This window comes from Rheinheimera gaetbuli (genome assembly GCF_054781935.1).
The window spans coordinates 57,672-115,342 of sequence record NZ_BAAGTL010000004.1 but is presented as its reverse complement, the minus strand read 5'-3'; the positions used below and the strand labels follow the sequence as shown (position 1 = coordinate 115,342).

52 protein-coding genes (2 of these 52 cut by a window edge) are annotated in these 57,671 nt (G+C 50.7%); 33 read left to right on the top strand and 19 right to left on the bottom strand.

The window, feature by feature from the left end; translation table 11 throughout:
- Window positions 1–1,878 carry the 5' portion of a plasmid pRiA4b ORF-3 family protein gene (locus ACYVIC_RS04730; RefSeq protein WP_460857735.1) on the bottom strand. It extends 315 nt beyond the left edge of the window, so only the first 1,878 of its 2,193 coding nucleotides appear in the window; it begins with the start codon at window positions 1,876–1,878; its stop codon lies beyond the left edge, outside the window.
- A 138-nt stretch (window positions 1,879–2,016) separates the two neighbouring features.
- The gene (locus ACYVIC_RS04725) at window positions 2,017–2,247 is read right to left on the bottom strand and encodes a hypothetical protein (RefSeq protein WP_460857817.1); all 231 of its coding nucleotides are present in this window, start codon (window positions 2,245–2,247) and stop codon (window positions 2,017–2,019) included.
- Between the two features lie 325 nt (window positions 2,248–2,572).
- On the opposite strand from ACYVIC_RS04725, the gene ACYVIC_RS04720 reads away from it, so the two are divergent.
- From ACYVIC_RS04720 to ACYVIC_RS04700, 5 genes are all read left to right on the top strand, one after another.
- Window positions 2,573–2,779, top strand: coding sequence for a hypothetical protein (locus ACYVIC_RS04720; protein ID WP_460857733.1), 207 nt, complete (start codon window positions 2,573–2,575; stop codon window positions 2,777–2,779).
- Window positions 2,780–2,922: 143 nt separating this feature from the next.
- A complete protein-coding gene (gene dcm / locus ACYVIC_RS04715; protein ID WP_460857731.1) occupies window positions 2,923–4,305 on the top strand; it encodes a DNA (cytosine-5-)-methyltransferase in 1,383 nt (460 codons plus the stop codon).
- 294 nt (window positions 4,306–4,599) lie between these two features.
- A complete protein-coding gene (locus ACYVIC_RS04710) occupies window positions 4,600–5,811 on the top strand; it encodes a type II restriction endonuclease (protein WP_460857730.1) in 1,212 nt (403 codons plus the stop codon).
- A gap of 15 nt (window positions 5,812–5,826) precedes the next feature.
- Window positions 5,827–6,279: a very short patch repair endonuclease gene (locus ACYVIC_RS04705; RefSeq protein ID WP_460857728.1), complete on the top strand. Its 453-nt coding sequence runs from the start codon at window positions 5,827–5,829 to the stop codon at window positions 6,277–6,279.
- Between the two features lie 159 nt (window positions 6,280–6,438).
- Window positions 6,439–6,900 carry a methyltransferase family protein gene (locus ACYVIC_RS04700; RefSeq protein ID WP_460857727.1) on the top strand — a complete coding sequence of 154 codons (462 nt, stop codon included), beginning with the start codon at window positions 6,439–6,441 and terminating at the stop codon, window positions 6,898–6,900.
- On the opposite strand, the gene ACYVIC_RS04695 is transcribed toward ACYVIC_RS04700, so the two are convergent.
- The 3 genes from ACYVIC_RS04695 to uvrA all read right to left on the bottom strand — a co-directional run bounded on the left by ACYVIC_RS04695 (window position 6,897) and on the right by uvrA (window position 10,479).
- Window positions 6,897–7,271 carry a helix-turn-helix domain-containing protein gene (locus ACYVIC_RS04695; protein WP_460857726.1) on the bottom strand — a complete coding sequence of 125 codons (375 nt, stop codon included), beginning with the start codon at window positions 7,269–7,271 and terminating at the stop codon, window positions 6,897–6,899. The genes ACYVIC_RS04700 and ACYVIC_RS04695 overlap by 4 nt on opposite strands.
- Window positions 7,272–7,285: 14 nt before the next feature.
- Window positions 7,286–7,588 (bottom strand): type II toxin-antitoxin system HigB family toxin, encoded by a 303-nt coding sequence (locus ACYVIC_RS04690; RefSeq protein ID WP_460857724.1) that lies wholly within the window; start codon window positions 7,586–7,588, stop codon window positions 7,286–7,288.
- A 68-nt stretch (window positions 7,589–7,656) separates the two neighbouring features.
- Window positions 7,657–10,479, bottom strand: a complete 2,823-nt coding sequence (uvrA, locus tag ACYVIC_RS04685) for an excinuclease ABC subunit UvrA (protein WP_460857722.1) — start codon at window positions 10,477–10,479, stop codon at window positions 7,657–7,659.
- Between the two features lie 187 nt (window positions 10,480–10,666).
- On the opposite strand from uvrA, the gene ACYVIC_RS04680 reads away from it, so the two are divergent.
- From ACYVIC_RS04680 to ACYVIC_RS04660, 5 genes are all read left to right on the top strand, one after another.
- Window positions 10,667–12,031, top strand: coding sequence for an MFS transporter (locus ACYVIC_RS04680; protein ID WP_460857721.1), 1,365 nt, complete (start codon window positions 10,667–10,669; stop codon window positions 12,029–12,031).
- 20 nt (window positions 12,032–12,051) lie between these two features.
- Complete coding sequence (gene ssb / locus ACYVIC_RS04675) at window positions 12,052–12,663, top strand: single-stranded DNA-binding protein (RefSeq protein WP_460857719.1); 612 nt, start codon at window positions 12,052–12,054, stop codon at window positions 12,661–12,663.
- 186 nt (window positions 12,664–12,849) lie between these two features.
- Window positions 12,850–14,058 (top strand): efflux RND transporter periplasmic adaptor subunit, encoded by a 1,209-nt coding sequence (locus ACYVIC_RS04670; protein ID WP_460857718.1) that lies wholly within the window; start codon window positions 12,850–12,852, stop codon window positions 14,056–14,058.
- Window positions 14,058–17,129, top strand: coding sequence for a multidrug efflux RND transporter permease subunit (locus tag ACYVIC_RS04665; RefSeq protein ID WP_460857716.1), 3,072 nt, complete (start codon window positions 14,058–14,060; stop codon window positions 17,127–17,129). Before ACYVIC_RS04670 ends, ACYVIC_RS04665 begins: the two co-directional genes overlap by 1 nt.
- Window positions 17,126–20,185: an efflux RND transporter permease subunit gene (locus tag ACYVIC_RS04660; protein WP_460857715.1), complete on the top strand. Its 3,060-nt coding sequence runs from the start codon at window positions 17,126–17,128 to the stop codon at window positions 20,183–20,185. Before ACYVIC_RS04665 ends, ACYVIC_RS04660 begins: the two co-directional genes overlap by 4 nt.
- Before the next feature lie 21 nt (window positions 20,186–20,206).
- Here ACYVIC_RS04660 and ACYVIC_RS04655 read toward each other — a convergent pair whose 3' ends face one another.
- Complete coding sequence (locus tag ACYVIC_RS04655; RefSeq protein WP_460857712.1) at window positions 20,207–20,671, bottom strand: MarR family winged helix-turn-helix transcriptional regulator; 465 nt, start codon at window positions 20,669–20,671, stop codon at window positions 20,207–20,209.
- 136 nt (window positions 20,672–20,807) lie between these two features.
- Window positions 20,808–21,224: an organic hydroperoxide resistance protein gene (locus ACYVIC_RS04650; protein ID WP_460857710.1), complete on the bottom strand. Its 417-nt coding sequence runs from the start codon at window positions 21,222–21,224 to the stop codon at window positions 20,808–20,810.
- Window positions 21,225–21,431: 207 nt separating this feature from the next.
- On the opposite strand from ACYVIC_RS04650, the gene ACYVIC_RS04645 reads away from it, so the two are divergent.
- The 3 genes from ACYVIC_RS04645 (at window position 21,432) to ACYVIC_RS04635 (ending at window position 24,417) form a co-directional block, all read left to right on the top strand.
- A complete protein-coding gene (locus tag ACYVIC_RS04645; RefSeq protein ID WP_460857708.1) occupies window positions 21,432–22,727 on the top strand; it encodes a Xaa-Pro dipeptidase in 1,296 nt (431 codons plus the stop codon).
- A 50-nt stretch (window positions 22,728–22,777) separates the two neighbouring features.
- Window positions 22,778–23,695, top strand: coding sequence for a matrixin family metalloprotease (locus ACYVIC_RS04640; RefSeq protein WP_460857706.1), 918 nt, complete (start codon window positions 22,778–22,780; stop codon window positions 23,693–23,695).
- A 68-nt stretch (window positions 23,696–23,763) separates the two neighbouring features.
- Window positions 23,764–24,417 (top strand): arginase family protein, encoded by a 654-nt coding sequence (locus tag ACYVIC_RS04635; protein ID WP_460857815.1) that lies wholly within the window; start codon window positions 23,764–23,766, stop codon window positions 24,415–24,417.
- A gap of 97 nt (window positions 24,418–24,514) precedes the next feature.
- Here ACYVIC_RS04635 and ACYVIC_RS04630 read toward each other — a convergent pair whose 3' ends face one another.
- Genes ACYVIC_RS04630 through ACYVIC_RS04620 form a run of 3 tightly spaced genes read right to left on the bottom strand, consistent with a single transcriptional unit; the run spans window position 24,515 to window position 26,309 of the window.
- Window positions 24,515–24,868 (bottom strand): hypothetical protein, encoded by a 354-nt coding sequence (locus tag ACYVIC_RS04630; RefSeq protein ID WP_460857705.1) that lies wholly within the window; start codon window positions 24,866–24,868, stop codon window positions 24,515–24,517.
- Window positions 24,869–24,887: 19 nt separating this feature from the next.
- Window positions 24,888–25,826, bottom strand: coding sequence for an SPFH domain-containing protein (locus ACYVIC_RS04625; protein ID WP_460857703.1), 939 nt, complete (start codon window positions 25,824–25,826; stop codon window positions 24,888–24,890).
- A gap of 36 nt (window positions 25,827–25,862) precedes the next feature.
- On the bottom strand, window positions 25,863–26,309 hold the full coding sequence (locus ACYVIC_RS04620; RefSeq protein ID WP_460857701.1) for an NfeD family protein: 447 nt from the start codon (window positions 26,307–26,309) through the stop codon (window positions 25,863–25,865).
- A gap of 108 nt (window positions 26,310–26,417) precedes the next feature.
- On the opposite strand from ACYVIC_RS04620, the gene ACYVIC_RS04615 reads away from it, so the two are divergent.
- Window positions 26,418–27,341 (top strand): matrixin family metalloprotease, encoded by a 924-nt coding sequence (locus ACYVIC_RS04615; RefSeq protein WP_460857700.1) that lies wholly within the window; start codon window positions 26,418–26,420, stop codon window positions 27,339–27,341.
- On the opposite strand, the gene ACYVIC_RS04610 is transcribed toward ACYVIC_RS04615, so the two are convergent.
- The 4 genes from ACYVIC_RS04610 to ACYVIC_RS04595 form a co-directional block, all read right to left on the bottom strand.
- Window positions 27,338–28,249, bottom strand: coding sequence for an ABC transporter ATP-binding protein (locus tag ACYVIC_RS04610; RefSeq protein WP_460857698.1), 912 nt, complete (start codon window positions 28,247–28,249; stop codon window positions 27,338–27,340). The two genes, ACYVIC_RS04615 and ACYVIC_RS04610, sit on opposite strands and share 4 nt — an antisense overlap.
- Window positions 28,246–29,073 (bottom strand): ABC transporter permease subunit, encoded by an 828-nt coding sequence (locus ACYVIC_RS04605; protein WP_460857697.1) that lies wholly within the window; start codon window positions 29,071–29,073, stop codon window positions 28,246–28,248. Before ACYVIC_RS04605 ends, ACYVIC_RS04610 begins: the two co-directional genes overlap by 4 nt.
- A 195-nt stretch (window positions 29,074–29,268) precedes the next feature.
- The gene (locus ACYVIC_RS04600) at window positions 29,269–29,616 is read right to left on the bottom strand and encodes a RidA family protein (protein WP_460857695.1); all 348 of its coding nucleotides are present in this window, start codon (window positions 29,614–29,616) and stop codon (window positions 29,269–29,271) included.
- 75 nt (window positions 29,617–29,691) lie between these two features.
- On the bottom strand, window positions 29,692–30,573 hold the full coding sequence (locus ACYVIC_RS04595; RefSeq protein WP_460857694.1) for a LysR family transcriptional regulator: 882 nt from the start codon (window positions 30,571–30,573) through the stop codon (window positions 29,692–29,694).
- Window positions 30,574–30,632: 59 nt separating this feature from the next.
- Between ACYVIC_RS04595 and ACYVIC_RS04590 the strand changes: the two genes are divergently transcribed.
- From ACYVIC_RS04590 to ACYVIC_RS04575, 4 genes are read left to right on the top strand one after another with little or no spacing between them, the layout of a single operon-like run.
- On the top strand, window positions 30,633–32,066 hold the full coding sequence (locus ACYVIC_RS04590) for an NADH-quinone oxidoreductase subunit L (protein WP_460857692.1): 1,434 nt from the start codon (window positions 30,633–30,635) through the stop codon (window positions 32,064–32,066).
- On the top strand, window positions 32,063–34,483 hold the full coding sequence (locus ACYVIC_RS04585) for a putative inorganic carbon transporter subunit DabA (protein ID WP_460857691.1): 2,421 nt from the start codon (window positions 32,063–32,065) through the stop codon (window positions 34,481–34,483). The genes ACYVIC_RS04590 and ACYVIC_RS04585 overlap by 4 nt, the downstream gene beginning before the upstream one ends.
- Window positions 34,480–35,274 carry a DUF6671 family protein gene (locus ACYVIC_RS04580; protein WP_460857690.1) on the top strand — a complete coding sequence of 265 codons (795 nt, stop codon included), beginning with the start codon at window positions 34,480–34,482 and terminating at the stop codon, window positions 35,272–35,274. The genes ACYVIC_RS04585 and ACYVIC_RS04580 overlap by 4 nt, the downstream gene beginning before the upstream one ends.
- A complete protein-coding gene (locus tag ACYVIC_RS04575) occupies window positions 35,271–36,245 on the top strand; it encodes an L-threonylcarbamoyladenylate synthase (protein ID WP_460857688.1) in 975 nt (324 codons plus the stop codon). The genes ACYVIC_RS04580 and ACYVIC_RS04575 overlap by 4 nt, the downstream gene beginning before the upstream one ends.
- A 97-nt stretch (window positions 36,246–36,342) precedes the next feature.
- Here the strand turns inward: ACYVIC_RS04575 and ACYVIC_RS04570 are convergent, their stop codons facing one another.
- Window positions 36,343–37,158: a DUF2884 family protein gene (locus tag ACYVIC_RS04570; protein WP_460857686.1), complete on the bottom strand. Its 816-nt coding sequence runs from the start codon at window positions 37,156–37,158 to the stop codon at window positions 36,343–36,345.
- A 287-nt stretch (window positions 37,159–37,445) separates the two neighbouring features.
- Here ACYVIC_RS04570 and ACYVIC_RS04565 point away from each other — a divergent pair, with 287 nt between their 5' ends.
- The 6 genes from ACYVIC_RS04565 to ahpF all read left to right on the top strand — a co-directional run bounded on the left by ACYVIC_RS04565 (window position 37,446) and on the right by ahpF (window position 45,118).
- The gene (locus ACYVIC_RS04565; protein ID WP_460857684.1) at window positions 37,446–39,287 is read left to right on the top strand and encodes an assimilatory sulfite reductase (NADPH) flavoprotein subunit; all 1,842 of its coding nucleotides are present in this window, start codon (window positions 37,446–37,448) and stop codon (window positions 39,285–39,287) included.
- The gene (cysI, locus tag ACYVIC_RS04560; protein WP_460857682.1) at window positions 39,287–41,008 is read left to right on the top strand and encodes an assimilatory sulfite reductase (NADPH) hemoprotein subunit; all 1,722 of its coding nucleotides are present in this window, start codon (window positions 39,287–39,289) and stop codon (window positions 41,006–41,008) included. The genes ACYVIC_RS04565 and cysI overlap by 1 nt, the downstream gene beginning before the upstream one ends.
- Window positions 40,992–41,753: a phosphoadenylyl-sulfate reductase gene (locus ACYVIC_RS04555; RefSeq protein ID WP_460857680.1), complete on the top strand. Its 762-nt coding sequence runs from the start codon at window positions 40,992–40,994 to the stop codon at window positions 41,751–41,753. The genes cysI and ACYVIC_RS04555 overlap by 17 nt, the downstream gene beginning before the upstream one ends.
- 91 nt (window positions 41,754–41,844) lie before the next feature.
- Window positions 41,845–42,600, top strand: a complete 756-nt coding sequence (locus tag ACYVIC_RS04550; protein ID WP_460857679.1) for a substrate-binding periplasmic protein — start codon at window positions 41,845–41,847, stop codon at window positions 42,598–42,600.
- Between the two features lie 179 nt (window positions 42,601–42,779).
- On the top strand, window positions 42,780–43,346 hold the full coding sequence (gene ahpC, locus ACYVIC_RS04545; RefSeq protein WP_460857678.1) for an alkyl hydroperoxide reductase subunit C: 567 nt from the start codon (window positions 42,780–42,782) through the stop codon (window positions 43,344–43,346).
- A gap of 227 nt (window positions 43,347–43,573) precedes the next feature.
- The gene (gene ahpF, locus ACYVIC_RS04540) at window positions 43,574–45,118 is read left to right on the top strand and encodes an alkyl hydroperoxide reductase subunit F (protein ID WP_460857676.1); all 1,545 of its coding nucleotides are present in this window, start codon (window positions 43,574–43,576) and stop codon (window positions 45,116–45,118) included.
- 86 nt (window positions 45,119–45,204) lie between these two features.
- Here ahpF and ACYVIC_RS04535 read toward each other — a convergent pair whose 3' ends face one another.
- The 4 genes from ACYVIC_RS04535 to ACYVIC_RS04520 form a co-directional block, all read right to left on the bottom strand.
- Window positions 45,205–46,005, bottom strand: a complete 801-nt coding sequence (locus ACYVIC_RS04535) for an SAM-dependent methyltransferase (protein WP_460857675.1) — start codon at window positions 46,003–46,005, stop codon at window positions 45,205–45,207.
- The gene (locus tag ACYVIC_RS04530) at window positions 46,005–46,229 is read right to left on the bottom strand and encodes a hypothetical protein (RefSeq protein WP_460857673.1); all 225 of its coding nucleotides are present in this window, start codon (window positions 46,227–46,229) and stop codon (window positions 46,005–46,007) included. Before ACYVIC_RS04530 ends, ACYVIC_RS04535 begins: the two co-directional genes overlap by 1 nt.
- Before the next feature lie 79 nt (window positions 46,230–46,308).
- The gene (locus tag ACYVIC_RS04525; RefSeq protein ID WP_460857671.1) at window positions 46,309–47,691 is read right to left on the bottom strand and encodes a GGDEF domain-containing protein; all 1,383 of its coding nucleotides are present in this window, start codon (window positions 47,689–47,691) and stop codon (window positions 46,309–46,311) included.
- A 330-nt stretch (window positions 47,692–48,021) separates the two neighbouring features.
- Window positions 48,022–48,228: a hypothetical protein gene (locus ACYVIC_RS04520; protein WP_460857670.1), complete on the bottom strand. Its 207-nt coding sequence runs from the start codon at window positions 48,226–48,228 to the stop codon at window positions 48,022–48,024.
- A 262-nt stretch (window positions 48,229–48,490) separates the two neighbouring features.
- Between ACYVIC_RS04520 and cysG the strand changes: the two genes are divergently transcribed.
- The 9 genes from cysG to ACYVIC_RS04475 form a co-directional block, all read left to right on the top strand.
- On the top strand, window positions 48,491–49,912 hold the full coding sequence (cysG, locus tag ACYVIC_RS04515; protein ID WP_460857668.1) for a siroheme synthase CysG: 1,422 nt from the start codon (window positions 48,491–48,493) through the stop codon (window positions 49,910–49,912).
- Between the two features lie 10 nt (window positions 49,913–49,922).
- Complete coding sequence (gene cysD / locus ACYVIC_RS04510) at window positions 49,923–50,834, top strand: sulfate adenylyltransferase subunit CysD (RefSeq protein ID WP_460857666.1); 912 nt, start codon at window positions 49,923–49,925, stop codon at window positions 50,832–50,834.
- Window positions 50,834–52,312 carry a sulfate adenylyltransferase subunit CysN gene (gene cysN, locus ACYVIC_RS04505; protein ID WP_460857665.1) on the top strand — a complete coding sequence of 493 codons (1,479 nt, stop codon included), beginning with the start codon at window positions 50,834–50,836 and terminating at the stop codon, window positions 52,310–52,312. The genes cysD and cysN overlap by 1 nt, the downstream gene beginning before the upstream one ends.
- Window positions 52,312–54,033 carry an SLC13 family permease gene (locus ACYVIC_RS04500; RefSeq protein ID WP_460857664.1) on the top strand — a complete coding sequence of 574 codons (1,722 nt, stop codon included), beginning with the start codon at window positions 52,312–52,314 and terminating at the stop codon, window positions 54,031–54,033. Before cysN ends, ACYVIC_RS04500 begins: the two co-directional genes overlap by 1 nt.
- Before the next feature lie 13 nt (window positions 54,034–54,046).
- Window positions 54,047–54,646 (top strand): adenylyl-sulfate kinase, encoded by a 600-nt coding sequence (gene cysC, locus ACYVIC_RS04495; RefSeq protein WP_460857662.1) that lies wholly within the window; start codon window positions 54,047–54,049, stop codon window positions 54,644–54,646.
- Between the two features lie 170 nt (window positions 54,647–54,816).
- Complete coding sequence (gene cysQ, locus ACYVIC_RS04490; protein ID WP_460857661.1) at window positions 54,817–55,578, top strand: 3'(2'),5'-bisphosphate nucleotidase CysQ; 762 nt, start codon at window positions 54,817–54,819, stop codon at window positions 55,576–55,578.
- Between the two features lie 52 nt (window positions 55,579–55,630).
- The gene (gene rsuA / locus ACYVIC_RS04485) at window positions 55,631–56,326 is read left to right on the top strand and encodes a 16S rRNA pseudouridine(516) synthase RsuA (RefSeq protein WP_460857659.1); all 696 of its coding nucleotides are present in this window, start codon (window positions 55,631–55,633) and stop codon (window positions 56,324–56,326) included.
- A 134-nt stretch (window positions 56,327–56,460) separates the two neighbouring features.
- Window positions 56,461–56,937, top strand: a complete 477-nt coding sequence (locus tag ACYVIC_RS04480; protein ID WP_460857657.1) for a DUF3015 family protein — start codon at window positions 56,461–56,463, stop codon at window positions 56,935–56,937.
- Window positions 56,938–56,998: 61 nt separating this feature from the next.
- A protein-coding gene (locus tag ACYVIC_RS04475; RefSeq protein WP_460857656.1) for an Lnb N-terminal periplasmic domain-containing protein crosses the window boundary here: on the top strand, window positions 56,999–57,671 show its 5' portion. The gene runs 1,175 nt beyond the window's last position; 673 of the gene's 1,848 nt are visible here — the first part of the coding sequence; the start codon lies at window positions 56,999–57,001; its stop codon lies off the right edge, out of view.

Below are 57,671 nucleotides of genomic sequence, written 5' to 3'. Positions count from 1 at the left end.
ATCACGCAACTGCGCTTCCTGCACCGTAAAGGTATCAAAGCCCGCATCTACCCAGTCGGGTAGAAAACGCAAATTTTTTTGGTAAAACTCGTAGCCGTGCTCGTCGCTCCATCCCATAGCAAGCTGCAAAATGTCGTGCAATTTAGCCAGGCTAATTGTATTCATCAGTTCAATATTGCGCCAGATCGGCGGTTTACTGTCTTTTAACTGCACTTTTATCTGGTAAACCGCGCGTTTTGGCCGGTTTTCTGGCACAAAGGCCTCTGGTGCCTCAGCCCAAATTTCGGCTAGCATGTCACTCAGTGAGATGCTGTCATCGTTATCAACTAACTCAGAGCGACTTTTTTCCAGTACCTGCTGAAAAAAAGCATCCAGCCCGGATGCTGGCTGGGTAGCTTCATCTGCAATTGCCTGAAAGAGCGCCTGCTTGGCTAATGGTTTGCCACTGGCAATAGCATTGGCCGCCTCCAGCAAGTGGCCTACATCTTCTGCGGTTTGGGCAAAGGCATAAGCACAAACTAAACAACGCTCTTGCCACAGCGCCCGTTCGGGCTCTATGACGTTTTTAATGTACTGCGTTGCCGTGCGGCAATCTGGATGCTCTGCTGCCCAACCACTAATAAAATCTGCCAACTCAAGCGGCCGTTCAGTGCCATTGTTAGCCAGCAGCATCTGACTAACCATTGCAGCATCAAGCCGCTGTGGCGCATTCCAGGCTGTCGGTAGCAGTTGTTTAAACTGTATCAAGTACAACGGCAGAGAACCCGCTGCACGGTTGTCCACCAAAAAATGCGCCAGCAAAGCGGTCATTTGCTCTGCGCTGATATCACACAGTGGCAACTCTTCACTAAAGCCGCGGCGAATGTTATTAATGTCAGTACGGCTGATAGCAGGGGAAATCATCGCATCTTTAACGCCCACGCCCTGTTTCAGTACGCAACTGAAAAAACGGTAGCGCTTAGCCAGTTGCAGCTCAGCATTTAGTGCCATAGCGCCACTGGCATCCAGCGGCGTAACATACAACCTGAGAATTTTCACCGCCGCATCGGCTTGCCATAACAGTTGCTGTCGCTGCAACTGTTTAATCACGGTATCCAGCACTGCTTGCTCATTGGCTGGCACCAGATTTCGCAACCAGATAAAGCGTTGCAAGTCTAAACCTTGCAACAGCTTGTCATCTGCCAGCTGCGGCAAAATGCCATACACAACCTGGCGAAATTGCCGGTTTGGGTGCAGTAAAAACAAACTGGCACACTGCTGCAGCCTGACATCCTTTTGCCGTAACAGCAGCGCCGGTAAAATTTGTAACGCTGCCGCTGGCAAGGTGCTAAATTGGCTAAACAGATAATCAGCCAGTTCAAAACTATCCGCATCAGCTAATTCAGCGCCAATCTGCGCTAAAAACTGGCCGAACTGCACTTCAGGCTGAACAGCAATGTCGATATCGGGTTTTTGCTGACTAAACATCGCCTGCTCCCGCTGCTGAAACTGCTGCATTAGCGGCTCACTCAACTGCAGATCAGCTTGAAACAGATTGGTTAGAATAGCGCGCACCACTATGACATCAGCCTCAGGCATAGTTAAGTAGCAACCAAGCCGCTGTTCCAGTTGCGCTGGTAACGCTGCTACCGCCTCTTGGACAGAGTAATTTAACTTACTTAACCACGCACTGTGCTTTAGCAACAACAAATGCGCATCGACCGCTTGCTCCGTTAGCGCTTGCTGCAACAGGCTATCGGTTAAAAACAACACTGTAGCGGGAAGCTCCAGCAAAGCTTCATGCTGGCGGGCATCAAAATTGTCAAACGCAGCCGTGGTTTGCAGTTTTACCAGCAGTTGCTGCAACTGCTTTTGCTGGGTTTTATTCAACTTGGTCATAGCGAAGGCGGTCATGCTTATTTAAAGATGCCAAATCTTACCGAAGCTGAACGTCATTGCCCAGCACGTATTGGCTAAACCGCCTGACAAAACACAGCTACACGCCGTTTAGCGCAGAGTAGTTTTCGGCAATGGACTTTAGAGGGCTGACAAACTTACCCCGTAGCTACTGTAAGGGATAAGCTCATTGCTATCCTGAGTCATCAGTTGCACCAGCCTTGGATGGACAAAAAGCTTTTCTTTTCCCGATACGATTTCTTGCAATACACCAGCATCCACCAGCTGTTTTAAATACACCGACGCAGTTTGCCGTTTGGCGATGTCTTTTTCGACCAGATTACTGATACGGCAATAGGGTTGCTCAAAGATAAGCTACACAGTTTATATGTCGATTTTTTTGTTGTTTATCGACACGTTAGCCAGCGATTGGCTTGATATGTCGATAGTCATCGCTTTAATCGACAGGGCACTACGCCAACAGCGACTTTAAATACTGGCTGGTGTGGGATTTTTTGCAGGTAGCGTTAAAACACAACGGCGAAACTAAGCTGCATAGCTTTAGCGCAGAGCAGTTTTGGGTAGAGGGTAAATTGCCGCTGCCGGCATGACAAAACAGCAAATGTGACTTATCGTCCGTGGTATCTGCACTGCTGTGGGTAAATACTCTGGTTAACTCAGCAACCGGAGTAAAACTATGCCAAGCACCTATTCTGATAACGACCTGACTGTGCCGTATGAGGAAGAGGTTAACGGCTTTACTATTTATATAGAGGACAACCCGGACCGCTGGCGCGGTGGTTATAGCTGGGCAGTTTGTAAGGATGGAGTTGAGTTTGATTCGGGGCTGTCATTTGATGTGACTGATGCACTTGAACGAGCCTATTCATGTACCACCGTCTAGTTCTAAGCTCTATGACCTTGCGATTGCTGTATTTATGATCATACTGTTTAAATACTGTATAAAAGATCAGATATATCAATTGACAAAAAGGGAAGAACAAGTGATGATTCGTCACACGTTTTTCCCTTTCGAGGGAGGCAATCATGGAGCAACTGTCCTTGGATATGCAGTCCACTGAAGATCGCAGCGGTAAAGATCTTATAGAAAAACTATTAGAAATATACGATCAGAAATTCATCGGTGAATACTTGAATAAGCATTCACCGGGTCATTGGTGTCGTGAATCTATTAATCGTTGGCTCAAAGGCAAAGCGAACCGATCTTTAAATGTTCCTGAATTCGATAATTTAAAAAAGCTTTTGCCTGTTGAAAAAGTCACGCCTGAAACTGCTGATTTTCGTTTTATAGATTTGTTTGCGGGCATTGGTGGTATTCGTAAGGGATTTGAAGAGCAAAATGGGCTATGTGTGTTTACCAGTGAATGGAATAAATACGCAGTCCGCACTTACAAAGCAAATTATGCCTGCAATGAAAAGTATCATACTTTTAATGAAGATATCCGTGATGTAACTCTGAGCCACAGAGAGGATGTAAGTGAGGAAGAGGCTTATCGACATATCAATAAAACTATTCCTGACCATGATGTACTACTGGCAGGATTTCCGTGTCAGCCTTTCTCAATTGCCGGAGTGTCGAAGAAGAATGCTCTAGGAATAGCTCACGGTTTTGAGTGCAAAACCCAGGGTACGTTATTTTTCGATGTCGCTCGTATTATTGCTGCTAAACAACCCGCTGCCTTTGTATTGGAAAACGTAAAGAACCTTAAAAGCCATGATAAGGGTAAAACATTCAAAGTTATTATGGAGACTTTGGATGAGCTGGGTTACTGGGTAGCTGATAGCGAAGTTTCCGGAGCAAACGATCCTAAAGTAATCGATGGCAGACATTGGTTGCCACAGCACCGTGAACGTATTGTGCTTGTCGGATTCAGAAAGGATCTGAATGTTCATGAAGGTTTTACTTTGAAAGACATTCATAAGCTGATGCCTGAAACAAAACCAGTTCTCGGTGATTTACTGGATAAAGGCGTACCAGATAACTACATACTGACCCCTAAACTTTGGCAGTATTTGTATGATTATGCAGCAAAGCATAAAGCAGCTGGTAATGGCTTTGGTTTTGGTTTGGTGAACGAAAAAAGTACGGCAACCAGAACGTTATCTGCCAGATACTACAAAGATGGTTCTGAAATACTGCTAGATCGTGGTTGGGATTTCAGTAAAGACTTCAATGATGCCGAGAATATTGAGAAGAGACCAAGGAGACTCACACCAATTGAATGCTCACGCCTAATGGGTTTTAGTCGTCCGGATGAGCGAGGTTTTGTTATTCCAGTGTCTGATACCCAAGCCTACAAACAATTTGGAAATTCTGTTGTAGTGCCTGTTTTTCAGGGGGTGGCCCAGTTGATGAAAGACAGAGTCATGCTGGCAATTTCAAAGCAAAGCAATAAGGCAGTCGCTTAAAACTCTATATGTCTTCTCTCATACTCAGAAGGCAGCACACACGTGCTGCTTTTCGGAGAAAATATCCTAACCATGTCCAATTCTTCTTGTTAAATCTGAGTTCAACATAAAACTATAATCATCGTATCGTGATGGTGCCCTTCCTCTCAAAATACATTTTGGTAAAAGCTTGTACTATTGCAGTTGACAAGACGCAGTGCCAAGAATGTATATTCCCCTGTAAAAGAAAATGACTTCAACCGAAGTCCAGATTACCAAGGGAATACACATGCATCAAAAAGGAGCATGAGCGAAGTGAATTTATCAGAATGGATTACCCAAAATAGCTCTGATTTGCACTATATCTTTATAAAGAGATTATCTGCGAATGACACAGGTCAAAACAAAAGTCATCAGGTTGGCACTTATATCCCAAATACAGTCTCCCAGCATGCACTAAGCCCTATCTGTTCAGTAGATGTTAAAAATCCAGACATGCTACTAGATGCAAGGATTGATTCCCATGATTTACCTTCTCAGGAAGTTAGAGCGATATATTACAACACTAAAAAATTTGAGCGCCGAGCAAAAGGGCGGGATGAAAAGAGAATAACCAGATGGAGTTCTACAAATGGCAAAAGCCCCCTGCAAAATGGGGACAACACTGGTGCAATTACAATATTTTCCTTCGAAGTTAATCCTGACAAAGGGTTTGCAGAGTCTGTCAAAGTGTGGGTTTGTAAAAGCGTCGAAGAAGAGGATTATATAGAAGGCCTTGTAGGGGAGGTGCTTCCGGGAGAGTGGTTAGCAAATATTGGGAATCTTATTTTTAACGGTTTTTCTCCACTAAATGTTTCAACTATATCAAAGATAAAATTACCAGATGATTGGAAGAATCGCTTCCCCAGCGGTGAAGAATTGATAGATTACCTATCATCTAACTATCATTTCAAAAAAGTATCGCCTGATGACCTTATTCTTGAAAGGCGTGAACAGGAGTTCAAGCTATTTCTCGCTGTAGAAGAATTACATGTGAAAGATAAAATATCATCGGGATTTAACAGCGTTGATGATTTCATAGCACTAGCCAATTCTATTAGCAACAGAAGAAAATCTAGGTCGGGAAAATCCCTAGAAATCCATCTTGAAGCTATTTTCAAACAATTTGGTATCACCAACTTTTCAACTCAATGCAAAACGGAAGAAAACAAACGGCCTGACTTTATTTTTCCGTCATGCGAGGCATATCACGAAGATGGCTTCAATACTGATAAGCTAAGAATGCTAGCAGTAAAAACAACTTGTAAAGACCGGTGGCGGCAAATTATAAATGAGGCAAGCAGGGTAGGTTATAAACATCTTTTCACTCTTCAAGAAGGAGTATCTGTAAACCAGTTTAATGAAATGTGTTCAGAAAATGTAATTTTAGTCGTACCTGAAAAACTCAAAGATAAATACCCTGAAGAAATACGTAACAAACTTTTATCTTTAAGTGATTTTATACAGGAAATAAAAGCCATTGGTTGACGATTTTAAAGCAAAATGACGGATATTCATTCAGAAGTCGTTCGAAGTAAAAACATGGCAGCTATTAAAGGCCGTAATACCAGGCCCGAAATGCTGGTGCGCAAAGCATTGCACCAGGCCGGATTCCGTTACCGGCTGCATGTGGCCAGCTTACCGGGGAAACCGGACCTGGTGTTTCCGCGTTATAAAGCCGTAATTTTTGTACAAGGCTGCTTCTGGCATCAGCACCAGTGCGCTATGTTTCACTGGCCGAAAACCCGCACAGACTGGTGGAGGCAGAAAATAAGCGCCAATCGTAAACATGACGAAGCGGTGCAGGACAAGCTGCGCGAGCTGGGTTGGCGGGTGTTGCTGGTTTGGGAGTGTGCGCTAAAGGGTAAGAATAAGATGCCAGCAGATCAACTTATCGCAGATATTTCACATTGGCTGCGCAATGGCTCCAGCTTTGCTGAACTGCCTGGCGCCTGATTTAAAATCCATTTTGGCATCCGCCTTACACTTTTATGCGCCAGGAAATGTAATATTCCACACTTTTCTGCGCCTAAAAGTGTCAGTTCAGCAAAATTTTAGCCGACAAAGTTTGCTAAGTAGTATGATGCAACTACAGAAAATGAATGGATACCCGTGATGAAAGCACTTGAACTTAAAATTCCGCCGCTGCTGTTAGTGGTGTTATTTGCTTTAGCCATGTGGCTGTTTGCTCAGCGGGTACCACCTTTAGCGCTGCCATTCAGCTGGCGGCTGCTATTCGCCGGCATTTTTGCGATTAGCGGGGTAACGGTAGCACTTGCGGGTGTACTGGCGTTTCGCCGCGCTAAAACCACGGTAGACCCACGGGTGCCGCAGCAAAGCTCCAACCTGGTAATTCGCGGAATATACCGTTATAGCCGCAACCCTATGTATGTTGGCTTTTTACTGTTGCTAATGGCCTGGGCTTTTTACTTAATGAGCGCGGCTGCTTTGGCATTGCTGCCGCTATTTGTGTGGTATATGAACCGGTTTCAGATAGCGCCGGAAGAGCGCTTTTTGCTGCAGAAATTTGCTGCTGAGTATCAGGCTTATTGCGAAAGCGTGCGGCGCTGGCTTTAGTTTGACAGGTTTGCTGGCGGCTTAATTAGCGATTCCGCTGGTATGCCCAAACCTTGATGCAGCCGCCAAATCATTTTCAGGGTTAATGAGCGTTTGTAATTCAGAATCTCATAAACGCGGTTGCTTTTGCCAATCATCGGCTCCAGGTCTTTTACTGTTAAGCCTTTACGATCCATTTCAAACTTAATAGCTTCCACCGGATCGGGTAAATCCATCGGGAAGTGCTTTGCTTCGTAGGCTTCGATCAGCGTAACCATTACGTCCAGCTTTTCACCTTCTGCTGTGTCTGGCTGCGCCAGCATCAGTTGCTCAACCACTTGCAGTGCTGCACGGTAGTCGGCATCATTTCTGATAGGTTTAATATCCATCATTGCTACTCCGGCGGTTAAATGGTTTGAACATCAATCTGATCATACTGACTATGAGTACCGACAAACCGCACATAAACGACTCTGTAGGCATAGTTAATCCAGACTACCAGCCGGTACTTATTTCCGGCTATGTTGAATACCACTCTGCCATCTTTGAGAATACTGGCATGCCTGAAGTCCTGCTTTACATCTGCAGGCGACTGCCAGTCAGCACTTAATACGTGGCGATGCCAGGCGAGAATAGGTTCTTTGGCATCACTATGCTCCGGCTTATCCTGCCAGAATGCTTTTAACGTAGAAAGTGCAATTATTCTCATAGCGCAATCATAGTCCCATTATGGGACTTTTGCAATGATGCATCTTTAGCCGTCATTCAAAAAGCGCCTTAGCCCAACAACGGCTTTAAGTAATGCCCGGTATAGGACTTCTCACAAGCAGCAACCTGCACGGGTGTACCAGCGATCAGAATTTCACCGCCGCCGCTGCCGCCTTCGGGGCCTAAGTCGATAATCCAGTCAGCGGTTTTAATCACATCTAAGTTATGCTCTATCACGACGATACTGTTGCCGTGGTCGCGCAGGCGGTGCAGTACGTTTAGCAGTTGCTGAATATCGTAAAAGTGCAGGCCGGTGGTGGGCTCGTCCAGAATATACAGCGTTTTGCCGGTGTCGCGTTTACTTAGCTCGCGCGCCAGTTTTACCCTTTGGGCTTCGCCGCCGGATAAGGTGGTAGCCGACTGGCCGAGCTTAATGTAAGACAGGCCCACATCCATCAGCGTTTGCAGTTTTCGGTTAATCGCCGGAATTGCTTCAAAGTACGCCAGCGCGTCTTCGACTGTCATATCCAGTACTTCATGGATATTCTTGCCTTTGTATTTAATTTCCAGCGTTTCACGGTTATAGCGCTTACCTTTACAGACATCGCACGGCACGTACACGTCGGGTAAAAAGTGCATTTCTACCTTAATAACACCATCGCCCTGACAGGCTTCACAGCGCCCGCCTTTAACGTTAAAGCTAAAGCGGCCAACCTGATAACCGCGTGAGCGTGCTTCCTGGGTGCCGGCAAACAGCTCGCGCACGGCAGTAAAAATACCGGTGTAAGTGGCAGCATTCGAGCGCGGCGTGCGACCAATCGGGCTTTGATCAATGTCGATAACTTTATCAAAGTGCTGCATGCCTTTTATTTCACGGTGCGGTGCCGGGTCGTCGCCCTCGCCTTTGTTCAATACACGGTGCGCCACGCGAAACAGCGTGTCATTAATTAAGGTCGATTTGCCCGAGCCGGACACGCCGGTAATACAGGTCATTAAGCCAAACGGAATGGCCACATCAACATTTTTTAAGTTGTTGCCGGTTGCGCCCAGCACTTCGAGCCACTTTTTGCCCGGTTTATGCCGTTTTTGCGGTACTTCTATTTTGCGCGTACCAGACAAATACTGGCCCGTTAAGGAGTCCGGTGCCGCCATCACTTGTGCCAGCGTGCCCTGAGCGACAATATTACCGCCATGTACGCCGGCGCCAGGGCCGATATCGATAATATGATCGGCCATGCGCACCGCATCTTCATCGTGCTCGACCACGATAACGGTGTTACCCAAATCACGCAGGTGGGTTAAGGTGCCCAGCAAACGGTCGTTGTCGCGCTGATGCAGGCCAATTGACGGCTCGTCCAGTACATACATTACGCCGACTAAACCGGCGCCAATCTGGCTGGCTAAACGGATACGCTGTGCTTCACCACCAGATAGCGTTTCGGCGCTGCGCGATAAGTTAAGGTAGTTCAGGCCAACGTTTACTAAAAAGCTTAAGCGGTCCTGAATTTCTTTGAGTACTTTTTCGGCTATTTGCGCGCGCTGGCCGGTTAAGGCCAACTGCTGAAAAAACGCCATACAGTCGCCAATCGACAGCTCGACAATTTGCGGCAGGTTGGTTTGGCCAATAAACACATGGCGGGCTTCTTCGCGTAAGCGGGTACCGTTACAGCTGGGGCAGGATTGATGCGCCAGATATTTGCTTAACTCTTCGCGCACCGCATTAGATTCAGTCTCGCGATAGCGCCGCTCCATATTCGGTAAAATGCCTTCAAACGGATGGCTGCGCTGCACGATGTCGCCGCGATCGTTTAAGTATTTAAAATCAATTACCGTATGGCCGCTGCCGCGCAAAATGGCGTCCTGCTGCTTTTTGCTCAGGCTGTTAAAAGGCACGTCCAGCGCAAAGCCGTAGTGGTCGGCTAATGATTTTAACATCTGAAAATAATAGAAATTACGTTTATCCCAGCCGCGTATCGCGCCGCCGGCCAGGCTCAGCTCGTCACTAACAATCACTTTATTCGGGTCAAAATATTGCTTTACGCCCAGCCCATCACAGCTGGGGCAGGCACCGGCCGGGTTGTTAAACGAAAATAAGCGCGGTTCCAGCTCCACCATCGAATAGCCGCAGCTGGGGCAGGCGAAATTGGCGGAGAACACTAGTTCGGCCGCATCCGGCTCGTCCATCAGCGCCACTTTGGCCACACCGCCGGATAATGCCAGCGCGGTTTCAAAGGATTCAGCCAGCCGGGTTTTAATATCGTCGCGCACTTTAATCCGGTCGATCACCACTTCAATAGTGTGTTTTTTGTGTAAGTCGAGCGTTGGCGGGTCGGATAAATCACAGACCTCGCCGTCAATGCGGGCGCGGATATAGCCCTGCGCGGCTAGGGTTTCCAGCGTTTTAACGTGCTCGCCTTTGCGCTCCTGCACCACCGGCGCCAGCACCATAAGTTTGGTGCCCTCGGGGAAGGCGGTGACTTTATCCACCATTTCGCTGATGGTTTGTGCTGCCAGCGGTAAATCATGTGTTGGGCAGCGTGGCTCACCGACGCGGGCAAACAGCAGGCGCAAATAGTCATAAATTTCGGTAATAGTGCCGACAGTAGAGCGCGGGTTATGCGAAGTGGACTTTTGCTCAATCGAAATAGCTGGCGATAAGCCTTCGATATGATCGACATCGGGCTTTTCCATCAAACTTAAAAACTGCCGCGCATAGGCCGATAACGACTCGACATAGCGGCGCTGGCCTTCGGCGTACAGCGTATCAAACGCCAGTGACGACTTGCCGGAGCCGGATAAACCGGTGATCACAATCAGCTTATCGCGCGGTATGGTCAGCGAGATGTTTTTCAGGTTGTGGGTACGGGCCCCGCGGATATCAATTTTGTCCATGTTTACTCCAGCTTAATCGCGCCTGTGCTTACGTGCTTAGCCCGCTTTTGGTTTTACATACTCAGTATGGGCTATGTGAGGCTGTAAAAATATACACTAGTTTTATTTTAGACGATACACCAGGCTCTTATCCTCAGGTCCTTTGTGCTACACTGGCGCGCTTATTTCAGCGGTTAATTCTTATTTAATGCATCAACTGAATTCTTTAGAAAAACGGGCAGCTGTGGCGCTGGCACTGGTGTTTTCCAGCCGCATGCTGGGCTTGTTTATGCTGCTGCCGGTGTTTGCACTGTATGGCACTGAGCTGGCTGGCTTCTCACCGTTATGGATTGGTCTGGCCATTGGCGCCTATGGTTTAACCCAGGCCATTTTGCAAATTCCGCTCGGTTGGTTATCTGACCGTATTGGCCGGCATAAGGTGATGTTGGGCGGGCTGGCGCTATTTGCGCTGGGCTCTGTCGTGGCGGCACTGGCCGATTCGGTTTATATGGTTACTTTTGGCCGTATTTTACAAGGCGCCGGCGCTATTGCCGGGGCTATTCTGGCTTTTGCCGCTGACGTGACACGTGAAGAGCAGCGGCCGAAAGTAATGGCGATTATCGGCGCCAGTATCGGTTTAAGTTTTGCCGCCGCTATGGTGCTGGGGCCCCTGTTGGCTAAGTGGGCCGGTTTAAGTGGCGTATTCTGGTTTACTGCTGTATTGGCCTGCTGTGCCATGTTGCTGGTGGTGTTTTTTCTGCCTCACAGCGTGCACAAAGCACCGATGGCGGAAACCCTGGCACTACCACAAAGCCTCGGCGCTATGCTAAAGCACCGCCAACTACTGCAACTCGATTTAGGCGTGTTGCTGCTGCATTTGATGCTGACAGCGATGTTTGTTGCCCTGCCGACCCTACTGCAAAACTATGGCTTGGTGTCGGTAAAACACTGGCAGTTTTATTTGCCGGTATTACTGGGCTCTTTTATGCTGATGATCCCCATGATGATTATGGCTATGCGTAAAGCACAGGAAAAAGGTTTTTTTCTGCTGGCCATAGCTTTGCTTAGCAGTGCAATGTTATTAGCGCTGCTGTTCCCCGGCTTCTGGCCGTTAACCGCAGCCCTGTTGTTATTTTTTATTGGTTTTAATTTCTTAGAAGCCAGCCTGCCTGCTTTGGTGTCGCGCATCGCGCCCGCAGGACAACGTGGCAGCGCTATGGGTATTTATTCCAGCAGCCAGTTTTTTGGTGCCTTTTTAGGCGGCGTGCTGGGCGGCGCTTTGTTGCAACATTTTAGCTACCAAGCATTGTTTGCTGCTATAGCGGTTATTGGTTTAATATGGCTGGCAGTTGCCAGCACCCTGCAGCTGCCACCACGTACTCAGCGTTTATCACTGCAGTTATCGGTATCCAACGCCGGACAAGCCAGTACTCTGGCAGCACAGCTCTCTAAGCTGCAAGGGGTGCAGGAAGTAACTATTGTTCTGGCCGAACAGCGCTGTTATCTGAAAGTCAGTTCAGCACACTTTGACACAGCGCAGGCGCAGGCGATTATAGCCGCGGCCGGGGCTTAACATTTTTTAGGAGAATTCGCATGGCGCGTGGCATTAATAAAGTCATCTTAATTGGTAACCTGGGCACCGACCCGGAAGTGCGCTATATGCCACAAGGCGGCGCAGTAGCTAACTTAACGGTAGCAACTTCAGAAAGCTGGACCGACAAAGCCACTAACGAGAAAAAAGAGCAAACCGAATGGCACCGCGTGGTGATTTACCAGCGTTTAGCTGAAATTGCCGGCGAATACCTGCGTAAAGGCAGTAAGGTGTATATTGAAGGCAAGCTGAAAACCCGCAAGTGGCAGGATAAAGACGGCGTAGAGCGGTACACCACCGAAATTATTGCCAACGAACTGCAAATGTTAGATGGCCGCGGTGACGGCCAGCAACAAGGTGGTGGTATGGGTGGCGGCCAGCAAGGCGGTTACCAGAAACCCGCGCAGCAACAGGGCGGCTACCAGCAACCAGCACAACAGGCTTATCAGGCTCCGGCGCAAGGCGGTTACCAGCAGGCTGCACCGCAGCAACAAGGCGGCTATCAACAGCGCCCGGCTGCGCAACCACAAGGTGGCTACCAGCAACCGGCACAGCCACAGCAGCGTGCCCCGATGGAACCGCCAATCGACTTTGATGACGATATCCCGTTCTAGGTCTGACAAGCCCTGCACAATGCGGGGCTTTTTTATCCGCCATTAAATTCACATTCACCGCTGTAGTTGCGCCTTTCACCGAAAGCTGAGCCATCTTTACCTTTTCTTGACGTATGCAGTATTGAGACGAACCTGCCACATCACTATAGTGAGCGCAATCTGGCGTTTTGACATGGAATACAACATATGGCATTGCAAAAAAAATCCCTGCTGATAGCAGCGGTGGTGATAACAGCAGCGGCTAGTGCCTATTGGTTTTGGCCGCAGACACAGCCTGCAGCTACCCAGCAACGGCCAATGAGCCCCTGGGCAATGCCGGTGCCGGTGCGGGTTGTAAGCGCCCAGCCAGCAGATTTACGCGCACAAATCAAAACCATCGGCACGGTTACACCGATAAATACCGTGGTGGTGCAAAGCCGGGTAACCGGGCAATTGCAGCAGCTATTGTTTAACGAAGGCGAAAAAGTGCAACAGGGCCAGTTGCTGGCGCTGATAGATGCCGCCGATTACCAGATACAATTAGCGCAAGCTGAGGGTCAGTTAGAGCAAAACCAGGCGCAACTGAAAAACGCCGAAGCCGATCTGGCGTTATACGCCAGGTTACGCGAGCAAAACTCTATTTCGGCGCAGCAATTTAACCAGCAGCAAGCGTTAGTAGCCCAGCTACAAGGCACCATTAAAACCAACCAGGCACAGCTAGACGCTGCCAGATTACAACTATCTTATACCCGCATTCACGCGCCGATAAGCGGCCGGCTTGGCCTGCGCCGGGTAGACGCCGGTAACCTGATCCAGGCTAACAGCGCCGAAGGCTTGGTTACCATTACGCAAAGTGCGCCGATAAATGTGCTGTTTGCCGTGCCCGAAAGCCAGCTGCAACAAGTACTGGATGCCACACGTCGTGGCGAGCAACTAACGGTTGAAGCCTGGGACAGAAGCGAACAAAGGCTGCTCAGTAGCGGTGTGCTGACCACGCTGGATAATCAGATTGACAGTGCCACCGGCACGCTGCGCTTAAAAGCCGAATTTGCCAACAGCCAGGAAGCGCTGTTTCCGAATCAGTTTGTTAATGTGCGGCTGAATGTCGCCTTATATCAGAACGTGATTACGGTGCCGCAAGACGCGATACAGTATGGTTCTGCAGGTACTTACGTTTATATTATTGAGCAAAACAAAGCGCAGATCCGTCAGGTGCAGCTAGGTGCAGCCGACAATGGCCTGATTGCCGTCACCGACGGCCTGACTGGCGGCGAACAAGTGGTACTGGAAGGGCTGGACCGCTTACGCCCGGGCCGGGCCGTAGAAGCGATTGGCGATCAGGTGGCGCAACCGGCAACAACGCAACCTCAGACCAGACCAGATCGAGAGGGACGCCGGCCAAAGAGGTCTGAATAATGAACCTGTCGCGCACTTTTATATTGCGCCCGGTGGCGACGTCGCTGCTGATGCTGGCTATTTTAATCGCCGGTATTCTTAGCTGGCGTTTGCTGCCAGTGGCGGCATTGCCACAGGTTGATTACCCTATTATTCAGGTATTTAGCTTTAACCCCGGTGCCAGCCCCGATATTATGGCCCGCACCGTTACCGCACCGCTGGAGCGGCGATTAGGACAAATTCCTGGTTTAAAGCAAATGTCCTCCAGCAGCTCTGCCGGTGCTTCCGTTATCACGCTGCAGTTTGCGCTGGTGGTAGATATGGGCGTAGCCGAGCAGGAAGTGCAGGCTGCCATTAACACTGCGTCATCGCTATTACCCTCTGATCTGCCCACGCCACCGGTGTATCGCAAGGTGAATCCGGCTGATGCGCCGATCCTAACGCTGGCGATTACCTCTGACACCCTGCCATTACCACGGGTGTATGATCTGGTAGATACCCGCATGGCGCAAAAACTGGCACAATTACCTGGTGTCGGCATGGTTAGCCTGGCGGGTGGCCAGCGCCCGGCGATACGGGTAAAAGCCAACCCGGCGGCACTGGCAAATATGAACCTGAGCCTGGAAAACCTGCGCTCAGCCATCACTGCGGCCAATACCAATCAGCCCAAAGGCAGTTTTGATGGCCCGTTTCGCTCGACCATGCTAGACGCTAACGATCAGATCCGTGATGTAGCACAATATCAACAGTTAATTGTCGCCTGGCGTGATAACACCCCAGTGCGGTTACGCGATGTTGCCACCATTGAGCAAGGTGCCGAAGATCGCTTTCTGGCTGCCTGGGCCAATACGCAACCGGCGGTGTTGCTGAATATTCAGCGCCAGCCCGGCGCTAATGTTATAGAAGTGGCCGACCGTGTGCAGGCGTTGTTGCCGCAACTTACTGCCACTATGCCAGCTGCGGTTAATGTTAACGTGTTGACCGACCGCACCCACAGTATCCGCGCCTCAGTGCGCGATGTACAAAAAGAGCTGGTGTTTGCTATTTGTCTGGTGATTTTGGTGACCTTTGTGTTTTTACGCACTATACCGGCCACCATTATTCCCAGCCTGGCGGTGCCGCTGTCACTGGTAGGTACCTTTGCCGTAATGCTGTGGCTGGATTTTTCGGTAAATAACCTGACGTTAATGGCACTGACTATTGCCACCGGCTTTGTGGTGGATGACGCCATAGTAATGCTGGAAAACATAGCCCGCCACCGCGAACAGGGTACACCACCGCTGGAGGCGGCATTAAAAGGCGCCAAAGAAATTGGCTTTACGCTGATTTCTCTCACCTTCTCGCTGATAGCGGTATTGATCCCGCTGTTATTTATGGCCGACGTGGTGGGCAGGCTGTTTTATGAATTTGCCGTTACGCTGGCCGTCGCCATTCTGATTTCGCTGGTGGTATCCCTTACCCTGACGCCAATGTTGTGTGCCCGTTTACTTACTGCCGTACCGTCGCATGAGCAGCAACACGGCCTGATGCAACGCATCATTAACCGCTATGGCGTGGCACTGCAGTGGGTTTTACGCCACCAAACGCTGGCAATGGCCAGTATGCTGGCCACTGTAGCCCTGACGGCTGGCTTGTATCTGGCGGTACCAAAAGGTTTCTTCCCGGTGCAGGACAGCGGCGTAATACAGGTGGTTACCGAAGCACCACAAGACATTTCCTTTAGCGCCATGGCCCAGCGCCAGCAGCAATTGGCCGCTAACTTGCTGCAACACCCGGCGGTTGAAAGTTTGTCGTCATTTATCGGCGTAGATGGCAATAACGGCAGCATCAACAGCGGCCGCATTTTGCTAAATCTTAAGTCACATGACACGCGCTCATTGTCGGCACCAGAGGTAATCAGCCAGCTGGAGCAACAGGCACAGTCCGTGCCGGGCATTAAAGGCTGGTTTCAAAGCGTACAGGAGCTAAGCATTGAAGATAAAGTTAGCCGTACCCAGTATCAGTTTAGTTTAAGCACACCCGAGCACGATGTGCTGCGCCAGTGGTTGCCAGAATTGCTGCAGGCACTAGAGCAAAGGCCCGAACTGTCAGAAGTTGCCCATGATCTGCAGTATCAGGGGCTACAAGCCTATATTGATATCGACCGCAACGCCGCTGCCCGGCTTGGCCTGAGTGTGGCGCAAATCAGTTCAGTGCTGCAAAGCGCCTATAGCCAGCGCCAGGTATCCACTTTGTTTACCCAGGCTAACCAGTACCGGGTAATACTGGAAGCCGACCCGGCGCAGGTGCAGGGGCTAGAGGCGCTGGACAACTTGTATTTAACCAGCAGCAGTGGCGCCACCATCCCGCTGGCGGCGGTAGCCAGCGTAACCCAGCGTCCGGCACGGTTGCTGATAAACCAGCAGGGCCAGTTTCCGGCGGTAACCTTGTCGTTTAACCTGACAGCGGGCTATTCACTCGGCCAGGCCGTAGACGCCATTGAACAGGTGCAGCAACAACTGCAATTACCGCCGGAGGTTGAGCTCAGCTTTCAGGGCGCGGCCGAGGCGTTTCGGGCCTCACTCGGCAACACCTTATGGCTGGTGCTGGCAGCCATCATTACCATGTATATCGTGCTGGGTATCTTGTATGAAAGCCTGATCCACCCGTTAACCATTTTATCAACGCTGCCGTCAGCAACGGTAGGGGCCTTGCTGGCTTTGTTATTAACCGGCCAGCCACTGGACCTGATAGCCGTTATCGGCATAGTGCTGCTAATTGGCCTGGTAAAGAAAAACGGCATTATGATGGTCGACTTTGCATTAGACGCCCAGCGTAATCAGGGTATGACACCGCGCGATGCTATTTATCAGGCGGCGTTGCTGCGGTTTCGGCCCATACTGATGACCACCCTGGCGGCGCTGTTTGGTGCTGTACCGCTAATGCTGGCCAGTGGTTCGGGCGCAGAGCTGCGCCAGCCACTGGGCCTGGTCATGGTAGGCGGCTTGCTGGTCAGCCAGGTGCTGACATTATTTACCACACCGGTGGTGTATTTGTGGTTTGACCGGCTGGTAACTAAGCGCAAAGCTATAGCAGAAGTGGCTGCAGTATGAACCTGGCACAGCCGTTTATTCAAAGGCCGGTTGCCAGTGGCTTAATTGCCATGGCTATTATGTTGCTGGGCTTGCTGAGCTGGCGCTTGCTGCCGGTGTCACCGCTACCGGCGATTGATTTTCCGATGATAGTGGTTACCGCAGGTTTACCCGGGGCCAGCCCGGAAAGCATGGCCGCCACCGTGGCCACGCCGCTGGAGCGTGCGCTGGGTAGTATCTCTGGCATTAGGCGCATCAGCTCGTCCAGCAGTCAGGGCTCTACCCAGATCCGGCTGGAGTTTGAGCTGGACCGTAACGTCGATGATGCCGCACGCGAAGTACAGGCTGCCATTAATGCCGCCCGCGGCCAGTTACCCTCGGGCATGCCGGGCAACCCGGTGTACCGCAAGTTTAATCCGTCGCAAGCGCCCATTATGGCGCTGGCGCTAAGCTCTGAGCATCTGGCTGGCAGTGTGTTATACGACAATGCTTCTACCGTGCTGGCACAAAAACTGGCGCGCATTAATGGCGTGGGTGAAGTTGAAGTATCCGGCTCATCACTGCCAGCGGTGCGGGTGCAACTCAACCCCGGTATGCTGGCGCATTTTGGCGTAGCACTAGACGAAGTGCGCGCGGCCATCAGCACGGTAAACGCCTCAGTGCCCTTAGGCGTACTGGAAAACGATACTCATCGCTGGCAACTGGCGACCAGCGAAACCCTGCGCCAGGCCAGCGATTATCAGGATCTGATTATCAAATATGTTGACGGTGCCGCCATCCGCTTGTCTGACGTCGCACTGGTAACTGACTCTACCGAAAACCGCTACAGCGCCGGCTTTCATAATGATAAAGATGCAGTGATCCTGCTGGTTAGCCGCCGTACCGGTGCCAATATTGTCGCCACCATCGATGCGATATATCAGCAGTTACCGCTGTTACAAGCGCTGACACCCGCCGGGGCCGATCTGGCGGTGGTAATGGACCGCAGCCCGGTGATCCGCGCCACGCTGGACGAAGCCCAAATCAGCCTGCTGATCGCCGTAGTGCTGGTCGTGTTGGTGGTATGGGCTTTCCTCGGCGACTTGCGCAGTGCGTTAATTCCCAGCGCCAGCATACCAATATCGCTAATTGGCGCCTTTAGCGTGATGTATTTAGGTGGATTTTCGCTGAATAACTTGTCGGTGATGGCATTAATCGTTGCCACCGGCCTGGTGGTAGATGATGCCATAGTAGTGGTGGAAAACATTCGCCGTCATCTCGAGCGCGGCCTGACACCGCTGCAAGCCGCCAGACAAGGCGTGGCTGAAGTTGGCTTTACCCTGCTGGCAATGAACCTGGCATTGATTGTAATTTTTCTGTCAATTCTGTTTATGGGCGGCCTGGTAGAACGACTATTCCGCGAGTTTTCTATCACGCTGGTGGCCGCTATGGTGATTTCGCTGCTGATTTCACTGACCTTAACCCCCAGCATGTCTGCAATGCTGTTAAAAGCGCCGACGTCTGCCAGGCAGCATCAGGGGCTGTTTTGGCGCCTGCAACAAAGCTACCGCCGCAGCATTGATATTTGCCTTAGTCACTACCGCTGGCTGTTGTTGCTGATGGTACTGCTGTTTGCTGCCAGCGCCTGGCTATACAGTAAAGTACCCGGCGGCATGCTGCCCGAACAGGATACCGGCCAGTTAAATGGCTTTGTCCGCGGTGATGACGGTGCCTCGTTTCAAATGATGCAACCAAAAATAGAAGCCTTTCGCCAATACGTATTGCAAGACCCGGCTGTAGCCGATGTTACCGGCTCGGCCGGTGGTAGTGGTGGTGTCAGCAATTCCTGGATGCGGGTACGGCTGAAACCCTTAGCCGAACGTCAGGTATCTGCCCGTGCAGTGGTTGACCGGCTACGCAATAATGCCCCCAAAGTACCGGGCGGTATTCTGTTTATGAATGTTGACCAGGATATCCGGCTATCGTCGCCTTTTGGCCGCAGCGACTACGAAGTTCAGCTGCTATCAGACGATTTATCACTGCTGCGCCTGTGGGGGAAAAAAGTCGGCGAAAAACTGCAAGAGCTGCCAGAGCTGGTCGATGTGGATACACCAGGCGGTGAAGATGCCCAGCAAATAGTGCTACAGATTGACCGCGAGGCGGCGCAACGGCTGGGCGTAGATATGCGCACTGTGGCATCGCTGCTAAACAATGCTTTCTCGCAGCGCCAGGTCGCCACCTTGTATGACCAGCAAAACCAGTACCGTATCGTAATGGAACTGCTGCCGGGCTACACCGCCCAGCCAGAAGTGTTACAACAGCTGCAAATTATTACCAGCGATGGCCGCCGGGTGCCGTTGTCTGCTATTGCCAGCTATCAGTATGGACTGGTAAATGACCGGGTGCGGCACGACGGCCAGTTTGCTTCGGCCAATATTGGCTATGGCCTGGCAGAAAACATTAGTGCCATGCAGGCCAGTGCCGCTATTGATCAGGCGCTGGCAGAATTGATGGTGCCGGGCGCTATCCATGCTATCAGCGGTGAAAACCAGCGTAATGCCATGTTTAGCTCTGCCGATCAAACCTGGCTTATTATCGGCGTAATCCTGGCGGTGTATTTGCTGCTGGGTATCTTGTATGAAAGCCTGCTGCAACCGCTGACCATTTTATCCACGCTACCCTGCGCCGGGCTGGGCGCCTTGTTAGCACTGTATTTAACCAACGGCGACTTTAACCTGATCGCCCTGCTGGGGCTGTTTCTGTTAATCGGCCTGGTGATGAAAAACGCTATTCTGCTGGTCGACTTTGCGCTGGCAGCCGAACGCGAACAAGGTTTGTCGGCCAAAGACGCGGTGGCACTGGCGGCGCAGCAACGGTTGCGGCCAATTTTGATGACCAACTTCGCGGCGGTGCTGGGGGCAGTGCCACTATTACTGGGAGTGGGTGAAGGCTCAGAACTGCGCCAGCCGCTGGGCATTACCATAGTGGGAGGCCTACTGGTAAGCCAGTTGTTAACGCTATACACCACCCCGGCGGTGTATTTGCTGATCAGTAAAGTTAAACAGCGCTTAGCGCACCAGAGTGCTGCCCGTATTTAACCGCGCCAACATCGGTAACTGTCATAGTTTAATCAGCTGGTTACGCAACGTGACCAGTTGATCGCGCAGAGCCTGTATATCGCTCATGCCAACGCCGCACTGCAATGCTACGGTCTCATTTACCTGCAAGGCTTTGGCTTTTAACGCCCGGCCCTGTTCCGTTAAACGGATCTCCAACGTTCGCTCGCTATTGGGGTTACGGGCACGGATCAGCAAACCCATCTCCTGCATCCGTTTTAATACCGGTGTTAAGGCACCAGATTCAGTAAACAGCTTTTGCGCAATATCTTTAAGCGCCACGCCGTCTTTTTCCCATAAAATCAGCATCACCAGATATTGTGGGTAGGTGAGATCCAGTTTATCCAGCAATGGCTTGTACGATTTGGTCATCGCCAATGATGCCGAATAAAGCGCAAAGCAAAGCTGATTATCCAGCTTTAGCCTTTGCTCTGGCGAAATACATGCTAAATTTGCTGCGTCCGACATAGTAAGCCCCTGTTTTGCGCCGTGCTAACGGCATTAACTCTGCTACCTGCACAGGTAGTGAATCATGCCATTATAACGGCCAGCGGTCACCAGCCGTTAACGGTTATTGCACTAAGTGTCGGCAACAGTGGCAGCATTACACCAGCGTCAGCCGTACTTCCAGACCGTTGCGGGTAGCGTTTGAGTATGGGCAGACCTGATGAGCTTTAGTCACCAATTGCTGTGCTACCGTAGCATCGATACCAGGCAAGGCAATAAACAGTTCAACATCCAGGCCAAAACCTGTTTCAATCTGGCCAATGCCGACTTCGGCACGAACAGTAGCCTCGGTTGGCAGGGCCGTTTTTGCCTGGCTGGCAACAAACTTCAGTGCACTTAAAAAGCAGGCCGAATAACCAGCAGCAAATAATTGCTCCGGGTTAGTACCGGCAGCACCATTACCACCGAGCTCTTTTGGCATGCTCAGCTTCACATCCAGATTTGCATCGCTCGAAAGCGCGCGGCCATCACGGCCAGAAGTGCTGGTTACGTCAGCTTTATATAATACATTCATAGCATTCTCCATTACTGTGCAATAACTATTATCGCGATAATCATATGATTTAACAAAACCTGGTATTGGGTTGGCCACCGGCAAGTATCTGCTGCATGTAGCTTGCACATAATGTTATTGCAATAACTATTGTTGCGCAAGTTTAATTTGTTATAACGATACAACCTTGTAGAATAACGCCAATACCTAACCGGAAATAACTACATTATGAAATTAACCACCTTGCTCAGTGTTAGCACTCTGCTGCTGTCATCTACGCTACTGGCACAACCTGACGCGGTTATTATCGCCGGCCAGCTGCTGGATGTACGCAGCGGTAAGCTGCTGGCAAATCAGGCCATTTTAGTCGAGCAAGGCAGAGTACACAGCGTAGTGCCAGTCGCAAAACTCAGCACAGCAGAGCAACATTTAGCGCGCACAGATTTAACGGCTTATACCGTCATGCCCGGTTTAATTGATATGCACGTACACCTGACCGCCAATCCGACCGCGCACGGCTATCGTCGTCTGCAGCAAACGCCGGCCCGGCAGGCGCTGTTTGGCGCTACTGCAGCGACAGCAACACTCAACGCCGGCTTTACCACAGTGCGCAACCTGGGTGCTGGCGGTTTTGCTGATGTCGACCTGCGCAATGCCATTAACGACGGCGAAATAGCCGGCCCCAGAATGCGGGTATCCGGTCCCAGCTTGTGCATGACAGGCGGCCATTGCGACAACAACTTACTGCCACATATTTATCAGGCCAGTGCCGACGGGGTCGCCAATGGTGCCGATGCTATCCGCGCCAAAGTGCGCAGCAATATGAAATACGGTGCCGACGTGATTAAATTCACTGCCACCGGCGGCGTGTTGTCGCGCAATACCGATGTCAACGCCAGCCAATACAGCCTGGCAGAAATGCAGGCGTTAGTCGCCGAAGCCCACGACCGTGGTGCCATCGTTGCCGCCCATGCCCATGGCTTACGTGGTATTAAACGGGCGCTGCAAGCCGGCGTAGATTCTATCGAACACGCCAGCTTTATTGACGACGAAGCCATCAAGCTGGCCAAACGCCAGGGCACTTATCTGGTAATGGACATTTATGTCAGTGACTATATTTTGCAGCAAGGCGAAGCGGCCGGTATTTTGCCGGAGTCACTGGCAAAAGAGCGTACTGTTGGCCAACTGCAACGGCAGAACTTTAGCAAAGCGGTAAAAGCCGGGGTAAAGCTGGCCTATGGTACGGACGCCGGCGTTTATACTCATGGTCTGAACGCGCTGCAATTGGAGTACATGGTGCAATGGGGTATGACACCGCTGCAGGCAATTCAAAGCGCCAGCATTAATGCAGCTGAGTTGCTGAACTGGCGCAACGCAGCTGGCCAGTTGAATGTTGGCGTACTTGAACCCGGTGCCTACGCTGATATAGTCGCGGTAAAGGGAAATCCATTAGAGCAGATAAGTTTGCTGCAAAATATTCCGTTGATTATTAAAGGCGGCCAACTGGTAAAAATGGCCAACTAAATCTGATTAGATAACGACCTTGCCGCTATTAGTCTTACAGTGAGAACATAATGATCGCCAGACTGGTATTTTTTGCGCTACTGCTGTTAGGTAGCTATTTGCTGCTGTCAGCCTGGTTCGACGCCAAGCGGCCGTTACCGCAATTGCTGCAACAAACCGCAGTTAGCGCCCTGCAGCAACAACTTTGCCAAACGCCAGTGCTGTGGCGCATTGGCCAGTTAGACCCGGCGTTTGACTTATCCGCAGATCAAGCCGAACAGGCAGCGCACAATGCTGCAGCACAGTGGAACAAAGCCTTTGCACAGGAGCTGTTTCGTTACGATAGCCTGGACGGTTTCCCGATTAATTTTCAATACGATCAGCGCCAGCAACAGATGCTGCAACAGGCTTTGCTCGAGCGGAATATACAGCGCTACGACAGCACTATAGACCGGCGTGCCACCACCCTGGCGCAGCAAAGCGCACAGCTGCAACAGCGTCAGCATGAGTTTGAGCAACAAAACCAACAGCTTGCTGCAGACATTGCGGCGTTTGAGCAGCAAGCAGCCAACGCAAACCAGCGTAATATTGCTGCCCTACAGCAGCAACAACAGCTGTTACAGCAACGCCAGCAGCAGTTACAGCAACAGGCAGAGCAATTAAACGAGCAGCAGGCACAACTGCAGCGCGAGCAACGCTACCTCAACGACACCGTCGCAGACCGCAATGCACTGCTGCCGCAACAGCAACCACTGGCTGCCGCTGAAGTAGGCCTGATGGAAATAACCAGCGGCCAGCGCCGCATGACCATATTCGCCTACAGCAACCCCGCAGCCTTACAACTGACCATAGCGCATGAATTTGGCCACGCCTTAGGCCTGGGCCACACAGACAGCAGCAGTTCGTTAATGCATTACGCCCTCAACCCACAACAAAAAGGCCTGACCGCAGACGATATTGCCGCACTTAAACAGCAGTGCGGGTTTTAAGCTGGCAAAATTTGCGCAAATAAGCCGCGCTCCGCTTAACCATTAATAGGGTGCGTCCCTAATAAACTATAGGGTGCGTCCCTAATAAACTTTGGGGCGTCGCCGGTACATTAACCGCCAGCCGGTTAGCGCTTGGCGGTAACGACGCCTGGAACCTTGCAGGGGGCTATCATCATGCCAGCCCGCATCGAATGGAAGGTTTTTGCATTTATAACGATATTGGCATTAGTTACCAGCAGCTTATCGCCAGTGGCGAGTTAACAGCAGCTGACAAAATACTGATTATCGATATCGACGCCCACCATGGTAACGGCAATGCCCGTACCTTTCACGAAAATAAAAACGTCACTTTGCTTGATGTGTACAACGCCGATATTTACCCCAACGACCCGGTAAGCCGGCGCAGAGTTGATATCGCCTTACCACTGGCCAGCGGTACCGGCGGTGAGTTATATCTGAATAAACTTGGTGCGGCATTGGAGCAGCTAAGCAACGGCTATAAACTCGCCTTTGTGATAGCCGGTACAGATGTTCTGGCAACAGATCCGCTAGGTGGTTTAGCACTTAGCGTGGCCGACGTAGCGCAAAGCCATAAGCTGGTGTACCAGCGCTTAAAAGCGCTGCATATTCCAACGGTATTTTTAGGTGGCGGCGGTTATGGCAAAGAGAGCGCAGCTGCGATAGCGGCAGGGATTAAAGCGGTGTCGGCGATGGGCTCGTGACTTTGGTATTCAGAGACAGGTTCTGTATCTACACTTCAGTAAGTCGTAAACAACAAAGCCAGCATTTCGCTGGCTTTTTTATTGTAATAGCAACTTATTACACCAGCAGTTGCTGGCGCAGGTAGTCGTACAAGCGACGTTCTTTCTGTGCTTCTTCACCGTCGCTTTGCATAATCTGCCGGGCGGTATCCAACGCTTTTTTCTTGTCGAACATCAGGGCGTCTTTTAAGCCGGCCAGATAGGCCTCTACTTTATCGGCACGAATGGCGTCGCGCACTTCAGCTACCGCCTGGCTTTGCACTGCCGTAATGCTGTTTGCGCCTTCCCAAGCCAGGTCATCCGCAATCAGATCGACCAGCTCCTGCTCGTTCAGGCGGATTTTGCCGTCTGTGCGGTACATCAGCACCGCCAGTTTTAGCAGCGCTTCATTAAATAGTTGTTGTGTTACCATATATCACTCCTTTACTGCCTTATTTGGCTTTAGGCTGCGCCACTTTTAAAATCTCGGTTAAACCGGCAACCGCGCCACCGATATTGGCCAGTTCGGCCGGCACTATCATGGTGTTGTTGGTTTTGGCCAGATTGCCAAATTCTTTGACGTATTGCTCGGCTACACGCAGGCTTACTGCTTCTGAACCACCCGGGTGATTGATGGCTTCAGCTATCTGGCGAATACCTTCAGCGGTGGCGATAGCGATAAGCTCAATTTCACGGGCGCGGCCTTCGGCTTCGTTAATCTGCCGCATCTTGTCGCCTTCAGACAGGTTAATGACTTCCTGCTTCTGGCCTTCGGATACGTTAATCATCGCCTGGCGCTCACCTTCAGATTTGGCAATGGCAGCACGGCGCTCACGTTCAGCGCGCATTTGTTGCTCTAACGCATCTTTAATGCTGATCGGCAGTTCGATGTCGGCAATTTCATAGCGCAATACCTTTACACCCCAGGGCGCTGCAGCTTCGTCCAGCGCTTTTACCACTTCTTCGTTAATTTTGGCACGCTCTTCAAAGGTTTTGTCTAAGTCGGTTTGGCCGATAACAGAGCGCATAGTGGTTTGTGCCAACTGCGCCGAAGCATAGCGGTAATCGTTAATACCATAGCTGGCTTTATGCGGGTCAATTACTTGCAGGTATAAGATACCGTCGATACCCACCTGAATATTGTCTCGGGTAACACAGGTTTGCCGCTGCACGTCGATCACTTCTTCTTTTAAGCTGTGCATGTACGCCACTTTGTCGACAAAGGGGATCAGAATATGAAAACCAGAATCCAAAGTACGCGAGTACTTACCCAGACGTTCGACCACAAAATTACTTTTCTGCGGCACCACGCGGGCACTTTTTGCAATGGTAATAACAACAGCCAGCGCGAAGCCGGCCATTAAAATAGTATTGATATCGATTGTTTCCACCAGATTTACTCCTTAAACAGATGGTTAGCTATGAAATTAGTCAGATTTGGCGGCAGACACCACCAGCTTGATTCCGTGGTTCGCAACTACAAAGGCGACATCACCGGCTTTTAAGTCATCAGTTGATTCTGCATCCCACTGTACGCCGTTTAACACCACACGGCCGGCGCCCTGTTGAAAATCACTGTGTACCGTAACGCGGCGGCCTATGTCATCGGCCAGCCGTGAGGGCTGCTCGTGGCTGTCGGCAGTGTAACCGACAAACCAGCGTTTAAACTGGCCGCGCACAACCAGTAACAGCCCCAGTGACAACACACCAAACAACATAAACTGCGTGCTATAGCTTTCTATCAGACCAAAGTGTAACAACAGGCCAACAACAATAGCGGCAATACCAAAGAATACCGCCACAATACTGGTGGCCAGCAGCTCAGTCAGTATTAACACTATACCAACAATAATCCATAAGGTTGCTATATCCACTTACGTTACTCCTTAACACTTGATAAGCTGCACATTAACTTAAGCCATACAAAGTGGTCAATCAGTTCCGCCAAGGTTGTAAAAACAGTTTTTCATCAGGAAATAATAATGAAGTTAGCTATAAAAATTTTATTCGGCATCGCTTTAATCGCGGCACTAAATATATTATTTTTCACGCCGATGAGTATAAATCGGGCTATGCCGATGCTGCTTAATCAAACTGCGGATAGCAAGTTACAGCGGGAACTGTGTCAAACACCCGTGTTATGGCGCATTGGTGAGCTAGACCCCAGCTTCGGTTTAACACCGGAGCAGGCCGAGCAAACGGCTCACGATGCGGCACAATTATGGAATAAAGCCTTTAACGCTGAGTTATTTCGTTATGACAGCCTGGATGGTTTTCCAATCAATTTTCGCTATGACAGCCAACAGCAGCAGTTACTGCAACAAGCATTGCAAAAAAGCCGGCAGTATCAAACCAGCAACCGTCTCGATATTCGTGACGAAACCCTGCAACAACAGCAAAGCCGTCTGAATCAGCGCTCAACGACTTACCAAAACGATAAAGCACAGTTGGATCGCGATATGGCAGCGCTACAAATACGAAGCAGAGATTCCGGTACCTGGGGCAGCGAGGCCTATCAGCAACAGCAGGCGTCACTGCAACAAAGACAACAACGCCTTGAATACGAAGGCGATGCAATAAGACAGCAGTATGATCAATTATCAAGGGAAAGAGACTACCGCAACAGTATGAGTAATGACAGGAACATCCGTCAGCCAAAACCAGACAGTGCGCCATCAATAGAATTTGGTGAAATGCAGATAACAGATGGCAAACGCACTATGACCATATTCGCCTACAAGACTGACGCAGCCCTGACACAGAGTATTGCCCACCAGTTTGGCCATGCGCTGGGGCTTGGCCACAATGGCAACAATGCATCCATTATGTCTGACATCTTTAACCCGGCTAATACAGAGCTTAGCCGCTCAGATATCAGCTCGCTGAACCAACAGTGCAACTTTTAAGCAATATCAAACAGTTTTTGCTCCAGTGTCTGGCCTTGTGTCAGGCTGCGGTAACGCCAGCCGTTCGCCGCCAGGCATTGCAGCAAACTGATATCAAAGCTGTCTGCCAGATCACGCTGCACCCGCAATACTAATTGTTTTTTCTGTGGTTGCTGCACGCTGATTAAACCAGGTAACCGCTTTATTGCCTGCAGTAAGGTGTCGCTGCTTTCCTGCTCCAGTTGTAAGGTCAGGTAATGGGGCGCATCAGACTGCACAGCCGTTGTCTCGCTGGCCTGCAACTGGCCTTTATCCAGATAGAGCACCTTGTTGCACAATTGCTCCAGCTCAAAAATATTGTGTGAGCTGATTAAAAAGCTAACCTGGCCGCTAAGCTGGCTGATCAACTGCCGGATGGCCAATGCATTGGCCGGGTCCAGCCCCGCGGTGGGTTCATCTAACAGTACCAGCTCAGGCTGGCCGATAAAAGCTTGGGCGATAGCCGCACGTTTACGCATGCCATGGCTTAAAGCCGCGGCTTTTTGCCCGGCTTCGCCAGCAAGCCCCACCAGGGTTAGCACCCGTGTAGTCTCGGCTATCGCGGCCTTAACAGCTAACCCCTGCAGGCGGCCATAAAACTGCAACTGCTCACCAATACTAAAACCCGGGTCAAACTGTGCATCCTGCGGCAGTGCGCTGATCCGGCCAAACAGTTCACTGCTACCGGCTTTGTGGCCCAGCAGTTGGGCCTGGCCACTGTCGGCACGCAGATAACCACATAAAATACTAAATAAGGTGGTTTTGCCGGCGCCATTAGGGCCAATTAATGCGGCGGTGTCGCCGTGCTGCAATTCAAAACTAACCTGTTGCAACGCGGTTTTGCTGCCGAAATGTTTACTCAGGCCATCACAGCTAATTAATGCACTCATAAGGATCTCCGGTTAACGGTTATCGTTGCCAGCGTCAGCAACACCAGGCTTTGCCCCAGCGGCAATGCGGCATGCTGTAATGTTTGCCAGCCATGCAGCGGTAACAGTTGGATCACTTGCGTGCCGGGCAGGTAACCGAGTAAAAACAGAAAATCCGGAAAGTAAAAAATAAACCAGCTTAGCAAACCAAAGCACAGGCCAATACTGACAATTGCCAGGCTAACGGCTAATTTGGCCGTGCGCACTAAGGCAGAAAATACGCTCATCAGGGCGGTAAATGGCAGTAGCACCAGCAACAGGTTAACAAAGATCACTGCCGCAGCATTCCACATTTGCAGCGACAGGCCTTCTGCTCGCCAGGCCGATAACAGCAGAGTTGCCAGCAGCGTAAACACAACCAGGCTGGCTTGCACCAGCATCTGGCCGGCAAAGCGACCCAGCACTATGCTGCTGCGGCTGCTGCGCAAGCTTAAAAAACGCAGGGTGCCGCGCTCTAAATCGCTGCATAATTGGTTAGCGGTAAAAAACAGACTAAACAGCGGTAACAATAACAAGCTAAACAACCAGTACACTGCCAGCTCTGGCGCCGGCCAATTGCTCAGTTGCTGCAAGCCGGCGTTGCCAAACAAGCTGCTTATCATGTTAACGAAACCACGAGAAGCAATTAAATCTGCCGCTGGCACGATGGCGTAACGAAATAATAGTGCCCAAATCACCACGGTGGCGGCCAGTGTCATCAAACCGGGGCGGGTTTGCCATAACCGGCGTAATTCAAAGCCGGCATACAACTGGCAATGTTGCAGTAGCAGTAACGGATTAGACATAGCAGCTTCCTGTGCAAAGTAGAAATAACGATTAACAACATACATGAAGCAGTATTAGTGCCAGTTATTATTTATTTAAAATCATAAAGTTAAAAATAAATCACAGCATTTAATATAAACCATTAAACGAAAAAGTCGTTAATTTAACCATTTCGCACTGCTGCGCTAATATCCCACAGCAGCGCGTTAGCGACGTTATTGGGCGGCAGTAATTTTAATTTCAACTTTCCAGTGTGGGTCAGCCAGCTTAGCCTCTACCGTGGCGCGGGCAGGCGCATGGCCGGGTGCAACCCAGTTATCCCAGGCTAAGTTCATTGCAGCATAATCGGCCATATCAGCCAGATAAATGGTGGCGTCAACCAGCTTGGTTTTATCACTGCCGCACTGTGCCAACAAGGCATCAACTTGGGCCAACACATCTTCGGTTTGTAAGGTTGCATCGGTGCTGTGGGTGTCCGGCACCATGCCGGCACAAAAAATTAAGCCGTTAACAATCACCGCTTCAGAATAGCGGCTGGCAGGTAAAATACGTTGTATGGTCATGCGTTACTCCTCAGATTAGTTACTACAGGCTAACCTGAACTAATGCCACTGACCAGTCGGAGCAGTGCGTCCCTGTCAGGCCGTTTGCGTAAAAGCCTGCAATAGCACAGCAAGCTGCGGATGCAGCAGTTCGCGTTGAGTAGTGATGATATAAAAATTCTCATACACCTGCGGCAATGCCAGGTACTTTTGCAACCGACCACTTTTTAGCTCGTCTTTCACCACAACCTCGGGCATAACGCTAAGCGCACCGCTGTCACGCGCCAACAAACGTAACATTGCCATATCGTCGGCCTCCGCCACTACGTCCGGCCGTAGCTGATACTGCGCGGCCAATGCATCAAAAGCAGTGCGGATTGGACTTTGTACCGGCGGCAATACCCAGCGCTGCTGTTGATAGGCAGCTAAATTATGGTTAAGCGCCTTACCCGGTGGACCAATCACAGCCACCGGCTGGCGGGCCAGCAGGCGGCATTGCCATAGTTGGCTGTCGTTACCCTGTACCGCAATGTTACTCAATACCAGATCCAGCTGGTGCTGAGCCAGGGCATTAAGTAACGTAGTCTGGTTCATCGACACCAGGCTGTAACGGCTGTCAGCTGTGGCCAACAAAGGCGTGATAAAGCTTTCAATAAAATTTCGCGACATGGTGGCCAGGGTACCAATGCGTATCGGGCTGCTTTGTGGCTGTATGCCTTTTAGCAGCAACTGTTCCAACTCAGCACCTCTGCTGAAGATATCTTCAGCATATTTTAATGTCTGATAGCCACTGTCGGTCAGGACCAGTTTTCGGCCCTGGCGTGAAAACAGCTGCACCTGCATGCTGTGTTCAAATTGCTTAATTTGCGCCGACAAAGCCGACTGCGAAATATGCAGCCGCCGTGCGGTTTCGGTCAGGTTGCCGCCTTTGGCGACCTGCCAGAAATAATATAGATGGTGGTAATTAAGCCGGTTCATAGCTTTGTTAAATAGCCCTGTTAAATAATTCTATTAAAGCGAACGTTTATTCATTTATTATGTATTTTACTTATACTAGTGTGCTGCGCACAATAGCGCCAGTTTATTCTGGCTCTGGGTGCACTATGCAAATGTTGTTCACTATTAACTCTTTTAAGCTGGTATTGCTGGCGCTGGTGGCATTATTAGCGGTGGTGATCTGGCGCTATAGCGCAACGGCGTTAGCCGGCGAAACTGATAAGACCCGTTTTATGCGCGCACTGGCCGCAACGCTTGCGGCGGTGGTGTTTACACTGTTGAGTAACCATTTGCTATTGTTTTGGCTGGGTTGGGTGGGTATTAGCCTGGCACTGCAACAATTGCTGCTGTTTTACCCGGAACGACCAAGGGCGCAGTTGGCAGCGCATAAAAAAGCCCTCAGCTCCCGTTTGAGTGAAATGTTACTGGCGCTAGCTTTTGCACTGCTGTACCTGCAATTTGATACCGCCAGCATCAGCCAAATAAACTTGCTGCTAAGCACAGCAGATGCGGCCAACCCCATTCTGCACAGTGCTGCGGTATTGCTGGTGCTGGTGGCACTGCTTAAGTGTGCTCAGTTGCCGATGCATGGCTGGCTGATCCAGGTAGTGGAGGCGCCAACCCCGGTATCAGCATTATTACATGCCGGCATTATTAACTTAGGCGGCATTTTGTTGCTGTTGTTTGCGCCGCTACTGGGCTACAGCGCTATCGCCAGCAGCATACTGCTCATAACAGCACTGATTAGCACGATACTGGCTGCTCTAATTATGAGCACTCGGATCAGTATCAAAGTGCGGCTGGCCTGGTCTACCGTGGCGCAAATGGGTCTGATGCTGGTAGAAATTGCACTTGGCCTCTATACGCTGGCACTGCTGCACCTGTTGGCACACTCCTGTTACAAAGCGTACGCCTTTTTGCACAGCGGTAATGCGGTGAATCACTACCTGGCGGCGCAATTGGCAGGACAAGCCCAGCCGAGTGCCTGGCACTGGCTGTTGTCGCTATTACTAGCGACAGGCTTGCTATGGCTGACACAACTGTTGTTGCCGCTATCTAGTTTAAGCAGTGCCGTACTGTTGGTACTGGCGATAACTGTTTTATTGGCCCCGGCGTTAAATGTGGCGGATAACAAGCGCATACCGAGGTTGCTGTTGGCTCTGGGTTACGCAATCGGTTTATTGGCGCTGTATTTTAGCCTGAAAACCCTGTTACAGCCGGTTATGCCGACGCCGCATAGCGTCACGCTGGCCGCTGATGCGCTAAGCAGTATTGCTTTTAGCGGCTTATTTATCGTCGCGCTGCTATTGCGTTATCAAAGCCACCATAAAACGATGAATAAGGTATTTATCTGGCTGAATGCCGGCGGTTATCTGGATGAATGGGCGACACGCATTACGTTAAAAATATGGCCTTACAGCAGCAGACAACTGTCTGAGGAGCAGAAATTAGCAGCATTGCAGGAGTTAAAATGAGCGCAGTAACCAGCAGCATACCGATGTCTGACGCCAACATGATGGCACTGATTAAGTACGCATCCAGCCAGATCGCACCGCAGTGGCCACTGGATCAGCTTATTGCCGTTAACCCCTGGTGGCCGAAGCGGCAACAACTGTTTTCTGCGGTGTGCGCAGAGCAACAGTTACTGGCCGGTACTGACTGCCTGATGAGTGCCCAGTGGTACCTGACACAATACCCACACCAGATCACGGCGCAGCATCTACGCCAGGCATTAGTCGAAGCACAACTGGCCATCAGCGTAGATGAGGCTGTTGCGGCGTTGTCCAAGCCGGTTAAAGCTGGCCATTGGCAGCGTTTAACCGAACACCTCTGTGGCGCCGGCCGGCATAATAAGCTGCCATGGCAGGAGCTTATTGTGCAGCAACTTAGCCAGTTTTTAGCGTTGTACCATCAATATCCGGAGCGTTTTAGCGTTGAGGCAGATAGCAAGGATCATGCTTATCACAGCTGGCTTAGTGTGGTAAGGCAAGACAAAGGGCTACAGGTGCTAACCGGTACTAAACTGACGCCGTTATTTGTTGCGCTGCCGGATCAGCCCGGCCAACTGCTGGCGCAAATGCAACCCTGGCTGGAAAGCTGGTGCGCAGATGAGCAAAGCCTGCTTGCCTACTTTGAAGCCTTGTTACAAAGCCTGTCCGGCTGGGCTGGCTGGCAAGCCTGGCTCGATTGGCAGCAGCAGTTGCAAGGCAACAGCGACAATGATGCGGTATGTCAGCTGTTATATATGCTGCTGGGTTGGGATTGGGTGTTATGGCAGCACAGTCAGCAGCAAAATGCTCAACACAGTACGTTGCTTCCAGCGCTGCAACTACAAGCCCGACAATATAATGTGGCCTTGATCCAGGCACAGAAGCAATTGGCAGTGCGTCAGGTATGGCAGCGCGCATTAGAGTTAAGTGTGCAGCAGCCACTGCTGAACCAGCTGCAGCAACAACAGCTTAAGCTTAACGCTACATCACGTGTCCGCCCTGCTGTGCAAGCCGCGTTTTGTATAGATGTGCGCTCAGAGCCGATGCGCCGCGCACTGGAGCAGCAACACTGTGATATTCAAACGCTTGGTTTTGCGGGCTTTTTTGGTTTACCCATCGCCTACAAAGCGGCTGATGGCCCGTTGCAGCGGCCACAGCTACCCGGCTTGCTGGCACCGGCTCTAACCGTGACGCAAGTAAAGCCGGATAGCGCACCGTTATCGCGCCAGCCTAACCTCGGCTGGAAACAAAGCTTCGATCTGGCGTCGTCCAGTTTAGGCATGGTAGAAGCTGCAGGCCCGACAAAACTGCTAAGCCTGATTAAGCGCGCGTTTTTGCGCCCTGCAGCACCACACGCGCTGAATAAACTGCTGGATGATAGCCGCTGGCAGCTGCTTAACGGCCAACAAGCGCTAACGGACGCTGAACAAGCATCGCTAGCGGCGGCGATACTGACGGCAATGGGTTTAGCCACGAATTTGGCGCCGGTGGTGCTGTTGTTTGGTCATGGCAGCAACAGCTGTAATAACCCGCATGCGGCGGCACTGGACTGTGGCGCCTGTGGCGGCCAAACCGGTGAGGTAAATGTAAAGGTGCTGGCGCAAATGCTTAATGATGACGCAGTCAGGCAGCAGTTGAGTACGAATCATGGCATCGCTATAGCACCCGATACGCGATTTTATGCCGGCATGCACCACACCACAACAGATGAGCTGCAGGTTTATCAAACGCCCGCACAAGCCGATTGGCTAAGCTGGTTAACCGCAGCAGGCACTCAGGCGCGCCAGCAGCGAGCGACACAATTTGGGCAAACGTCCCAAACAGACAGCGCATTAGCGCGATTTTTTAAGCTACGCAGTAACGACTGGGCACAACTGCGGCCGGAATGGGGCCTGGCCAACAATGCCGCCTTTATTGTGGCGCCGCGCCAACTGACAAAAGAGCTGGATTTAAAAGGCCGGGCGTTTTTGCATGACTACGATGCCAGCAAAGATACTGATTTTAGTTTGTTGCATACTATTATGACCGCGCCTATGGTCGTGACGAACTGGATTAACCTGCAATACTATGCCTCTGTGGTGGCACCGGATAAATACGGTTGCGGCAATAAACTGCTGCACAATGTGGTGGCAGGCCATATCGGCGTATTTGAAGGCAACGGCGGAGATTTACGTACCGGCCTGGCCTGGCAGTCGGTGCATGACGGTATAAAGTTAATGCATCAGCCGGTGCGCTTAAGCGTGGTTATTGCCGCACCGCGTGAGGCTATTGCCGGCGTGATTAGTCGCTCAGCCGATGTCGCGGCACTGGTAAATAATCACTGGCTGTATCTGTATCAGCTTGCGGACGATGGCAGTGTTCACCAGTGGCAACAACACAGCTGGCAGCCGGTGACCTTATGACATTAAAGGCGGCAATACTTACCCAACATGACAAAGCGCGACTGATTGCGCCGGTATTAAGCAGGCTTGGCTGGCACCTTACTGAGCTAAGCAGTTTTGACACCGATGCCCTGGGTAGCTTTTCCGGTGAGCGGCCAAGGTTTATGTCGCCGTATGAATGCGCTTTGCGCAAGGCGGCAATAGCTGCAGAGCTGTCCGGTGCCGACATCGGCATCGGCAGCGAAGGCAGTTTTTCGCCAGGGCCTTACGGCTTGGGCACCTTTAACCTTGAACTGCTGTGCTGCGTTAATGTGGCAGCAGGTTGGGCAGTAACTGGCCGCTTTTACGGGCCGTCGCTGGCGCAGCAGTGGCAGATCAGCACTGCAGAGCAGTTACAACAAGCACTGGAAAAAGTAGCCGCAGGGCAGTTTTTGTTACTGCAGCAAGGCAGCGTTATTGTTAAAGGCTTAAATCATGCAGAGGCGCAGCAACAGGCATTACGCTTGCTGGCAAAGGGCGACATTAGCCTCAGCTATGATTTACGTGCGCATTTAAGCCCTGAGCGGCAAAGCCATATTATTAAGGCCGCTGATGACCTGTGGCAGCGCTTAAATAGTCTATGTCCGGCTTGTCATACCCCGGGATTCTGGCCAGATAAAGCCGTGCCGGGTTTACCTTGTGAAGCCTGTGGCAGTGCCACTGGTTTAACACTACAAAAACAGGCCAGTTGCCAACGTTGTCAGCACAGCATGGTGCATAACGTTGCCCAGCGCTATGCCGACCCACAATATTGCCCGGAGTGTAACCCATGAAAACATTAATGTTACACGCAGATAATGCTACAGATGTGGCGCTGTGTGGTGACTTGCTCAAACAAGGTAAGCTGGTAGCTATACCAACAGAAACGGTTTATGGCCTGGCGGCGGATGCCACCAACCCTGATGCTGTCAGTGCCATTTTTTCTGCCAAGGGCCGCCCGACGAACCACCCGCTAATTGTGCATTTACATGACAAAACAGCGATGAACGATTGGGCAACTAAAGTTAACACCGCCGCCTATGCATTGGCAGAGGCATTCTGGCCCGGCCCGCTAACGCTATTGCTACACAAAGCCGGGCATGTTAACCCGGTAGTCACCGGCGGTTTAAATACTGTGGGTTTGCGTATGCCTTCACATCCGGTGCTGCTTAATATACTGCAACAGCAGCAGCTGGCTGTGGCTGCCCCCTCAGCCAACCTTTATAAAAAACTTAGCCCAACCTCTGCAGAACATGTGATGACGGGGCTACAAGGTAAGGTAAGCGCGGTATTAGACGGTGGAGACTGCCAGTTTGGTGTCGAGTCGACCATCATTGATTTGACGCAAACCATACCCACTATAGTCCGCGCTGGCCCTATTAGCGCGGCACAAATAGAAGCCGTGCTGGGCCGGCCGGTAGCCCAGCCCCGCCAGCATAATGTGGCGGTACCGGGCAATGTTAGTGCGCATTATCAGCCTGAAAAACCACTGTTGTGTTTTAGCCGTGAAGAATTGTTGTTGCATTTACCTCAGCTGCAACAACCTATAGCATTACTGCACTACAGTGATGTTATCGACAGCGCTAAGGTGACAAAATTAACCATGCCAACACTGGCTACTGCATTTGCCAGAGCGCTTTATCAAAGCTTGTTTGATGCAGACAAATTACCGGTAAGCGCTATTTGGTGCGAACTGCCGCCCGATACAGACGAGTGGCGTGCAGTAAATGACCGGCTAAGCCGTGCCAGCAGTAACCGGGGTTGACCAATTAAACACAAAAAAGACGCGCTGTAAGGATGAGAGCAGCGCGCCAAAGTCGTGGTTGGGATCGAACATTAAACGTGGCTAACTTAAGCTATTGTTAGTTAAACAGATAAAAGGCGGTGGTCTTATTGTGACCTACGTCAATTAAGTCGTACTGTTGCATTTGTGGCAACAATTGCTGAATTTGCGTTTCCAGTGCATCCAGTTGCTGCAGGTTGGCGCACATAGCGCCACCGCGCTGTTCCAGTAGTTGAGATTTATCTTTCATGCGCCGCTCCAAGTCGGTGCCAAAGCGCTCCATCCGCTCGCCAAAGGCCTGCATGCGCTGCTCAAAAGTTCCTTCACCGCTGGCCATCGCTTTGCCGATAATGGTAAAAATACTGCTCATCGACTGCGTTACTGCGTGCTCTATTGCCTGTTCAAATTCAGGGCCGAAGGCCTTGTCAATGTTGTCAAAGCGGCTGCCGTAAATGTAGATGTTATCGCCATCACGATTAACCACACCGGCAGCTGTAGTGCGAATGTTGTCCAGCGCAGTTTGCAGTGCAGGATGCTTATCCAGCGTCTCACCGGTCAATTCGGTCAGTACTGAGTTGACAGCATCGGCTGCCAATACCAGCGCATCTTCAACCAGACTTACCGTTTCTAATGTTTGTGTACGAATGCCGGCGTGATACTCGCGCAGCAAAGCGCGGGTGTTGCTATCAGTTTTTACGGCTTTGCCTTCCAGCCACAGCTCGCCGTTGTCGTTGATGCGCCACAACTCAGTGCCAGCATCTTGCATGCTGACCTGAGCACTGCTAATAGCCAGATCTTTATCAAAGTTAACATTGCAGCTGCTGTTGTCATGTGCCATAACGGCACTGCTTAAACTGGTTAACATAAAACCGCCGGCAATAAGTAAGTTTTTCATTTTGGTTATCCTTCTGGCCTTTAGCCGTTATTGATTACGCCATAGCTATTACAAAGTTGATGCCAAAATTTAAGTCTATGTTATTTATCAAAAAATTTAAATTCTGGCGTTAAATATTTTCCCGAGATTAGTGCTTTTCACTATTTTTTGGTCTATTTATTAGCGCGGTGGTATAGCAAAGCGGTAGTTTTTAATTACTTATTGGAATAAAGAAGAGAGATCCATTCTTTTACCGATATACATATAGACGGCTAAAATGCCTGCAATTATCGTGTGCAGGGTGTTTTATGCTTTTATCTTCGTTAGTGGCGCAGGCCAGTCCGTTGTCCGAGCAGCAGGTTAGCCAGTTGCAGGGTTTAGTCAGTCAGTTAAACCCTATTCAGCAAGCTTGGGTTAGCGGTTATCTGGCAGCCAGTGCTCAGCTTGCCGGGCAATTAGCCGGACAGCTGCCCGGACAGGCAGCTGCTGCGCAGGCCACTGCCAGCGCCAGCCTGACCATTTTATTCGGCTCGCAAACCGGCAATGCACGCCATGTCGCCGAGGCCTTAGCAAAACAAGCAAAAGCTAAAGGTATCGTTGCCAATGTTATTGATATGGCTGAATATAAAACCACTCAGCTGAAGAATGAGCAATATTTGGTTATTGTTACCTCTACCTATGGTGAAGGCGAACCGCCGGAAAACGCCATTGGCCTGCATAACTTTTTATTCAGCAAAAAAGCGCCTAAGCTGCCGGGGTTAAAATATGCGGTGCTGGGCCTGGGTGATACCAGCTACGAGTTTTTCTGCAAAACTGCGCAAGACTTTGATCAGCGCTTAGCGGAGTTGGGTGCTACTTCCGTGTTGTCGCGCGTCGATTTAGATGTTGATTACCAGGCACAGGCCGACAGCTGGAGCAACGAGCTGGTTAGCAAGCTAGAACCGGAGCTTAACGCCTCTGCCACGCCGTCAGCGCAGGTTATTGCCTGGCCCCGCGTGGATTCGCCCGGCGCTGACATTACTTCAGGCAGTGTTAGCCAATACAGCAAGCAGCAACCCTTTGCGGCTGAGCTGTACACCAACCAAAAAATTACCGGCCGTGACTCCACTAAAGATGTGCGCCATATTGAAATTTCATTAGCCGACAGCGGTTTAACTTACCAGCCCGGCGATGCGCTGGGCGTGTATTTCCTTAACGACCCGGCGCTGGTGCGCGAGCTGCTGTTATTAACGGCGATAGCCCGCGATACACCGGTTACGCTGTCAGATGACAAACTGACTGTAGAGCAGGCACTGACCGAACAGTTGGAACTGACGCAGTCTTATCCGGCCTTTGTTGAGAAATACGCTGCTGCCACCAACAATGCGGCGTTAACTGCACTGGCAGCCGATAAAGCCGCGCTGCGCGCTTATATCAACGAGCGGCAAATTATTGATATTGTGCGTGATTATCCGGGTTTGCTCAGTGCGCAGCAGTTAGTTGATGCGCTGCGTAAGCAGCAACCACGGTTGTACTCTATTGCCTCAGCTCAGGCTGAGGTAGAAGACGAAGTGCATTTAACCGTGGGCGTGGTGCGCTACGACGCTTACGGCCAGCCGCATTTGGGCGGTGCCTCCGGCTTTTTAGCCGAACGTTTAGCTGAAGGCGATAAGGTAAAGGTATTTGTTGAGCAGAATAACAATTTCCGGTTACCGGCTAGCGATGACACGCCGGTGATTATGATTGGCCCGGGCACGGGTATAGCGCCGTTTCGCGCCTTTTTACAACAGCGTGATGCCAGCGGCGCCAGTGGTAAAAACTGGCTGTTTTTTGGTAATCCGCATTTTACCCAAGACTTTTTATACCAGCTGGAGCTGCAAAATTACCTTAAGCGCGGCCTGTTAACTAAGCTTGATGTCGCCTTTAGCCGCGATCAGGCGGCTAAAGTGTATGTGCAGGACAAACTACGCCAACATGGCAGCGAAGTATGGCAATGGCTGCAAGACGGCGCCCACTTGTATATTTGTGGTGACGCCAACCGTATGGCGAAAGATGTGCAACACGCTTTACTGGATATAGTGCAACAATATGGCGGTAAAACCGCTGAACAAGCGCAAGCTTACTTAGACGAATTACGTGTCGCAAAACGTTATCAGAAGGACGTGTATTAATGAGCCAGTATCCAATTAATCCAGATTTAGTGGCACCGGGTGCACTGTCTGATAACGAGCGCTTAAAAGCAGAAAGCGGGCATTTGCGCGGCACCATACAAAGCGACCTGAAAGATGAGATCACCGGTGGTTTTAACGGTGATAACTTTATGCTGATCCGCTTTCACGGCATGTATCAGCAGGACGACCGTGATATCCGCGCTGAACGCACTGCGCAAAAACTGGAACCGCTGCACAATGTCATGCTGCGCGCCCGGATGCCGGGCGGCATTATTACCCCGCAGCAGTGGTTAGCCATTGATAAATTTGCGACCGACAACACTATGTACGGCAGTATCCGCTTAACCACGCGGCAAACCTTTCAGTTTCACGGTGTGTTAAAACCGCATATTAAGCCGATGCACCAGTTTTTACACAGTATTGGCATTGATTCTATCGCCACCGCCGGCGACGTTAACCGCAACGTGCTGTGCACCTCTAACCCGGTAGAGTCTGAGTTACATCAACAAGCCTATGAATGGGCGGCGAAAATCAGCGAGCATTTACTGCCGAAAACCCGCGCCTATGCTGAAATTTGGCTGAATGAAGAAAAGGTGGAAACCACCGAAGTAGAGCCTATCCTCGGTGATAACTATCTGCCGCGCAAGTTTAAAACAGCGGTAGTTATTCCGCCGCACAACGACATTGACGTACACGCTAACGATTTAACCTTTGTTGCCGTAGCCGAACAGGGCCAGTTGGTAGGCTTTAACGTGCTGGTTGGCGGCGGTTTAGCCATGACCTTTGGCGATGACGCCACCTACCCGCGCATGGCCGACGATTTAGGCTACGTTGCACTGGAGCACACGTTAAAAGTGGCTGAGCATGTGGTAACAGTGCAGCGCGATTACGGCAATCGCTCAAACCGCAAAAATGCCAAAACCAAATACACCATTGACCGCATTGGCCTGGACGCCTTTCGTGCCGAAGTGGAAGCGCGCACCGGCGTGGCCTTTGCACCTGTGATGCCATACAGCTTTACCAGCCGCGGCGATCGTATCGGCTGGGTAGAAGGTATCGACGGCAAGCACCACCTCACACTGTTTATTGAAAACGGCCGCGTGCTGGATTTCCCGGGCAAGCCGCTGAAAACCGGTTTGGCGAAAATTGCCGCTGTGCACCAAGGTGACTTGCGTATGACCGCCAACCAAAACCTGATTATTGCCGGGGTGCCGGCAGCGCAAAAAGCCGAAATTGACGCTATTGCCCGCAGCCATGGTTTAATTGATGATGGCCACAGCGAACAGCGCAAAAATTCAATGGCTTGCGTGTCGTTCCCCACCTGCCCGCTTGCGATGGCTGAAGCCGAGCGCTATTTACCGGAATTGGTAACCAAGGTAGAAACCTTACTGGGCAAACACAGTGTTGCCGACGAGCATATCGTACTGCGGGTGACCGGCTGCCCGAACGGCTGTGGCCGCGCCATGCTGGCTGAGGTAGGCCTGGTAGGCCGAGGCCCGGGCAAATATAACCTGTATCTGGGCGGTAACCGTGAAGGTACCCGCATTCCGCGCCTGCTGCTGGATAACGTTGCTGAAGCCGACATTCTGGAGACGCTGGACGGCTTAATTGGCCGCTGGGCTACTGAGCGCAGCAACAGCAGTGAAGGCTTTGGTGATTTTGTGATAAGGGCCGGTGTAATAGCACCGGTAGTGGTGCCAAAAGATGACTTCCATAGCTAAGTCGCAACACACAGATTACCGCGCTATTTTGCAGCAGGATGCTGCAACGCAGCAAGCCTGGCTGGCTGACATTAACCACCTGCTTACGCCGCTAAGCGCGGCAGAGCGCGTGCGCTGGGCACTGGATAACCTGCCGCAAAATCCGATGCTCAGCTCCAGCTTCGGCATTCAGGCCGCGGTAATGCTGCATCTGGTAACGCAGCAACAGCAGGATATCCCGGTGGTATTAACCGATACCGGCTATTTGTTCCCTGAAACCTATCAGTTTATTGACCGGCTTACTGAGCAACTTAAACTCAACCTGAAAGTATACCGCGCTGAGCTAAGCCCGGCCTGGCAGGAAGCCCTCTTTGGCCAGCTGTGGCACAGTGCTGAGGGCATCAAACAATATAACCAACTGAATAAAGTTGAGCCGATGCAACGCGCACTGCAGGAACTGAATGTCGGCAGCTGGTTTACCGGGTTGCGCCGCAGCCAGAGCAGCAGCCGCGCCGATAAAGCTATAGTCGAGATTAGCCGTGGCGTGGTAAAAATTCAGCCAATTATCGACTGGAGTAATAAAGACGTGTTTTATTACTTAAAAGAACATGGCTTAAATTATCACCCGCTGTGGGAACAAGGTTATGTCTCGGTCGGCGACACCCACTCAACCCGCAAGCTGGAGCTGGGCATGAGCGAAGAAGATACCCGCTTTAACGGCTTTGGCCGCGAGTGCGGCCTGCATATGGACGGTGATGGTATCTAGTTAGGTCTAAAAAGAAAAAATCTATTTTCGCTTTTGCTCACTGTCTGCCATAGTTTGTGATGGCAGTGAAATCCTGACGCAGAGTGACGCTATGAAGATAATTGGCACCAGCATGATGATCGGCTGTTTATGTCTGGTGGCCTCTGTCATAGCAGAGCAACTTAATTTGTATACAGAACACTTCCCTCCCTACAGCTATATTGAGGCAGACAGCATCACCGGGCTTAATACCGAATTGGTGCGGCGTAGCTGTGAAAAAGCAGGGCTAACCTGCCAGTTTCAGCTGTATCCGTGGCTGCGTGCTTATGAAGCCGCCAGCAAAGATCCAAAAGGCGCTTTATATTCCACCTCACGCAATGCCTTACGCGAGCCACAGTTTAAATGGGTCGGACCGCTGGCCCACTCTAAAGCCAGTATGTACCGCTTAAAAAGCCGGCCTGAGATAAGCCCGGGTACACTGGACGATGCCAAACGCTATGTTATCGCTGTTGCCCGTGGTGACGTATATGAAATGTATTTACAAAGCAAGGGCTTTGAAAATGGTGTAAATCTGCTGGGTCTGGCGGCTAAATCAGATGCAGTAGCGCTGTTTTTACAGCACAAAGTTGATTTGCTGATAGCGTCTGAACTTATTCTGCCGGTTTGGTTGGCAAAATATCAGCAAAGCATTGATATTGTCGAGCCGGTGCTGGATTTATCGACAGTCGGTGCCAATTATCTGGCGTTAAACCCAGCGGTGCCCGATAGTATAGTGCTACAACTGCAACAGGCGCTGGATCAGCTATATGCCAGTGGCGAATTTCAGCAACTGAAAACGCATTATCTGCAAAACAACGCCAGCCATTAAGACTGGCCAGTTGAGAAACAAGCTAGCCGCCCCTATCTAAGACAAGGCTGCGTAAAGTCGATATCAATCGCAAAAATTGATTAAACCAATTTGTTTTATTCGTTTTGACTATCAGATGCAGCGCGTTAAACTGCATAGCGTTGAAACACGAACTGTTAATTAACCTAAGGAGCAAGACTATGTCTTCTATTATCAACACTAAAATCAAACCATTTAAAGCCACTGCTTTTCATCACGGTAAGTTCGTTCCTGTTTCTGACCAGGATTTAGCTGGCAAATGGTCTGTAGTGGTATTTTACCCAGCCGACTTCACTTTCGTATGTCCAACTGAACTGGGCGACCTGGCTGATTTCTACGCTAAGTTCCAGGAAATCGGTGTTGAAGTGTATTCAGTATCTACTGACACTCATTTCACGCACAAAGCCTGGCACGATGCGTCTGAAACCATCAAGAAAATCAACTACCCGATGATTGGCGACCCAACAGGTACTATCACACGTAACTTCGGTGTAATGATTGAAGAAGAAGGTTTAGCACTGCGCGGTACTTTCGTGATTAACCCTGAAGGCGAAATCAAAGTTGCTGAAATTCATGACCTGGGTATCGGCCGCTCTGCAGCAGAATTGTTCCGTAAAGTACAAGCTGCACAGTATGTAGCTAACCACGATGGCGAAGTATGTCCTGCTAAGTGGACGCCGGGTGAAGCAACGTTAGCACCATCTCTGGATCTGGTTGGTAAGATCTAAGTAGTGCAACAAGCTGCAGTTACTGCAGCGGGATCTGGTTACAGCCTGCGTTAAGAAGCTGTAGCTCAGCTTCCCTCTGCCAAACTCCGGTTTGGTATCCGGGCAGGCAACACCTGCCCGGCTTACCCCAAAACTGAATATTCACAGTCTGTTTTACAGGCTGACGCTTTGTGACGCTGATTTTTTATCGTCTTATTATTTACCCAGTTAATTTTCCGGGAGTTTTTATGTTAGATACTAACCTGAAGCAACAATTAAAAACCTATCTGCAGAACCTGAAAACGCAGGTTGAACTGGTGGTATCTCTAGACGATAGCGCCAAAGCTGCTGAAGTAAACGCCCTGGCAAGCGACATTGCCGAATTATCTGATTTAGTGTCATTGCGCCGCGATGACAATGCCCTGAGCCGTAAACCGGCCATGCTGGTGCGCTCAGTTGCCAACGACACCCACATTACCTTTGCCGGTGTGCCACTGGGCCACGAATTTACCTCACTGGTACTGGCGCTGCTGCATAGTGGAGGCCACCCAATTAAGGTAGAAGCCGACACCATTGAGCAAATCCGCCAGTTACAGGGTAGCTTCGCCTTTGAAACCTATGTGTCATTAAGCTGCCAAACCTGTCCGGAAGTCGTACAAGCGCTGAATATAATGTCAGCCATTAACCCGGGCATTACCAACGTGATGATCGACGGTGCCATGTTCCAACAAGAAGTGGCCGAAAAAAACATTATGGCGGTGCCATCAGTGTACTTAAACGGCGAACTGTTCTCACAAGGCGCCATTACGCTGGAAAAAATCATCCAAAAACTGGATGTAAATGCGGAAAAACGCCAGGCCGAAGCGCTGAAAAACAAAGCTGACTTTGATGTACTGGTAGTGGGCGGTGGCCCGGCCGGTGCTGCAGCGTCTATTTACGCCGCCCGTAAAGGCTTAAACACCGGTATCGTTGCCGAGCGTTTTGGTGGCCAGGTTGCCGATACCGTCGGCATTGAAAACTTTATTTCGGTGCAGTACACCGAAGGGCCAAAGCTGGTGAACAGCCTGGAAGCCCATGTACGTGAATATAATGTCGATATTATGAATAACCAGCGTGCTGTGGCGTTACGTAAAGACGGCAAGGTACAGCTGGAGCTGCAAAACGGCGCTGTGTTAAACAGCAAAACCGTGATTTTAAGCCCCGGAGCACGCTGGAGAGAAATGAACGTGCCAGGCGAGCAGGAATACCGCGGTAAAGGCGTAGCCTACTGCCCGCACTGTGACGGCCCGCTGTTTAAAGGCAAAAAAGTTGCGGTGATTGGTGGCGGTAACTCCGGCATTGAAGCGGCTATCGACTTAGCCGGTATTGTTGAGCACGTTACCGTACTTGAGTTTGCTGCCGAACTGCGCGCCGATGCGGTACTGGTGAAAAAAGCCAAATCGATGGGCAATATCACTATTATCACTGAAGCACAAAGTACCGAAGTTACCGGTGACGGCAGCAGAGTAAACGGCATTAACTACACCGACCGTAAAACCGGTGATAAGCATCATATTGAACTGGCCGGTATCTTTGTACAGATAGGCTTGGTGCCAAATACCGAATGGTTACGCGGTGCCGTGGAGCTATCGCCACGCGGTGAGATTATTGTTGACGAGCGCGGCCAAACCTCAGTGCCTGGCGTATTTGCTGCCGGTGACGCCACTACGGCGCCGTACAAGCAAATTATTATCGCTATGGGGTCAGGCGCCAATGCTGCGCTGGGTGCCTTTGACTATATGATCCGCAACTAAGCATGTAGTTGCTAAGCGCAAGTTACTAAACGTTTTTCGTTTCATCTCCACTCTCTGTTTTGCGGCAACTCCGGTTGCCGCTTTTTTTATGCCTGTCGTAGCGGATGATCCAGCGGCACGCCGAGTTTATCCAGCATCTGGCGGTTAACACTTTTTGGCCGCAGCGGCGGGATCACTAAGGTAGTGATTTGGTTTAGCCGGGCCTGCGCCAGCGCCGATATCGGGATCAGCTCAGCGCGGTGCTGCCAAATGGCTAAATCGGCGGCTTCGTACAAGATAACCTGATGTGTTGGCGGGTACCACTGCAGCAAATGCTGGCAGAGGATATCAATATAACCGCTGTCGCTTTCCAGCTTCGCTAAGCTAAAATCACCGGCTATCGCCACCTGCCATAAAATCAGATAGGCCGACACATCTACCGTGCGCTGGTAAAACAAAAACTGGCTGGCTTCAAACTGCTGGCAGCCTTCAGCTACAGGATCTATACCTAAATCGGCATACAGGCAGGCATCGGCAGCAATACCGGCCTGCATTTTTGCGTTATACCCCAGCGCCGTTAGCTGGCGGATCGCTTCATGCGGCGGCCAGCTGGCTACGCCCGGGTGGCCATAACAAGCCCACACCACATTCTGGCCAGCGGTTACTGCGGCAATTACGGCATCCAGCATCGCCTGATAACTCTGGCTACGCGGTTGGCCCGGCTGGTAAAACGGCTGCAAATCGACCAGCTTGGGGTTTATTTGCTGTAAAAAACCGGCCAGATAGTGGGTGTTGCTGTGAAAAAACACCACATCGGCCGCCGCCAGCTGATTACGCGCCAGCTCAGTTAACTGGCTGCCCAGCGTAATACCCAGGCCAATGCAGGTTAACTGACCCGATAACACCATTAGTGCGTTGAACGCGCTGGTGCATCAAAGAAAAAGTACGCTGTGGCCTGCTGGGTGGCGCCAGTCAGTATTTCTACTGCATTTTTGTCACCTTGTAATACAGCAGCAACCTCTATTGATGTCAGGCCATAATCGGCCATAGTGTTTTGTGGGTTAGATGCAAAAGCGGCCTGTAAAGCCGGGTTAGTTGCGATGGCGGAGATAAAACCAGCTAATTGAGTCATGGTGTTTTCCTTGTAGTTTATGTTTACATTGTTTATACACAAACAACATACTATGTTTTTTCTGTTAGTTGTCAATGCGTTAATTAGCCTGGCTAGCCGCCATAGTACAGTTTCTGCCGGCTGCTTTGGCTTGATACAAGGCGGCATCGGCTTGCTGCAGCAGTTTATCAAAGTCAGCACTGCTGCTACTGGCAATGCCAAAGCTGGCGCTCACCGTTACCTGCACGTCGTCAAGCTGCACCGGCGTTGCCGCTATACTGCTGCGGCATAGCTCGGCTATATGTTCAGCGTGCTGCAGGTCGCAGCCGGGTAAAAACAGTGCAAATTCTTCACCGCCAATACGGGCCAGTATGTCTTGTTTGCGAATATGCTGCTGGCAGCGCTGTGCTATAGCTTGCAGCACTTTATCGCCGGTAGCGTGGCCGTATTGGTCGTTAATTTGTTTAAATAAATCAATGTCGAACACTACTAAGCTATGTTGTTCTTGTTGGCGGCGGTTTTGCAGTTGACGGCTTACCGTTTCGCTAAAATAACGCCGGTTAAACAAGCGGGTTAAAAAGTCGGTAGTGGCCAGCCGGTTTAGCGCCACCCGTTTGCTGTTTAATACATAGATCACCAGTAGCAGCAGGGTTAGCAAAGCCACTGAAATAAGCCCGGTGCGTACTTTTTCGTCACGTTGTAGCTTGCTTTCCAGTTGCAGCAGGTCATTCTGGCTTTGCAGCAATGCCAGTTTGTTTTCGCTTTCCATAAAATCGGCCTGCGCCAGATAATAGGCCACACTGCGCTGTTTATATTCGTCGATATAGGCATTTAGCGCGGCAATATGTTGCTTATAGGCCTGGGCAGCCGCCACTATATCGCCCTGTTTTTCATGCAGTTGGGCAAGTAATAACAACGCTTCGTTTTCTGTACGGCTGTCGCGCAACTTAGCTGCCAGTTGTTGTACCTGCTGCAGTTCTGCCAGTGCGCCCGGTAGTTCATTCAGTTGCAGCTGGGCATAACCTAAAAAGTAGCGGCTGCGTAAGATGGCATAAGGAAAACCGATTTGCTCCAGCTCGGGCAACATGGCTTGCATACTGGCTTTAACCGCCGCCGGGTCGGTATTAATATCCACTTCTGCTTTAAATTGCTGCAGGGTATGGGCCATTAAGGGCTCCATCGCCTTTTCGCATAGATTTTTAGCATTAGTTGTCAGATCAGCAGAGTAAGATTGACGTAAGCGCACTAAAGCATGTGTTTGCAACACGGCACTGATACAAAGTTCACGATCTGTCTTGGAAGCTTCAGCAATTAATTTAGCGTAGTTAAGTGCTTTATCATAAACACCGGCACTGAGATGAAGTTGAGCAGCAACAGTATAAACATTGGCACGCAGAGTACTGTCGTTAATGTCCCCAACACTTGTTATGGCTTCGTACAGAAAACTATAAGCTTTACCAAACTGCTTAATTGACTCATGCATATTGGCAAGCAATAGGTTTGCTTTCGTATTACTGTCAATAAAAGGACTACTTTTAATTGATTCAGCCAAGCTAATAGCATCGCTGAGCCCGCCTTGAATAGCAGACAGATATGCTTTAATGAAAATATACTGATGTTCTTGCTTCAAAGTTAGCGTTATATTTTCTAACTTCTCCAACGTTTGACGGGCATTTGCAGGATCGCTTGTCCGGAGCAATTCTGCAGACCGCAAAATTTGATCTACATCGGCTGTAGTTGCGGAATGTGCATACGCACCAGAAAGCAGTGCGCATGCTATAAAAAGGCTCTTTCCAAAGCCTGTCACGGCAGACTATTTTACTGGGAAGTAAAACGTCACCGGGCTAACTGCTTTACCCGTTAGTTTTTCTACCTGGGCTTTATCACCTGATAACACCGCTTCTACTTCGTGGCTTTGCAGGCCGTAGTTTTGCAGCGCTTGTGCAGGAGCGGCAGCGTATTCCTGCTGTAATTTAGGGTTGGTGGCTAACTCTTCAATAAATTTGCTTAAACCTGACATATAAACTCCATCTCTGCTTATTGATTTTCTGATCCCGAAATGCGGTGCGCACTTACCGCTGCGCCGTACTTTAGTGTAAATAACCGCAGCTGACAACAGGCTGTTGCTATGCTGGGTTTGTTAATCCGGCGCATAAGCATATAAGCGGGCGCATTAATTCCTTTTAGTTATATATGAGCGTAATTAACTATTTAATAAAAGCCATACAGACGGCTATTCTGCCAGCCTGAAACTTAGTAGCAACCTGATAGCAGGAGCTGGCGTGCAGTACTTACCTTTATTTGTAAAGTTAACCGATAAACCGGTGCTGATTGTCGGCGGCGGCTCGGTAGCACTGCGCAAAGCCGGTACCCTGCTAAGCGCCGGTGCAAAATTAACGGTAGTGTCGCCAGAATTTGCCGCAGAGTTTGTGCAGTGGCAGCAACAAGGCCAGGCCGAATTAATTCATGGCTACTTTAGCCCTGAGCTATTGGATGGCAAGTTGCTGGTCATTGCCGCCACCGATAACGATGACGTAAACGCGGCAGTATATGACGCTGCTACAGCACGCAATATGCTGGTAAACACGGTAGACGACCAGCCGAAATGCGGTTTTATTTTTCCGTCGATTATCGATCGCAGCCCGATTTTAATTGCCATCTCCAGCTTTGGCACTGCGCCGGTGTTGGCGCGGCGCTTACGCGAAAAACTCGAAGCTTTGCTGCCGCAACATCTGGGCCCATTGGCTGAGTTAGTTGGCCGCTTTCGCCATAAGGTTAAAGCCAAAATCAGCGGCTTTGCTGCCCGGCGGCAGTTTTGGGAAAAAGTATTTGATTCAGACGTAGTGCGCGACGTGCAGGCCAATCAGTTACCTCAGGCAGAACAGCGGCTGGCGCAGTTGCTGGACGAACCTTTGCAGCAAGCCGGTGAGGTGTATGTGGTGGGCGCCGGCCCGGGTGACCCGGAGTTGCTGACGTTAAAAGCGCTGCAGTTAATGCAACAAGCCGATGTGGTGGTGTACGACTATCTGGTTTCGGCACCCATTATGGAATTGGTGCGCCGTGATGCCGAGCGCATTTGCGTCGGTAAAAAGGCAGGCGACCACTCGGTGCCGCAGCAGGATACCAACCAATTGCTGATCGATTTAGCCCTGGCTGGCAAAAAAGTCTGCCGCTTAAAAGGCGGTGACCCGTTTATTTTTGGCCGCGGTGGCGAAGAAATTCAGGCACTGTTGCCGCACAACATCGCCTTTCAGGTGGTGCCAGGCGTGACGGCCGCCGCCGGTTGTGCGGCCTATGCCGGCATACCGCTAACCCACCGCGACCATGCGCAAAGTGTGCAGTTTGTTACCGGCCACTGCCGGCCCGATGGCAGCGAGCCAGACTGGCACAGCATGAGCAAAGCTAAGCAAACGCTGGTGATCTATATGGGCCTGATGAAAGCCGGCCACATTCAGCAGCAGCTGCTGGCAGCCGGCCGCAGTGGTGACACACCTGTGGCGATTATAGAAAACGGCACCCGCCGCGACCAGCGCATTGTCACCGGCACGCTGCAACAACTGGCCGATTTAGTTACACAACACCAGGTTAGCTCGCCGGCGTTGCTGGTAATAGGTGAAGTAGTAGCGTTACAACACGATTTACATTGGTTTGGTCAGCGGCCGCAAGCAGCGGTATTTGGCCAAGCCCTTACCAGAATGGCATGAGGAACAAGAAATGTCTGAGTTAACAGGTGCCTTGTCGCACTTACAGCAGTTGGAAGCCGAAAGTATCCATATCTTTCGTGAAGTGGCAGCTGAATTTAAAAAGCCGGTGATGCTGTATTCAATTGGTAAAGACTCATCGGTATTGCTGCATTTGGCACGTAAAGCCTTTGCGCCGGGTAAGATCCCGTTTCCGCTGTTGCATGTGGATACCGATTGGAAGTTTCGCGAGATGATCGAGTTTCGTGACCGCTTAGCCAAAGAATACAACTTTGAGCTGCTGGTGCATAAAAACCCGGAAGGCTTAGCGATGAATATTAACCCCTTTGTGCATGGCAGTGCCAAGCACACCGACATTATGAAAACACAAAGCCTAAAACAGGCGCTGAATAAATACGGCTTTGATGCGGCCTTTGGTGGCGCACGGCGCGATGAGGAAAAGTCGCGCGCCAAAGAGCGGGTGTATTCGTTTCGCGATAAGCACCACCGCTGGGACCCGAAAAACCAACGGCCAGAGCTGTGGAATATCTACAACGGCGCCATTAATGAAGGCGAAAGTATCCGCGTATTCCCGCTGTCGAACTGGACCGAGCTGGACATCTGGTTATATATCCTGCAGGAAAACATCGACATAGTACCGTTGTACCTTGCCAAACCACGGCCGGTTGTCGAGCGCAATGGCACCCTAATTATGGTAGACGACCACCGGATGCCATTAGAGCCGGGCGAAACGCCACAGTTAAAGTCAGTGCGTTTTCGCACCCTGGGTTGCTACCCGCTTACCGGTGCTATTGAGTCCAGCGCCGATACACTTGAAGGCATAGTGGAAGAGATGCTGCGCGCCCGCACGTCGGAGCGGCAGGGCCGCGTGATTGACCAGGATCAATCCGGCATGGAATTGAAAAAACGCGAGGGGTATTTCTAATGTCTGTAGTTAATTTAACGCCGGTTACCTCGTTAAACGAGCAACTAAACAGCCTGGGTATTCGCGGTTACTTACAGCAACACCAGGACAAAGGCCTGCTGCGGGTATTAACCTGCGGCAGTGTTGATGATGGCAAAAGCACCTTAATCGGCCGCCTGCTGCACGATAGCCAACAACTGTATGATGATCAGCTGGATGCACTAAAACGCGACCATAAAGGCCGCAACAGCGAAGGCGAGTTAGAGCTGGCGATGTTGGTTGACGGCTTACAAGCCGAGCGCGAGCAAGGCATTACCATTGATGTGGCGTACCGCTATTTCTCTACCACCGAGCGTAAGTTTATTCTGGCTGATACACCCGGCCATGAGCAATACACCCGTAATATGGCTACCGGCGCCTCTACCTCAGATGTGGCGATACTGCTGATTGATGCCCGCTACGGCGTACAAACCCAAACGCGGCGCCACAGCTTTATCTGTGCTTTGCTGGGCATTAAGCACCTGATTGTTGCCGTGAATAAAATGGATATCGTTGGTTACAGCGAGCACATTTATAACGCTATCGTCCAAGACGTGCAGGCATTGATGGCGCAATTGCAGGTGCCAACGGTAGATGTAATACCGCTGAGCGCGCTAAAAGGCGAGAACATTTTAACCCTGTCGGCCAATATGCCGTGGTACACCGGCACCGCATTGCTGCCGCGACTGGAAACCCTGCCGATACCGCAGCGTGGCGGCGCAGCAACGCGTTTCCCGGTGCAATATGTTAACCGGCCGGATCTGGATTTTCGTGGTTTTGCCGGCACTTTGGTCAGCGGGCGTTTAGCGGTAGGTCAGGCGGTTACGGCGTATCCGTCCGGTAAAAAAAGCACCATTAAGCAGATTGTTAACTTTGCCGGTGAGCAGCCATCGGCCAGCGCCGGTGAAGCCATTACGCTAACGCTGAACGACGAAATTGATATCAGCCGTGGTGATTGGTTAGTGCCGTCGGATGATACGGTAAACCTGAGCAACCGCGCACTGGCTTATGTAGTGTGGTTTAACGAGCAACCGCTTGAAGCTGGCCGCCTGTACGATTTAAAACTGGCGACACGCAAAAGCAGTGTCAGCATTAACCGGCTTAACCATAAGGTTAATGTGAATACGCTGGCGCAGGAAGCAGCAGAACAGGTGGCGATGAACGATATCGCGCTGGTAGAGCTGGAGCTAACCGAAACGCTGCCGCTGGATACGTTTAACACCCAGCCCGGCACCGGTAACTTTATTCTGATTGACCGTTTAACCAACGCGACTGTTGCCGCCGGCATTATTCAAAACGTGCTGGCCGAAGAGAAAACCGCAAGCGGCGATATCAGCGCCTTTGAACTGGAATTAAATGCGCTTATTCGCAAACATTTCCCACACTGGGGCGCGCGCGATGTGCGTGAGCTGTTTAACGCCGAGCTGTTTAACACCGAAATGGTTAAGGCTGCACAGTAATGCCGTATCAGCAGTATGGCGTCATCGCCTTGCTACTGGCGCTGGTGGCGGGGCTGATTTTCAGCAAACGCTCGCCGGCGCTGTGGTTTGGCGGCGCCTTGTTAGTCAGTTACCTGATTGGCTGGCTGCCGCTGGAAAGCGCCTTGCAAAACTTCGCCAATCCGTCACTGGTTACGCTGCTATTGCTGCTATTGGTGTCGATTGGCATTGAAAAATCACAACTGGTTAGCTGGCTCAGCCGCGGCTTCGCTGGTAAGCGCTTAAGCAGCGTTATTGCCAGGTTAAGCTTATCTACTGCACTGATGTCGGCTTTTATTAACAACACGGCAGTAGTGTCTACGCTGATGTCGTCGCTACGGCATCATAACCATTTTGCTGCCTCAAAGTTACTGCTGCCCTTGTCGTACAGCGCCATTTTGGGCGGCATGCTGACGTTAATCGGCACGTCTACCAACCTTATTGTTAATGGTTTTGTTGAGCAAAATGGCGAGCCTTTGTTAGGCTTTTTTGATTTCACCTTATTGGGTGTACTGGTATTAGCGGCGGGTATTCTGGTATTGATCACCGGCGCCCGCTGGTTGCCCGACAACCGCGATGATGACAACAAAGTCACGCCCTATTATTTAACCGCTCATGTACGCGACGACAGTCAGCTGATTGGCAAAACGGTAGAACAAAACCAACTGCGTGAGCTGCAGGCATTGTTTTTGGCGGAAATTCAGCGCGGCCCCGAGCGGATCTGCCCGGTAACGCCGGAAACCGTCATTGAAGCCGGCGATGAACTGCGTTTTGTCGGTGATTTAGACGCGGTATCGCGCTTACAACAATTTCCCGGCTTAGAGCTATTGCAGCAAGATCAGCAACAAGGTGAGCTGCTCGAAGCGGTGATCAGCTACAGCTCGCGTTTAGTCGGTAAAAGCTTAAAGCAGCTGCGCTTTCGCCATGAATACGATGCCGTGGTGATCGCGGTACGCCGCGGCCATGAACGTTTGCAGGGCGGTCTGGGCGATTTAGTGTTACACGCTGGTGACGTGCTGATTTTATCGGTGGGTAAACATTTTCCCGGCCAGCACCAGCTAAGCCAGGAGTTTGTTTACGTTAATGGTTTAGCTATTGCCACACCGCTGTCAAAAGCCCGTAGCCATTGGGTATTGTTTGGTTTTGTTGCCGCATTAACTCTGTCTATTTTCGATATAGTACCGCTGATTAAAAGCCTGCCGGTGTTGCTGCTGGCCTATGTTGCCGGCGGCGCGGTCAGCGTAAATGAAATTAAAAACCGCTTTCCGCTAGAGCTGTGGTTAATAGTGGGCTCGGCTATCGGTTTGGCACAGCTGATGATTAAAACCGGCGTAGCAGGCCAGGTTGCCGACGGCCTGATAACCCTGGTCGACGGCAGCGGTGCTTACGGCGCGCTGATCGCGGTGTTTGTTGCTACCTGGCTGTTTACTGAATTGGTGACCAATAATGCGGCCGCCGCCCTGACCTTTCCTATTGCCTATGCCATAGCGCAAAATCTTGGTGTTGACCCGGTGCCGTTTTTTATGGCGGTGGCCTTTGGTGCCTCAGCCAGCTTTATTTCGCCGTTTGGTTACCAAACTAACCTGATGGTGTATTCGGCCGGCAATTACCAGTTGCGCGACTACGTGCGCCTCGGTGTACCAATGGCCATGGTGTACAGTGCGGTAGTGTTGGTATTTCTGCCGCTGATTTATCCGTTTTAAGTGATGAAGATCAATGACCCATAACGATATTAAATGGCAACAGCACGATGTTAACGCCGCGCAGCGCGAAACCTTGTTTGGCCACAAAAGTGCGGTGCTGTGGTTTACCGGTTTATCCGGCTCTGGTAAGTCCAGCGTGGCGAATGCGCTGGAGCAAGCCTTAGCCGCACAGGGTAAACATACCTATTTGCTGGATGGCGACAATGTGCGCCACGGTTTATGTGCCGATTTAGGCTTTAGCGCCCAGGACAGAACAGAAAACCTGCGCCGCGTTGGCGCAGTGGCCGGGCTGATGGTTGATGCCGGCTTGTTGGTGCTGAGCGCCTTTATTTCGCCGTACCGCAATCAGCGTGAACTGGTAAAAAGCTTTATTCCGCCGGGCAAGTTTATTGAAGTGCATATTTCCACCCCGCTGGAAGTGTGCGAGCAGCGTGATGTAAAAGGCCTGTACAAAAAAGCCCGCGCCGGCGAAATCAGCCACTTTACCGGTATTTCAGACCCGTACGAAGCGCCGGAGCACGCCGATTTAGTGCTGGACACTTCAGTAACGTCGCTGGAAGATAGCGTGCAGCAGTTACTGGCATTGCTAAAGCAAAGACAAATTATAAACTGATAGCCGGACGCAGTGACAAGGTGTACTTTCGCAGCAGCGGCAGGGATGCCGCGCAGGCTGAGACAGCACAGGGACGTGCTGTTGAAGGCGGCGAAGAAAGTATTTCCTTGTCGCTGAGTTTACGTTTGAGCTGAAAGCTTTGACAGCTAACAGAATAAAAGGACATCCGCATGAATTATTTGCCCGCCATTATCGACATAGCAGAACAAGCCGGACAGGCGATCCTGGCGGTTTATCAGCAAGACAACGCGGCGTTTAATATCACCGGCAAGGCCGATGACTCACCGCTGACAGCAGCCGATTTAGCCGCGCACCAGCTGATTGTAACAGCCTTAACTGCACTGACGCCCGAGCTGCCAATACTGTCAGAAGAAGCCGCCGATATCAGCTGGGATATCCGCCAAAACTGGCAGCGCTACTGGCTGGTCGACCCGCTGGATGGCACTAAAGAGTTTATTAAACGCAACGGCGAATTTACCGTCAATATTGCGCTGATTGATAGCGGCGAGCCGGTGCTGGGTGTTATTCATGCGCCGGTGCTGGCTAAAACCTACTATGCCGCCAAAGGCGAAGGCGCCTTTGTTAAAACTGCCAGCGAAACGCGCGCCATTCAGGTCGCCAGGCCCGGCGACACTGTGCGTGTAGTGGGCAGCCGCAGCCACCCCAGCCCGGATCTGGCCGGTTACCTGGCACAATTTACCCGGCATGAAATGGTGCCGGTGGGCAGCTCATTAAAGTTTTGTTTAGTGGCAGATGGCAGTGCCGATGTGTACCCGCGTTTTGGCCCCACTATGCAGTGGGACACCGGCGCCGGGCATATTATCGCGCTGGAAGCTGGTGCGGCAGTTAGCTTTGACGGTATAGCCGGCAAGGTATACCAGCGCGAAAACCTGCGCAACCCCAACTTTATCGTGTCGGCAGTTAACGACTAACAACAGAAAATTCGTTACACTAAACGGCATACATTCTTGTGGTTTATGACTTATGCGTTTAGATAAATTTATATGTGACTGCACCGGTTTAACCCGCAGTCAGGCCGGCAAACTGATCCGGCAAAAATTAGTCACCCTTAACGGCGAGCTGGTAAAACAGGCGGCACTGCAAGTAAAAGATAGCGATGTGGTATGCCTGGACGGCGAACAATTGCAGTTAATTGGCCTGCGCTATTTTATGCTGCACAAGCCGGATGGCTATATCTGCTCGACCGAAGATCCAGACCACCCTACAGTATTTACCTTAATGGACGAGCCGTTAATCGAGCGGCTGCACACCGTCGGCCGCTTGGATTTAGACACCACCGGTTTAGTGCTGATAACCGATGATGGCCAGTGGTCGCATCGTATTAGCAGCCCCAAGCATCATGTCGCAAAAACCTACCGCGTCTGGACCGCCGACCCTATACCGGTAACGGCAATAGCACAATTTGCTGAAGGCGTAATGCTGCGCAATGAGAAAAACGCTACCTTACCGGCTGAACTGGAAATTATCAGTGAGAACGAGGCCTTGCTTACCATTCATGAAGGCCGTTACCACCAGGTAAAACGTATGTTTGCTGCCATTGGCAACAAGGTAGAAAAGCTGCACCGTGAAAAAATCGGCGGCTTACAACTGCCGGAGAACTTGGCCGAGGGGGAGTATCGGCAGCTCACAGCTGCAGACCTTGCGCTACTACAAAATTAACATTTACTACCAAGCGTTATAAAAAATAATATATTTTATGGCGACAGGTTAAATCTGTTGAACATTCTGCTGTTTTACCTTAATTTGCTGCGGCAACTTTAGTTGCGATAAAAATTAAAAAATACGGAGATTGTATGAAGTTATCTTTAGTTGCTGCAGCTTCAGCTGTTGTATTGTCTTTAGCTGCTGCACCTGCCGCACAAGCTCAGCAAAAAGTAAATCCATGGAAACAATGTGGTATCGGCGCGATGATTTTTGAAGACAACGGCGTCGCCGCTGCTATTTCGAATATTATCTGGGACTTAGGTACTACTGCTGTATCTTCAAACATCAGCTCACAAGACTCATGTGAAGGTGTAAAAGTGGCTGCTGCTCAGTTTATCAATGACAGCATTGTAAACATCGAAGAAGAAACCGTCGTGGGTAACGGTAAGCACTTAACTGCCATGTTAAATATGATGGGCTGTGAAGCCTCTGCTCACCCGGCGATCATCAATGCAGTACGTGCTGATTTAGACGTTTCTGCTGCTGGCAACAAAGCAGAAGCTTACTATCTGCAACTGGAAGACAAAACGTCTGGTCAATTTGCGGCGCAGTGTCAGGTTATTTAATCTGATATAGTTATCGCTTAGACCCGCTTTATAGCGGGTTTTCTCTTTTGTCGCTGTTGTTATGTGGTTGTTTGTGCATATTTTTTTGTTTTTTATGTTATTTTTTTACCTTGGTACAGCAACGGCTAAACCACAGGATCGGCTGCAAACCCTGGCCAGCACACGCTACTGGCAGGCCCTACTGCATATTCCTCGCGGGCAAACGCAAAGCGAAATTATTGCCCCTGACTTTTTTCTCGCAAGCAACGGCGCTACCGATCCATACGCCGAGCTGTTAGCAACCATTAACCAGCTAAATGGTGCAGTTACTGATGACAGCAATAGTCATGCGCAATGCCACTTTATTGCCCGCTTTCATTGGTTGAAACAACAAGTGCCTGACTTACTATCAGCTGCACCACAAGTAAGTTGTCCGCTATTTAACAGCTGGACCGATCAGCAGCAGATAGGCTCGGTCAGTGCTGTTTTTGCCAGTGGTTATCTGGGCAATCCGGCCTCTTTTTACGGCCATATTCTGTTAAAACTTAACAGCAGTAACGAACATAAAAATATTCTGCAACAGCAAAGTCTTAACTTTGGTGCTGCAGTACCAGACGCTGAAAACCCACTTGTTTACATCGCCAAAGGTTTATTTGGCGGCTACAACGCGGTTTTTTCGCACGGTTTATTTTATAAGAATGTGCAAACCTATGGCGAAGCTGAACTACGCGATTTGTGGGAATACCAACTAAATC

What these genes read in the sequence shown, in the direction of transcription:
- ACYVIC_RS04720 (WP_460857733.1), top strand. Translation starts at nt 2,573, where the DNA reads ATGCCAAGCACCTATTCTGATAACGACCTGACTGTGCCGTATGAGGAA.
- dcm (WP_460857731.1), top strand. Translation starts at nt 2,923, where the DNA reads ATGGAGCAACTGTCCTTGGATATGCAGTCCACTGAAGATCGCAGCGGT.
- ACYVIC_RS04705 (WP_460857728.1), top strand. Translation starts at nt 5,827, where the DNA reads ATGACGGATATTCATTCAGAAGTCGTTCGAAGTAAAAACATGGCAGCT.
- ACYVIC_RS04700 (WP_460857727.1), top strand. Translation starts at nt 6,439, where the DNA reads ATGAAAGCACTTGAACTTAAAATTCCGCCGCTGCTGTTAGTGGTGTTA.
- ACYVIC_RS04695 (WP_460857726.1), bottom strand. Translation starts at nt 7,271, where the DNA reads ATGATGGATATTAAACCTATCAGAAATGATGCCGACTACCGTGCAGCA.
- ACYVIC_RS04690 (WP_460857724.1), bottom strand. Translation starts at nt 7,588, where the DNA reads ATGAGAATAATTGCACTTTCTACGTTAAAAGCATTCTGGCAGGATAAG.
- uvrA (WP_460857722.1), bottom strand. Translation starts at nt 10,479, where the DNA reads ATGGACAAAATTGATATCCGCGGGGCCCGTACCCACAACCTGAAAAAC.
- ACYVIC_RS04680 (WP_460857721.1), top strand. Translation starts at nt 10,667, where the DNA reads ATGCATCAACTGAATTCTTTAGAAAAACGGGCAGCTGTGGCGCTGGCA.
- ssb (WP_460857719.1), top strand. Translation starts at nt 12,052, where the DNA reads ATGGCGCGTGGCATTAATAAAGTCATCTTAATTGGTAACCTGGGCACC.
- ACYVIC_RS04670 (WP_460857718.1), top strand. Translation starts at nt 12,850, where the DNA reads ATGGCATTGCAAAAAAAATCCCTGCTGATAGCAGCGGTGGTGATAACA.
- ACYVIC_RS04665 (WP_460857716.1), top strand. Translation starts at nt 14,058, where the DNA reads ATGAACCTGTCGCGCACTTTTATATTGCGCCCGGTGGCGACGTCGCTG.
- ACYVIC_RS04660 (WP_460857715.1), top strand. Translation starts at nt 17,126, where the DNA reads ATGAACCTGGCACAGCCGTTTATTCAAAGGCCGGTTGCCAGTGGCTTA.
- ACYVIC_RS04655 (WP_460857712.1), bottom strand. Translation starts at nt 20,671, where the DNA reads ATGTCGGACGCAGCAAATTTAGCATGTATTTCGCCAGAGCAAAGGCTA.
- ACYVIC_RS04650 (WP_460857710.1), bottom strand. Translation starts at nt 21,224, where the DNA reads ATGAATGTATTATATAAAGCTGACGTAACCAGCACTTCTGGCCGTGAT.
- ACYVIC_RS04645 (WP_460857708.1), top strand. Translation starts at nt 21,432, where the DNA reads ATGAAATTAACCACCTTGCTCAGTGTTAGCACTCTGCTGCTGTCATCT.
- ACYVIC_RS04640 (WP_460857706.1), top strand. Translation starts at nt 22,778, where the DNA reads ATGATCGCCAGACTGGTATTTTTTGCGCTACTGCTGTTAGGTAGCTAT.
- ACYVIC_RS04630 (WP_460857705.1), bottom strand. Translation starts at nt 24,868, where the DNA reads ATGGTAACACAACAACTATTTAATGAAGCGCTGCTAAAACTGGCGGTG.
- ACYVIC_RS04615 (WP_460857700.1), top strand. Translation starts at nt 26,418, where the DNA reads ATGAAGTTAGCTATAAAAATTTTATTCGGCATCGCTTTAATCGCGGCA.
- ACYVIC_RS04610 (WP_460857698.1), bottom strand. Translation starts at nt 28,249, where the DNA reads ATGAGTGCATTAATTAGCTGTGATGGCCTGAGTAAACATTTCGGCAGC.
- ACYVIC_RS04605 (WP_460857697.1), bottom strand. Translation starts at nt 29,073, where the DNA reads ATGTCTAATCCGTTACTGCTACTGCAACATTGCCAGTTGTATGCCGGC.
- ACYVIC_RS04600 (WP_460857695.1), bottom strand. Translation starts at nt 29,616, where the DNA reads ATGACCATACAACGTATTTTACCTGCCAGCCGCTATTCTGAAGCGGTG.
- ACYVIC_RS04595 (WP_460857694.1), bottom strand. Translation starts at nt 30,573, where the DNA reads ATGAACCGGCTTAATTACCACCATCTATATTATTTCTGGCAGGTCGCC.
- ACYVIC_RS04590 (WP_460857692.1), top strand. Translation starts at nt 30,633, where the DNA reads ATGTATTTTACTTATACTAGTGTGCTGCGCACAATAGCGCCAGTTTAT.
- ACYVIC_RS04585 (WP_460857691.1), top strand. Translation starts at nt 32,063, where the DNA reads ATGAGCGCAGTAACCAGCAGCATACCGATGTCTGACGCCAACATGATG.
- ACYVIC_RS04580 (WP_460857690.1), top strand. Translation starts at nt 34,480, where the DNA reads ATGACATTAAAGGCGGCAATACTTACCCAACATGACAAAGCGCGACTG.
- ACYVIC_RS04575 (WP_460857688.1), top strand. Translation starts at nt 35,271, where the DNA reads ATGAAAACATTAATGTTACACGCAGATAATGCTACAGATGTGGCGCTG.
- ACYVIC_RS04570 (WP_460857686.1), bottom strand. Translation starts at nt 37,158, where the DNA reads ATGAAAAACTTACTTATTGCCGGCGGTTTTATGTTAACCAGTTTAAGC.
- ACYVIC_RS04565 (WP_460857684.1), top strand. Translation starts at nt 37,446, where the DNA reads ATGCTTTTATCTTCGTTAGTGGCGCAGGCCAGTCCGTTGTCCGAGCAG.
- cysI (WP_460857682.1), top strand. Translation starts at nt 39,287, where the DNA reads ATGAGCCAGTATCCAATTAATCCAGATTTAGTGGCACCGGGTGCACTG.
- ACYVIC_RS04555 (WP_460857680.1), top strand. Translation starts at nt 40,992, where the DNA reads ATGACTTCCATAGCTAAGTCGCAACACACAGATTACCGCGCTATTTTG.
- ACYVIC_RS04550 (WP_460857679.1), top strand. Translation starts at nt 41,845, where the DNA reads ATGAAGATAATTGGCACCAGCATGATGATCGGCTGTTTATGTCTGGTG.
- ahpC (WP_460857678.1), top strand. Translation starts at nt 42,780, where the DNA reads ATGTCTTCTATTATCAACACTAAAATCAAACCATTTAAAGCCACTGCT.
- ahpF (WP_460857676.1), top strand. Translation starts at nt 43,574, where the DNA reads ATGTTAGATACTAACCTGAAGCAACAATTAAAAACCTATCTGCAGAAC.
- ACYVIC_RS04535 (WP_460857675.1), bottom strand. Translation starts at nt 46,005, where the DNA reads ATGGTGTTATCGGGTCAGTTAACCTGCATTGGCCTGGGTATTACGCTG.
- ACYVIC_RS04530 (WP_460857673.1), bottom strand. Translation starts at nt 46,229, where the DNA reads ATGACTCAATTAGCTGGTTTTATCTCCGCCATCGCAACTAACCCGGCT.
- ACYVIC_RS04525 (WP_460857671.1), bottom strand. Translation starts at nt 47,691, where the DNA reads ATGCATGAGTCAATTAAGCAGTTTGGTAAAGCTTATAGTTTTCTGTAC.
- ACYVIC_RS04520 (WP_460857670.1), bottom strand. Translation starts at nt 48,228, where the DNA reads ATGTCAGGTTTAAGCAAATTTATTGAAGAGTTAGCCACCAACCCTAAA.
- cysD (WP_460857666.1), top strand. Translation starts at nt 49,923, where the DNA reads ATGTCTGAGTTAACAGGTGCCTTGTCGCACTTACAGCAGTTGGAAGCC.
- cysN (WP_460857665.1), top strand. Translation starts at nt 50,834, where the DNA reads ATGTCTGTAGTTAATTTAACGCCGGTTACCTCGTTAAACGAGCAACTA.
- ACYVIC_RS04500 (WP_460857664.1), top strand. Translation starts at nt 52,312, where the DNA reads ATGCCGTATCAGCAGTATGGCGTCATCGCCTTGCTACTGGCGCTGGTG.
- cysC (WP_460857662.1), top strand. Translation starts at nt 54,047, where the DNA reads ATGACCCATAACGATATTAAATGGCAACAGCACGATGTTAACGCCGCG.
- cysQ (WP_460857661.1), top strand. Translation starts at nt 54,817, where the DNA reads ATGAATTATTTGCCCGCCATTATCGACATAGCAGAACAAGCCGGACAG.
- rsuA (WP_460857659.1), top strand. Translation starts at nt 55,631, where the DNA reads ATGCGTTTAGATAAATTTATATGTGACTGCACCGGTTTAACCCGCAGT.
- ACYVIC_RS04480 (WP_460857657.1), top strand. Translation starts at nt 56,461, where the DNA reads ATGAAGTTATCTTTAGTTGCTGCAGCTTCAGCTGTTGTATTGTCTTTA.